General features: G+C 38.1%; 50 protein-coding genes (2 of these 50 cut by a window edge). 23 read left to right on the top strand and 27 right to left on the bottom strand.

The genetic code is table 11. The annotated features are described in order from the left end of the window. Positions 1-1,044 carry the 3' portion of a 5'-nucleotidase C-terminal domain-containing protein gene (locus M9949_07045; protein MCO5251162.1) on the top strand. Its footprint begins 843 nt before the window's first position, so only the last 1,044 of its 1,887 coding nucleotides appear in the window; its start codon lies beyond the left edge, outside the window; it ends in the stop codon at positions 1,042-1,044. 242 nt (positions 1,045-1,286) lie between these two features. Here M9949_07045 and trpS read toward each other — a convergent pair whose 3' ends face one another. From trpS to uppP, 10 genes are all read right to left on the bottom strand, one after another. Then, complete coding sequence (trpS, locus tag M9949_07040) at positions 1,287-2,285, bottom strand: tryptophan--tRNA ligase (protein ID MCO5251161.1); 999 nt, start codon at positions 2,283-2,285, stop codon at positions 1,287-1,289. Positions 2,286-2,600: 315 nt separating this feature from the next. After that, positions 2,601-2,789, bottom strand: a complete 189-nt coding sequence (locus tag M9949_07035; protein ID MCO5251160.1) for a T9SS type A sorting domain-containing protein — start codon at positions 2,787-2,789, stop codon at positions 2,601-2,603. 20 nt (positions 2,790-2,809) lie between these two features. Then, positions 2,810-3,766: a hypothetical protein gene (locus M9949_07030; protein MCO5251159.1), complete on the bottom strand. Its 957-nt coding sequence runs from the start codon at positions 3,764-3,766 to the stop codon at positions 2,810-2,812. 367 nt (positions 3,767-4,133) lie between these two features. After that, on the bottom strand, positions 4,134-5,657 hold the full coding sequence (locus M9949_07025; protein ID MCO5251158.1) for a hypothetical protein: 1,524 nt from the start codon (positions 5,655-5,657) through the stop codon (positions 4,134-4,136). A 38-nt stretch (positions 5,658-5,695) separates the two neighbouring features. After that, the gene (ftsH, locus tag M9949_07020) at positions 5,696-7,693 is read right to left on the bottom strand and encodes an ATP-dependent zinc metalloprotease FtsH (protein ID MCO5251157.1); all 1,998 of its coding nucleotides are present in this window, start codon (positions 7,691-7,693) and stop codon (positions 5,696-5,698) included. Between the two features lie 193 nt (positions 7,694-7,886). After that, entirely contained in the window at positions 7,887-9,197 is a 1,311-nt protein-coding gene (locus M9949_07015; protein ID MCO5251156.1) for a sensor histidine kinase, read from the bottom strand. A gap of 1 nt (position 9,198) precedes the next feature. After that, complete coding sequence (locus M9949_07010) at positions 9,199-10,047, bottom strand: HDOD domain-containing protein (GenBank protein MCO5251155.1); 849 nt, start codon at positions 10,045-10,047, stop codon at positions 9,199-9,201. A 4-nt stretch (positions 10,048-10,051) separates the two neighbouring features. Then, positions 10,052-10,369 (bottom strand): hypothetical protein, encoded by a 318-nt coding sequence (locus M9949_07005; protein MCO5251154.1) that lies wholly within the window; start codon positions 10,367-10,369, stop codon positions 10,052-10,054. 224 nt (positions 10,370-10,593) lie between these two features. Further along, complete coding sequence (gene pepT / locus M9949_07000; protein ID MCO5251153.1) at positions 10,594-11,850, bottom strand: peptidase T; 1,257 nt, start codon at positions 11,848-11,850, stop codon at positions 10,594-10,596. A 105-nt stretch (positions 11,851-11,955) separates the two neighbouring features. Then, complete coding sequence (gene uppP / locus M9949_06995) at positions 11,956-12,798, bottom strand: undecaprenyl-diphosphatase UppP (protein ID MCO5251152.1); 843 nt, start codon at positions 12,796-12,798, stop codon at positions 11,956-11,958. Positions 12,799-12,913: 115 nt separating this feature from the next. Between uppP and M9949_06990 the strand changes: the two genes are divergently transcribed. Then, on the top strand, positions 12,914-13,948 hold the full coding sequence (locus M9949_06990; GenBank protein MCO5251151.1) for a flippase-like domain-containing protein: 1,035 nt from the start codon (positions 12,914-12,916) through the stop codon (positions 13,946-13,948). Here the strand turns inward: M9949_06990 and M9949_06985 are convergent. From M9949_06985 to M9949_06970, 4 genes are all read right to left on the bottom strand, one after another. Beyond that, positions 13,939-15,558 (bottom strand): NFACT RNA binding domain-containing protein, encoded by a 1,620-nt coding sequence (locus M9949_06985; GenBank protein MCO5251150.1) that lies wholly within the window; start codon positions 15,556-15,558, stop codon positions 13,939-13,941. The two genes, M9949_06990 and M9949_06985, sit on opposite strands and share 10 nt — an antisense overlap. A 4-nt stretch (positions 15,559-15,562) precedes the next feature. After that, positions 15,563-16,438 (bottom strand): YicC family protein, encoded by an 876-nt coding sequence (locus M9949_06980; GenBank protein ID MCO5251149.1) that lies wholly within the window; start codon positions 16,436-16,438, stop codon positions 15,563-15,565. Between the two features lie 12 nt (positions 16,439-16,450). Further along, positions 16,451-17,017 carry a gamma carbonic anhydrase family protein gene (locus M9949_06975; GenBank protein ID MCO5251148.1) on the bottom strand — a complete coding sequence of 189 codons (567 nt, stop codon included), beginning with the start codon at positions 17,015-17,017 and terminating at the stop codon, positions 16,451-16,453. Between the two features lie 152 nt (positions 17,018-17,169). Further along, a complete protein-coding gene (locus M9949_06970) occupies positions 17,170-18,234 on the bottom strand; it encodes an SUMF1/EgtB/PvdO family nonheme iron enzyme (protein MCO5251147.1) in 1,065 nt (354 codons plus the stop codon). Positions 18,235-18,331: 97 nt separating this feature from the next. Between M9949_06970 and M9949_06965 the strand changes: the two genes are divergently transcribed. After that, positions 18,332-19,402 carry an ABC transporter ATP-binding protein gene (locus M9949_06965; GenBank protein ID MCO5251146.1) on the top strand — a complete coding sequence of 357 codons (1,071 nt, stop codon included), beginning with the start codon at positions 18,332-18,334 and terminating at the stop codon, positions 19,400-19,402. 5 nt (positions 19,403-19,407) lie between these two features. Beyond that, complete coding sequence (locus M9949_06960) at positions 19,408-21,372, top strand: ABC-F family ATP-binding cassette domain-containing protein (GenBank protein ID MCO5251145.1); 1,965 nt, start codon at positions 19,408-19,410, stop codon at positions 21,370-21,372. On the opposite strand, the gene M9949_06955 is transcribed toward M9949_06960, so the two are convergent. From M9949_06955 to mltG, 5 genes are read right to left on the bottom strand one after another with little or no spacing between them, the layout of a single operon-like run. Then, positions 21,359-23,308 (bottom strand): DUF2723 domain-containing protein, encoded by a 1,950-nt coding sequence (locus M9949_06955; protein ID MCO5251144.1) that lies wholly within the window; start codon positions 23,306-23,308, stop codon positions 21,359-21,361. The genes M9949_06960 and M9949_06955 overlap by 14 nt on opposite strands. Further along, a complete protein-coding gene (locus tag M9949_06950) occupies positions 23,309-24,766 on the bottom strand; it encodes a TolC family protein (GenBank protein ID MCO5251143.1) in 1,458 nt (485 codons plus the stop codon). A gap of 1 nt (position 24,767) precedes the next feature. Beyond that, positions 24,768-26,105 (bottom strand): ABC transporter permease, encoded by a 1,338-nt coding sequence (locus M9949_06945; GenBank protein MCO5251142.1) that lies wholly within the window; start codon positions 26,103-26,105, stop codon positions 24,768-24,770. Continuing rightward, positions 26,102-27,373, bottom strand: coding sequence for an HlyD family secretion protein (locus tag M9949_06940; protein MCO5251141.1), 1,272 nt, complete (start codon positions 27,371-27,373; stop codon positions 26,102-26,104). The genes M9949_06945 and M9949_06940 overlap by 4 nt, the downstream gene beginning before the upstream one ends. 48 nt (positions 27,374-27,421) lie before the next feature. Continuing rightward, positions 27,422-28,441, bottom strand: coding sequence for an endolytic transglycosylase MltG (mltG, locus tag M9949_06935; GenBank protein ID MCO5251140.1), 1,020 nt, complete (start codon positions 28,439-28,441; stop codon positions 27,422-27,424). A 94-nt stretch (positions 28,442-28,535) separates the two neighbouring features. On the opposite strand from mltG, the gene M9949_06930 reads away from it, so the two are divergent. After that, the gene (locus M9949_06930; protein ID MCO5251139.1) at positions 28,536-28,934 is read left to right on the top strand and encodes an OsmC family protein; all 399 of its coding nucleotides are present in this window, start codon (positions 28,536-28,538) and stop codon (positions 28,932-28,934) included. Between the two features lie 119 nt (positions 28,935-29,053). Further along, on the top strand, positions 29,054-30,163 hold the full coding sequence (ychF, locus tag M9949_06925; GenBank protein MCO5251138.1) for a redox-regulated ATPase YchF: 1,110 nt from the start codon (positions 29,054-29,056) through the stop codon (positions 30,161-30,163). A 2-nt stretch (positions 30,164-30,165) separates the two neighbouring features. Here ychF and M9949_06920 read toward each other — a convergent pair whose 3' ends face one another. Beyond that, positions 30,166-30,561, bottom strand: a complete 396-nt coding sequence (locus M9949_06920) for a hypothetical protein (GenBank protein ID MCO5251137.1) — start codon at positions 30,559-30,561, stop codon at positions 30,166-30,168. A 333-nt stretch (positions 30,562-30,894) separates the two neighbouring features. Here M9949_06920 and M9949_06915 point away from each other — a divergent pair, with 333 nt between their 5' ends. Continuing rightward, complete coding sequence (locus tag M9949_06915) at positions 30,895-32,898, top strand: TonB-dependent receptor (GenBank protein ID MCO5251136.1); 2,004 nt, start codon at positions 30,895-30,897, stop codon at positions 32,896-32,898. Positions 32,899-32,997: 99 nt separating this feature from the next. Then, positions 32,998-33,807, top strand: coding sequence for a polyphosphate kinase 2 family protein (locus M9949_06910; GenBank protein ID MCO5251135.1), 810 nt, complete (start codon positions 32,998-33,000; stop codon positions 33,805-33,807). Here the strand turns inward: M9949_06910 and M9949_06905 are convergent. Both M9949_06905 and M9949_06900 read right to left on the bottom strand, forming a co-directional pair. Continuing rightward, on the bottom strand, positions 33,800-34,114 hold the full coding sequence (locus M9949_06905) for a DUF4286 family protein (GenBank protein ID MCO5251134.1): 315 nt from the start codon (positions 34,112-34,114) through the stop codon (positions 33,800-33,802). The genes M9949_06910 and M9949_06905 overlap by 8 nt on opposite strands. Before the next feature lie 2 nt (positions 34,115-34,116). Continuing rightward, entirely contained in the window at positions 34,117-35,820 is a 1,704-nt protein-coding gene (locus M9949_06900) for a glutamine--tRNA ligase/YqeY domain fusion protein (protein ID MCO5251133.1), read from the bottom strand. 167 nt (positions 35,821-35,987) lie between these two features. Between M9949_06900 and xseA the strand changes: the two genes are divergently transcribed. Together xseA and xseB are read left to right on the top strand one after the other, a co-directional pair. Next, positions 35,988-37,199: an exodeoxyribonuclease VII large subunit gene (xseA, locus tag M9949_06895; GenBank protein ID MCO5251132.1), complete on the top strand. Its 1,212-nt coding sequence runs from the start codon at positions 35,988-35,990 to the stop codon at positions 37,197-37,199. A 10-nt stretch (positions 37,200-37,209) separates the two neighbouring features. After that, entirely contained in the window at positions 37,210-37,404 is a 195-nt protein-coding gene (xseB, locus tag M9949_06890) for an exodeoxyribonuclease VII small subunit (GenBank protein ID MCO5251131.1), read from the top strand. Positions 37,405-37,406: 2 nt separating this feature from the next. Here the strand turns inward: xseB and M9949_06885 are convergent, their stop codons facing one another. Beyond that, positions 37,407-38,999 (bottom strand): DEAD/DEAH box helicase, encoded by a 1,593-nt coding sequence (locus tag M9949_06885; GenBank protein ID MCO5251130.1) that lies wholly within the window; start codon positions 38,997-38,999, stop codon positions 37,407-37,409. A 184-nt stretch (positions 39,000-39,183) separates the two neighbouring features. On the opposite strand from M9949_06885, the gene M9949_06880 reads away from it, so the two are divergent. The 4 genes from M9949_06880 (at position 39,184) to M9949_06865 (ending at position 43,775) form a co-directional block, all read left to right on the top strand. Continuing rightward, positions 39,184-40,212 carry a flippase-like domain-containing protein gene (locus tag M9949_06880; protein ID MCO5251129.1) on the top strand — a complete coding sequence of 343 codons (1,029 nt, stop codon included), beginning with the start codon at positions 39,184-39,186 and terminating at the stop codon, positions 40,210-40,212. Between the two features lie 95 nt (positions 40,213-40,307). Then, positions 40,308-41,672, top strand: a complete 1,365-nt coding sequence (locus tag M9949_06875) for a cytochrome ubiquinol oxidase subunit I (protein ID MCO5251128.1) — start codon at positions 40,308-40,310, stop codon at positions 41,670-41,672. Further along, a complete protein-coding gene (gene cydB / locus M9949_06870; GenBank protein ID MCO5251127.1) occupies positions 41,672-42,700 on the top strand; it encodes a cytochrome d ubiquinol oxidase subunit II in 1,029 nt (342 codons plus the stop codon). The genes M9949_06875 and cydB overlap by 1 nt, the downstream gene beginning before the upstream one ends. Positions 42,701-42,758: 58 nt before the next feature. After that, entirely contained in the window at positions 42,759-43,775 is a 1,017-nt protein-coding gene (locus M9949_06865; GenBank protein MCO5251126.1) for a tRNA-dihydrouridine synthase, read from the top strand. On the opposite strand, the gene M9949_06860 is transcribed toward M9949_06865, so the two are convergent. The 4 genes from M9949_06860 to M9949_06845 are packed head-to-tail and all read right to left on the bottom strand — an operon-like array spanning position 43,769 to position 47,269. Next, positions 43,769-45,019, bottom strand: coding sequence for a DUF1343 domain-containing protein (locus M9949_06860; protein ID MCO5251125.1), 1,251 nt, complete (start codon positions 45,017-45,019; stop codon positions 43,769-43,771). The genes M9949_06865 and M9949_06860 overlap by 7 nt on opposite strands. Beyond that, positions 45,016-46,170 carry a tetratricopeptide repeat protein gene (locus M9949_06855; protein MCO5251124.1) on the bottom strand — a complete coding sequence of 385 codons (1,155 nt, stop codon included), beginning with the start codon at positions 46,168-46,170 and terminating at the stop codon, positions 45,016-45,018. The genes M9949_06860 and M9949_06855 overlap by 4 nt, the downstream gene beginning before the upstream one ends. Before the next feature lie 21 nt (positions 46,171-46,191). Further along, positions 46,192-47,052, bottom strand: coding sequence for a CPBP family intramembrane metalloprotease (locus tag M9949_06850; protein MCO5251123.1), 861 nt, complete (start codon positions 47,050-47,052; stop codon positions 46,192-46,194). 1 nt (position 47,053) lies between these two features. Next, positions 47,054-47,269 carry a hypothetical protein gene (locus M9949_06845; protein MCO5251122.1) on the bottom strand — a complete coding sequence of 72 codons (216 nt, stop codon included), beginning with the start codon at positions 47,267-47,269 and terminating at the stop codon, positions 47,054-47,056. Positions 47,270-47,357: 88 nt separating this feature from the next. Here M9949_06845 and M9949_06840 point away from each other — a divergent pair, with 88 nt between their 5' ends. From M9949_06840 to M9949_06800, 9 genes are all read left to right on the top strand, one after another. Continuing rightward, the gene (locus M9949_06840; GenBank protein ID MCO5251121.1) at positions 47,358-49,376 is read left to right on the top strand and encodes a heparinase II/III family protein; all 2,019 of its coding nucleotides are present in this window, start codon (positions 47,358-47,360) and stop codon (positions 49,374-49,376) included. Further along, positions 49,363-50,445: an LptF/LptG family permease gene (locus M9949_06835; GenBank protein MCO5251120.1), complete on the top strand. Its 1,083-nt coding sequence runs from the start codon at positions 49,363-49,365 to the stop codon at positions 50,443-50,445. The genes M9949_06840 and M9949_06835 overlap by 14 nt, the downstream gene beginning before the upstream one ends. A gap of 17 nt (positions 50,446-50,462) precedes the next feature. Next, positions 50,463-51,242 carry a hypothetical protein gene (locus M9949_06830; protein MCO5251119.1) on the top strand — a complete coding sequence of 260 codons (780 nt, stop codon included), beginning with the start codon at positions 50,463-50,465 and terminating at the stop codon, positions 51,240-51,242. 5 nt (positions 51,243-51,247) lie between these two features. Further along, positions 51,248-52,750 (top strand): hypothetical protein, encoded by a 1,503-nt coding sequence (locus M9949_06825; protein ID MCO5251118.1) that lies wholly within the window; start codon positions 51,248-51,250, stop codon positions 52,748-52,750. A gap of 92 nt (positions 52,751-52,842) precedes the next feature. Beyond that, positions 52,843-54,195, top strand: coding sequence for a TolC family protein (locus M9949_06820; GenBank protein MCO5251117.1), 1,353 nt, complete (start codon positions 52,843-52,845; stop codon positions 54,193-54,195). Positions 54,196-54,207: 12 nt separating this feature from the next. After that, the gene (locus M9949_06815) at positions 54,208-54,807 is read left to right on the top strand and encodes an RDD family protein (GenBank protein ID MCO5251116.1); all 600 of its coding nucleotides are present in this window, start codon (positions 54,208-54,210) and stop codon (positions 54,805-54,807) included. A gap of 12 nt (positions 54,808-54,819) precedes the next feature. Further along, complete coding sequence (locus M9949_06810) at positions 54,820-56,088, top strand: efflux RND transporter periplasmic adaptor subunit (GenBank protein MCO5251115.1); 1,269 nt, start codon at positions 54,820-54,822, stop codon at positions 56,086-56,088. Between the two features lie 30 nt (positions 56,089-56,118). Continuing rightward, a complete protein-coding gene (locus M9949_06805; protein ID MCO5251114.1) occupies positions 56,119-56,805 on the top strand; it encodes an ABC transporter ATP-binding protein in 687 nt (228 codons plus the stop codon). An 8-nt stretch (positions 56,806-56,813) separates the two neighbouring features. Then, positions 56,814-57,671 carry the 5' portion of an ABC transporter permease gene (locus M9949_06800; protein MCO5251113.1) on the top strand. The gene runs 396 nt beyond the window's last position, so only the first 858 of its 1,254 coding nucleotides appear in the window; the start codon lies at positions 56,814-56,816; its stop codon lies beyond the right edge, outside the window.

Raw genomic sequence — 57,671 nt, 5'->3', positions numbered from 1 at the left:
AGAATAACTGTCAATGATGGTCAAATTACTGAAATCAAAAATCGAATTATTGACTTAACTATTGAAATTCCTGAAGACCCTGCAGTTGCGGCAAGCTTAGATTATCTAATCAGCGAACTTCCCGCCGATGTGAAAGTGATGTTCGATACCCAAATAGCATATTCTTCTGAAACTTTGACTGAAATAGTACCTGATGTTTTGGGAGCTTATGAACTATCATCAGAAGTGGGATGTCTTATCTCTGCAGCATTTAAAGAATGGGGTGGAACTGATATTGGCTTTACAACTGGGGGATTATCTGCCCAGCCTCTTTATGAAGGCCCGATTGTTGGTAACGACATCATTCGTATGCTCGGATATGGTGTAAATGAATATGACGGTGTAGGATATAATATGGTCAAATTCAATATCAAAGGTTCGGATTTGTATATGGGGATTTTGTACACTTTGATGATGTCATGGGGCGCCGGAGACGATGAATTTTTTCCTCAAGTATCAGGTATTCAGATTAATTTTGAAATTGGGCATGGTGGAGAAATGTTCATAGAAATTGATGGTGTTACCATAAACTTAGAAGAATATTACTCGTTGACTACTACAGTATTTGTTGCCGGAATTCTAACAGATTTCTTAGAAATACCCATTACAGATTATACTTTATTTGAAGAAAATTCAGATTTCATTGTACTGTTAGATTTCGTAGCAAATTTGCAAAATATAACTCCTGAATTAGTAGCTTGTGAAAATATTAGACCATTCGTTGGTGATGATGTCCCTGAAATTATCAATGCGGATGTATCCTTTTCACCAAATCCTGCATCCGAATTAGTAAATATAACAGTAAATTCGGCAATGAGTGGCAATTACGACGTCATGATTTACGATTACCGTGGCATGAAAGTATCGCTGAAAAATTCATATTTCCTTGACGGAGAATTAAATCAATTATCAGTAAATACTTCAAGTCTCCCTAATGGCGCCTATTTAGTCAAAGTCTCAAATGGAAAAATCAGCCACACAGGAAAACTCATAATCAGCAGATAATTTTCAATAATTGTAAATAGTTTTCAGGCGGGCTATAATTTATTCATCCGATGACTTGAAGTATTTAGATTAATTGATTTAATTAAAGCTGTGGCGCATATTAGGTGGGAGTCATCGGATGAATTAAAATGTCCCTCAGTTGTTAATATAGACGAAAGCTTCCGAAGGTTTCGAACCTTCGGAAGCTTAGGAATTCAAATCATAAAAATCATAATAATCAAAAAAATCATAGTTCAGACAATTCAAAACTGCACGAAGCCGACCTTTTTATAAACTTTGCGCAATGTTCGTAAGGCGGTGTGGCGGGCTTTTTCGCCACCACTGATAAGTATCTTTGCCAATTCGTCCTTGTTTGCGATTAGTTCGTTGTAGCGGGTGCGAATGGGGCTGATGAACGCGGCTACGGAATCGCCAACTTGGGATTTGAAATCGCCATAGCCTTTTCCGGCGAATTCACTCTCGATTTCGCTCATGGACTTGCCGGTGGCGATGTGATAGAGCGTCATCAAATTTGCTACACCGGGTTTGTTTTCCTCATCAAATATGACGTCGCTGCCCGAATCGGTCACTGCACGCTTGATTTTGCCTACAATCTGGTCTTCGGTATCGGTCAAAAATATGATTGAGCCTTGGATTGGGTCGGACTTGGACATTTTCTTTTCCGGCTCCTGAAGACTCATGATGCGCGCACCAATTTCGGGGATGTACGGCTCAGGAACTTTGAAAGTGTCTGAATAGTTGTGATTGAACCTTTGTGCCAAATTGCGAGTAAGCTCGAGATGCTGCTTCTGGTCTTCGCCGACGGGCACGAGGTCTGCTTGGTAGAGCAAAATATCGGCAGCCATTAGCACAGGATAAGTGAACAAGCCGACGTTGATATTTTCAGAATGTTGGCGCGATTTGTCCTTGAATTGAGTCATACGGCTGCATTCGCCCATACCTGTGAAAGTATTGAGCACCCAAGTGAGCTGGGAATGTTCAGGCACGTGAGATTGGATAAACAAAGTTGAATTGACGGGGTCTATACCCGATGCAATGAACATCGCAGCGGTGTCCAAGGTGCGTTTGCGCAATTCTGCGGGAGTCTGTTTGGCAGTGATTGCATGCAAATCGGCTATCATATAATAACAATCATATTCGTTCTGCAATTTGACCCAATTAGTCAAAGCACCTGTCAAATGCCCGATTGTCAGTATCCCCGAAGGAGTCACACCGCTCAAAATCACTTTTCTCTGTTCCATCACATTCCTATTTAGTACAATTATACTATTTACGAATATTGCCCAAGTAAATTTTAGGGTTTTGTTATAATCTCTCAATTTGTAGGGACAGAACAGCGTTCTGTCCAAAATATCGTCATTCTGAACGAAGTGAAGAATCCATGAATTTTATGAAAACTTGATTCTTCGACTTCGTCTCAGAATGACCAGATGTTCAGACTTTGACAAAAATCAGAAAACTTTATAAATTAGACTTCGGAAGTCTTTATAATTAACTTCAAAAAGCTTATTATATTCATATACTTTAGAAAATTAGACTTCCGAAGTCTTCAGCTATCACTTCTTCACAAACATTTGCGTCCGGCTGCCGATGCGCACATAATACACGCCACGAGGAAGATGCGAAATATCAATTCTTAAATTATCGCTCCCTGAGCCTGTCGAAGGGTGAGCGGTCGGGGTGGTCATCACGCATTCACCCAAAGTATTGAAGATTCTCAATTCTGCGACTTCCGATGGTTTCAAAACTTCCGAAGGTTGTGTTATTACTCTGAATTTGAATCTAAAGCTGTTTCTATCGAATATAATAAGAAACTTAGATTTAAATCCATATGGATTCCTAAAGAAGGATTCTTCTGAATCATGCTGTTTACTTTCAATAAATCATAATTCCCTGTTAAATATATAGAAAACGTTTTATAATAATATTTTCCGAAACTATCTATACTGGGATGTTTATGAATAACGTAATGAGAATATCCAATTTTTAAATGATTTTGCAAGATTTCTATATCGGGGTTGATTTCCAATATTCGTCTGTAACAAGATGAACCTTTAATATCAAGATTCCCATATTCGATATCAAACTTTGCTCCTAACTCCAAATCTAATCCAGAGAAATCAGCATCGCTGAAGTTCAATAAATCCGGTGAATTTCTCTTCTCAGGTTTAAATGTGCTATAACCTACAGCCATATAAACATGTGGAATAATCATATCTAAATCTTTGTTTAACAGGTTAAACCCACTACCGAAATGCAATTTAATCCATTCATTGTCATTTTTCCTGAAAATATCGTTGTTTAAATTAATAATTTTGATACCTCCATAATAAATACTTTTATCATAGTTTGTCACATCTTTAAAACCTCCATAAATTGTATCAGTAATAATTGGAATATCTATTTCAGAAAAAAAATCAATATACATTAATTCACAAATAAATCGTGTGTCAAATTCATTAGAAAAATTATTTATTGCTACTCCAAATTTTGAAGATAGGACATAACGAGAATAAGATGTGCCATCCGGGACATGCGTAAAACTACTTTTTTCTTCTTCGTGCAAACCTATATTATACTTGCTTGAAACATGAGCATTGTTTAATGAAGTTGTGTGAATGGTATTCAAGTTAATTAAATCATAAAAGTACCAACCATCGATTGCAAGGATATTTGCATGAATTGTAAAAAACAGAAACAATATTGTAATTATTGATTTCATAACATATCCAACAAATTTTAAAATTCACATCTCTACAAATATAGCACATCTAGGTAAATAATCACTAATTTTTTGAAAAATTTATGTTTGATTGTTTCGGACAGAACGCTGTTCTGTCCCTACATTTCAGGCTCTCCATTCATCCGATGACTTGAACTATTCAGATTATAGTATTAATTAAAGCTGTGGGACATATAAGTGGGAGTCATCGGATGAATTAATCACATCTACAACGTCAACTTACGCCACCCACGAATAAATTCATTGGCTATGTTTCGGACAGAACGCTGTTCTGTCCCTACATATAGAACCACAAAAAAAAAGCTGCCCATATGGACAGCTTTTTAAAAATTTATATCGAATTCTTTTAGTCTTCTTTGGATTTTTCGATTTTTGCAATATCGGCATCAACTTCTTCGATACGCTTATGAGTTTGTTCGATTGAATGCTCTTTCTCGGCAATTTTCCCTTGAACTAATGTGAGGCGATGATTTGTTTCATTTTTCATGAATTCATCCATTTCCTCAGTGCTCAATTTTGTTTGGAGTTGCACTAATTCAGCCTTTTCGGATTCGATTGCATTGGTGAGTCGCTCAATTTTTTCGTTCAAATTGGACTTGATATCATTCAATTTACCGATTCTTTCTGCTCTGCGAACGGAGAAAAATTCGTCGCGTTTCTTGTCGAAAATTCCGAATGCTTCTCTTATTCTGGCAAAAAGTTCGTTTCTTTGCCCGCGTTTCAATTTGGCTATCCGAACTTCGCTTTGCACGTTGATTAGAGTTTCCCGAATCATTTTGAAATCGGTCAAACCAAGCACTAATTCAAAGCAATCATTCACTTTTTTGGTAAGGCTATCATAATTATCGTTGCATTCTTGCTCGAATGATTGGCGCTCATCAGATTGCTTTTCATTCAAATCTTCGAATACGACACGAATTTGGGCATAAAGCTCGTCTCGATGGTCGCGGCGGAGTTTCATCCCTTTGATTGCATTTTGGGCATTGATAAGTTGCTCTCGCGATTCCGAAAATTCTTCGGAGCTATTTACAAAGCTAATAGCATCGTCCACAATTTTTTTCAATTTGACGTAATTATCTTTCGCTTCCTGGTCGAAGCTGTTTCGTTCACTTTCTTGGCGAGTGTTTACACTTTCGAAAGCATCACGAATTGATTGGAAAAGTTCGTCGCGTTGTTCACGTTTGAGTTTCAAACCCTTGATTTTCGTCTGGACTTCAATCAATGCTTCGCGAGCTTTGCCGTAGTGTGCAGACTTTTGCGAGAAAACGATAGCTTCCTCTACCACACCTTTTGAATTGTGATAATTTTCGATACATTCCATCTCGTAGTTTTCGCGCTCATCAATCTGGCGATTGGTCAGCGAATCGAATGCTTCATGAATCATATTGTTTAATTCATCACGGTGTGACCTCTTCAGAGCAAGATTTTTGAACAAATCTTGGGCTGAGAGCAAAACCTCACGCGCTTTTTTGAAATCTGTCAAAGCGTCAGATTGAGCCACAGCTTCACGGACTCTATCAATTACAGAATCGTAGTTCTCTTGACTTGTTACGTCAAGTTTCTGTTTTTCTTCAGTTTGGCGGGCGTTGACATTTTCGATAGTATCATTGATAACATCAAGCAAATGGTTATTGTCCGTTTCTTTAAGGAACAGCCCTTTGAGTTTGTCCTTCGAATCGGTCAATCTGCTGCGAATGTCTCGCCAATCATTGCTTTGGGCTGCAAATTCAATAATGGTATTGATTTCTTGCGTTATATCAGCCAAAACTTTTTCGTATTGCTCGGCGTTATCATATTGACCGATAATCTCGCCGGTTTGTGGTAAATTATGCTCTTCCGCATTTCCGTTGTTTGTCAGTTCGTTTTCCATCCTACACCTATGATAATTTCAATTTCTGAGTTACTAAATTAGTGATTGTCACCATTGATTTTAATTGTCCGAATCGCATTCATAGCTTGTTTGCTGATTGGCGGCAATTCTTCGCCACGAATTAATGCATCGAGTTCCTCTCCGTCAAGTATTTCGCGTTCGAGCAAAATTTTGGAAATCCTATGCAAAATATCAATTTTTTCTTCTAAAAGTGCTGTTGCTTGTTCCATAGCTTTATTCAAAATTCTGCGAACTTCGCCGTCAATACTTTGTGCTGTTTCTTCGCTATGGTCGCGAGTTTTGGAGAAATCTCTGCCCAAGAATACTTCCCCGTCGTCATTATTAAATGTGACCGGTCCGATTAACTCGCTCATTCCCCATTCGCAAACCATTTTGCGTGCTACGCGTGTTGCACGTTGCAAATCATTCGATGCACCGGTTGATAGCACGTTGAAAACGAGCTTTTCGGCGGCTCTGCCAGCCATTAGAACGACAAGTTGGTCTTCAAAATAGCGTGCTGATTTTGAATAAAATTCTTCGTTTGGTAAATTCCAAGTCAATCCCAAAGCTCTGCCACGCGGAATAATTGTGACTTTGTGAACAGGGTCGGCATGACGCATAAATTTACCTGCAAGTGCGTGCCCCATCTCATGATAGGCGGTCATTTCTTTTTCGCGTTCCGAAATTACCATGCTCTTGCGTTCAACGCCCATCAGTACTTTATCTTTGGCATTTTCGAAATCAAACATCGTAACTTGGTTGCTGTTTCGGCGTGCTGCCAAAAGTGCTGCTTCGTTTACGATATTTGCAATATCTGCTCCAGATAGTCCGGGAGTGCCTTTTGCTAAAGTTTCTATATCAATATCTGAACCAAGCGGTATTTTACTCGTATGAACCTTGAATATCCCTTCACGTCCTTTGACATCCGGTCTGTCCACCACTACTTGTCTGTCGAATCTGCCCGGACGAAGTAATGCCGGGTCTAATACGTCGGGGCGGTTTGTTGCAGCAATAATTATTACTCCATTATTTTGCTCGAAACCATCCATTTCAACAAGTAATTGGTTCAAGGTTTGTTCTCTTTCATCGTGTCCGCCACCCAAACCGGCACCTCTGTGGCGACCGACTGCATCAATTTCATCTATAAATACGATACACGGTGGGGTTTTCTTTGCTTGCTCGAATAAATCACGAACTCGGCTTGCACCGACGCCCACAAACATTTCGACAAAATCAGCGCCGGAAATCGAGTAAAAGGGAACTTTTGCTTCGCCTGCTACTGCACGAGCCATGAGTGTCTTGCCTGTTCCGGGAGGTCCTAATAACAAAACACCGCGTGGAATTTTGCCACCAAGTTTTTGGAATTTCTCCGGTTCGCGCAAAAATTCAATAACTTCTTGCAATTCATATTTGGCTTCGTCGGCACCTGCAACGTCATCGAAAGTGACTTTGGGGTGATTTTCGTTAAGTAATTTTGCTTTAGATTTGCCAAATGAAAAAATCCCTTTCGACCCACCGCCTTGCATCCGTCGCATGAAGAAAATAAATAGCCCAATGATTAGAATCCATGGCAAAATCATTATCAAGCTGCGCCAAATTGAGGTGTCGCCCTCTTCATATCTTAGTGCAATACCTTTTTCTTCCCAAACTTTTTCAGATTCCGAATCTAATACACCCAAAAAAGTAGAAAATCTTGTAATTGTACGTTCACGGTTATCTACCATCAATGTTACGGGTTGTTTCAAAACTCCTCTGAACTCAAAATGATTCAACTGAGATTTGACTATTACGGCTTCTTTTATCAAATCTTCTCTCAAAAATCTTTGATAATCTGTATAAGATACGGGCCAATCGTGTTGTTGCGTACCTTGCATGAAAATGTAAACTATAAAGACACCGGCAGCAAGCACAAACATTAACATCATGTTTCGCATCATGTTTGCCGGTGGAGTATTTCCATCACCCATTCGCTTAAATTCATTGAATGGGTCTTTCTTTTCCTTTTTGTTATCACCATTATTCGGCGATTCTGACATTCCTTATCCTCCAATTCCTAAATGTTATTTTACCTATGACGTAGCAAACAAGTCATAATTTTTACAAAGATGATTGGTATGAATATTTAGATATGTTGAGAGTGATACTTAATGCAGGAAGTAGGTGAGAGTCTAAGTATTGTGACTCGAATTTTAAGAAATAAGCATGTGAAATAGTTCGGAGATTAGATAGTTAGATAAAATCCGGATTGAAATCTGTTACAATTGGAAGTTTGATTGTCACATGAGTAAATTCGCCCAATCGGCTATCTATATCAATATCGCCATTATGCAAATCAATAATTTTATAGGCTATAGCAAGCCCTAAGCCCAACCCTTGTTGTTCGTTTTTCATTCTGTTGAATTGCGTATATGAACTGATTTGGTCCAAAAAGTCAGACGGTATCCCAACACCCAAATCTTTGATGGAGATAACATACATTTTACCGTCAATGTGTGAATTAATAGAAACCTTGGTTCCTTCTTTCGAAAATTTGAAAGCATTATCCACCAATTCATCTATGATTTTCGCTAAATATTCTTCGCCTATTTTGATAACCGCACTTACTAAATGAACATCGAGGTCAGATAATCGGGAGTATTTGTTGGACCTGATTATTGCTTGTTCTTTAATTATTGATTCGCAATATGGACTGTACTGCGAATGCAATGCTTGAATATCTTTCATACTTGTAGCAATGACAGAAAGCCGAGTGTGATAAATAAAGTTTTCAAATAAGTTGTTCAATCTGGCAGCTGAATTTTTTATATCAATTATAATATCTTCTATATCTTCATCACAATCATCTTTTTTTGATTTCAAGAAATTTAAAAGATAATTGGACATTCCCATGATTTCGTTGATTGGTGTTCTCACTTCATGCGGAATTGACATACTTAGGTTCAGTTTGAGATTCTCGATTTTTTCACCAAGCTGGGTATTATTTTCAACTAATTCTATTGTTCGCGAAGCGATTAATTGGTCTAATAGTACTTGTGTTTTTTGATTTTGGGAAGATAAATATTGATTTTCTAAAAAAACAGCTATATAACTCGAAAAATAATGTAATAATTTTAATATAAATAACTCGGATTGAGAATAATCGTGATTTGAAGAAATAATTACTAATCCCTTGACAGATTTAATGCTTATGAGGGGCAAAATCAAATGATAAATATCTTGACTCTCAGAATGTGATTGGTAGTAGGTTGCATTTTGTAAGGAATTACCAATATCTCCATCTTCTGACAAAATCTCGAAAGTCGAAATATAAAAATCATGCATATTAGCAGGAAGACTTCTTTTCAAAATAAAATCATAATTAGTTTCATCAAGTACAAAGAATCCCGCTGATAATGATTTTGTATATCGAATAATTATTTTAAGAGACTCATTTATAAAATCGAATCCGGTATTGGTATTAGAAATTCTACTACTAATATCTTGAATTTCAAGAATCAAATTATTTAAAGTTATTTCTTTATTCTTATTTTGGATTTTCATTTTAAATCTTTAAAATTGCGTAAGCGCTTTCAGTTGTTGAGATAATTGATTGGTGCATTTCTCCAAAAGTATTGGGAGGCAATTTAAGTACACTCCATACTTTGAAGTTTGGCTGAGGCACAAAAACATCTCCTAAAATTTCTGTTTCCATCATAATTGAAATGATATTCGCAATATGTACGCAAGATAACAGAATATCCGTTCTCCCAATAATCGAACCATGATTGTGATATTTTATGATATTTCTTAAATCGGTAGGGAGATGCCATTTTTCGGCTAACATTCCGCCTACAATGTCATGAGTTGTACCATACTTTTCGAATTCTAAATCTATTAGTCTTCTAGAAGTATCTTTAGCTTCGGTAATTAAGTTGTCGTATTCATCTTTAAACGAATGTATGAAGAATAATTTACCAATATCATGCAAAATACCGGCAATGAAAAAGTCTTCTGTATCCTTAAGCCCAAGTCTAACACTCAATAGTTTTGAAACCACTCCGACGGAAATCGAATGTTTCCATAAATGGACAATATTTGCATTGCTTGAGTTACCAACTTGAGAAAATATATCCATCACTGAGAGAGCTAATAGAACATTTTTGACTTCGTTGAAACCAAGATAAAAAACTGCTTGACTTATTGTATTGATTTTGCCTTGAATAGAAAATAACGAAGAATTTGCAATTTTCAGTAATTTTGAAGCTGATGATTGGTCGCGTGAAATCACATCTGTTACATCTTGAATTGTAGAACGAGGGTTGGAGAGCACATTCATCAATGAAGTGTAAATTGTTGGTAAAGTCGGGAAATGCTTTGATTTGTTGAGATAGTATTCTATTCTGTTGTCCATAGTGTTATTGAGTTTTTTCGACAAAAAATAAAGTTCCTAATTTTAGCAAGTCTTCTTCATTCCGATTTCTGGGTTGCCATTTTACATGACGCATTAATTTTTCGAAAGCTAATTCAAGTTGTAATTCGCTGTATTTTACAACTTGCTCGTTTGAATCAGTCTTGATTTTCACGCTTTGAATATTCCAAGTCTTCAAAATGTTTATATGTTTCTGATTCAGCTCGACTCCACCGGCAATTAATGTCTGCCCGAAACTGTTCAACACCGGTTCAGCCAATATACTACCGGGTTCCAATTCGTTCAAATTTACTGATTTTGCCATTTTTTAATTCCGTTTTCTACAGTTTAAAAACTTAATTATACGTTTTTTTAATGCACTAAAACATTTTTTTAGTCATTAGCTAAACTTTTCAACGAATCGCATATGCGAATATAGAAAGATTTGACTAATAAAACAAGAATTATTTCAATGTTTACCATTGTTTTGATAAAAAAAATCTCCGGCTCAATAAATTAAACAGGAGATTTTCAAAGATTATTAGGGATTTAATTCTTACTTTTTTCGTACCAAACTTGGCTAAGTTGCACCACAGTTTCAACTGCTTTGGCTAAGAAATCTATAGAAACCCATTCTGTCTTACTATGAAAGTTTTGACCACCGGTATAGATATTCGGAGTGGGGAGACCCATTGCTGTTAATCTCGAACCGTCTGTACCACCACGAATCGGACTCCAATATGGGTTTGTTCCGGCTCTTTCGCAAGCTTCCCAAAGATAGTCGAGCCCTTCGGGTTGGGATTCGAGCAATTCCAACATATTTCTGTAGTACTCAACAATTTCGAGCTCCAATATTACTTTTGGATGTTTTGCTTGAACTTGGGCTACGATTTTTTCCATCATAACTTTTTGTGTGTCGAGTCCTTCGGTTTTGAAATCACGGAATAATAAATGTAATTCTGAATGTTCTACTGTTCCCGTGACTTTATGAGGGTGAATGTATGGTTGGTAGCCATCTGTAGTTTCCGGAGCCATATCGGCGGGTGTCAATGCGATGACTTCAGCGATTGCACGAATAGAATTGACCATAATATCCTTGGCATACCCTGGATGAATGTCGCGACCTTTTGCACGGATGATGCAAGCATTTGCCGAAAAAGTCTCTTTGTTAATTTCGCCGGGTAACTCGCCATCGAGTGTATAGGCGTACTTGCAATTGAATTTTTCTACATCGAAATGATTTGCACCACGTCCGATTTCCTCATCAGGTGTGAATCCAATTCTTATGTCACCATGAATGATTTGGGGATTGTCCAATAAATATTTAACTGCGGTCATGATTGCTGCAACGCCGGATTTGTCGTCCGAGCCTAATAGCGTTGTGCCGTCAGTAGTCACGATTGTATGCCCGATGCACTTATCCAAACCGAGTGATTCGGCAGTTTTGATTACAACGCTTGTGTCATTTGGCAGAACAATATCGCCACCTTTGTAATTTTCGATTATCTGTGGATTTACATTTGCTCCGGTCGTATCAGGCGAAGTGTCCACATGGGCTATAAATCCGATTGCCGGAACTTTGCCATAAGCTGTGTCATCAGTGGGGATATTCGAAGGTAACGTTGCATAAACATAGCATTTGTCGGAAATTTCCACATGTTTCAAACCAAATGCTTTCAACTCTTCGACGAGCAAATTTGCTAAATCGAATTGCTTTTGTGTACTTGGTGTATTGCTTGATGCAGGGTCTGACTGGGTATCAATTTTTACGTAGCGGAGTAATCTCTCTAAAATTTCATTCTTCATTTCTTAACTTTATAAAATTTGACAAAAAATATCCTACAAAATATTGATTTTTCCACAAATTTACAAGTTTTATTGAACTTTATTCTATAGAAAAATGTCGAATTTTTAAAAGTTAAAGTACATAAGAGCTACATATATAGTTATACCTAATGCGATACGATAATATATGAATACAAAAGTGCTGTGCTTTTTCAAGAAATTGATAAGAAAATCAATTGCATAATAGCCACTGATGCCCGAAAAGATGGTTGCAACAATCAAATTGATTGCTTCGCTACCGTCAATGTAATCCATTGCTTGATACACGCTCAATAATCCACTTGCTAAAATTGCCGGAATTGAAAGTAAGAAGGAAAATCTTGCAGCCGTTTCTCGGTTCAAGCCCATGAACAATCCGGCTGTAATCGTCGTTCCTGAGCGAGATGAACCCGGTATCAGAGCTACGCATTGAGCAAGTCCGATTATGATGGAATCTTTGATTGTGATTGCTTTCATGTCTTTGGTTCGTGTGGATACTTTCTCGGCGAGGGCGAGAATAAGAGCCAATCCTATCAAACTACCGGCGATGACGTTGAGTTCTTTCGTAAAGCTGCCTTCTATGAAATCTTTGAGCAAAAGCCCTACTATTACTATCGGAATTGTACCTATGATCATGAGCCAGCCCATTCTGGATTCGTAGCTTTGTTCCTTAAAGGATTTTCGTTTGCTTAAATTTTCGGACAAAAAGGATTTTGGGATTTGGTAAATATCAGTTCTGAAGTAAAACAGTACAGCTACCAAAGTTCCCAACTGTATGATAGCGATAAATGCGGTCCACTTTTCGGGAGAATCGGGGTCAATCAGTCCCATTAGGTGTCCTGCTATAGTAAGATGTGCTGTGCTACTGATTGGAATGAATTCCGTCAACCCTTGGATGATGCCTAAAATAATTGCTTCTATGATGCTCATTCAAACTTTTTTTCAATTTTTCAACAATAAGTTTGTAAAGTACAGCATAAATTCATATTTTAAAAATTTTGTTTTAAACAATATTTACATTTTATTATTGAAAATCACAGATTGAATGAGCGGACTCCAGAAAAATCTCTTAAAATGGTCTTTAACTTTGGTGCTAATTATCGGTTCGACCTACTTAGCAGTTAAAGACATTAACTTTGACGAACTCGTATCGGTACTGAAAGGGGCGAATTATTTATGGGCAATTGTGCCTATACCGATAATCATCTTGTCGCATTTCATTCGTGCTATTCGTTGGAAAACAATCCTTAAGCCAATTCAAGAACCCGGACCAACGATTAATTTATTTTCGGCGGTGATGGTAGGGTACTTTTTTAATGCAATTTTGCCGCGTCTGGGCGAATTTGTCAGACCTTATGTGTATGCCAAGCGGCGCAATACGTCGGTATCGAGCGCTTTTGCCACAATCATTGTCGAGCGAGTAATTGATGTTTTTACGCTCGGCTTTTTGTTTGTCATAGCATTCATAATTTCTCGGGATAAAATAGTTGATATGATTCCCGGTGTTGATGCAGAGCGAATCGTCTTCTTTTCGGTTTTTGTGCTCATAATTTTGTTGTTTGGCTTTTACCCTCCATTTGTAAATGTTGTGTTGCGATTTCTCGTCAAACCATTTTCAGAAAAAGTGTATTTGCGATTGACCGATATGTTTGCCAAGTTTCGAAAAGGATTTACCATTATCAAAACACCCGGCTCGTATTTAAGATTGGGTGTAGAATCACTTTTGATTTGGGCTTGTTATGCGTTACCAATGTACATCATGTTTTTCTGTTTTGATTTCCATACTTATATTGATGTTCAGCTATCAGATGCGCTATTTTTGGTTATCGTTTCGGGTATTGGGGTAACAATAGCCCCGACTCCAAGCGGAATCGGGGTAATACACTTTTTGATTATGTATGCTATGATGGGGCTTTATGGATTGAAAGAAGAAACTGCTTTAGCATATGCCACTATCAATCACGCAGTTGGTCTTATGGTTCAAATCATTGTTGGCGGATTATTCCTAATACGGGAACGTTCTGCAAAATTTTCGCTCAAAGGCACAATGAACACTGATGATTTAGAACATCAGTCTTGAGTGCCTGCGGGCAATTTCGGTTCTACCATAATAACTTCTTCTTTGCTGACGACGACTGCTCCAATGTTTCCACCTTTGGGTTTCCGGACGAACTTCTTAAAAGTATAAATCACCGGAACATATTTTGCATTTCTGGCGCCACTATAATACGCTGCAAGCTCTGCCGCTTTCTCCAAAATGTGCTTCGGTGGTTTTTCGGGCTTGTTTAATTTCAGCACCACATGCGAACCACTCGTTCCTCGCGCATGAAGCCACAAATCATTAGGCTTTGCAAATCTCATCGTCAATTCGTCATTATTTGCGGCATTTTTGCCGACGTAAACTGTGAATCCTTCGCCAAGTTCAAATTTTTTGTATTTGTCTTCAGGTGTTTTCTTTTCAAATTCCATTTTTATCGAGAGTAAATGTTTGAACTTTTCTTTGAATTTTTCTAAACTTTTGACGTTTTCGATTGCTTCGAACTCAAGTATCGCTTCGTTGATTGTTTCAATTCGTTTTTCAATGCTTGGTATCCGTTTTGCCCTCGATTTCAGCTCTAATTCAGCAGTTTTCGACTTCTGAAAATAATATGTAGCATTTTTGTAAATGCTATATTTGGGTTCGAGCTTGATTTTGTGGACTACTCCGTTCTCATCTTCCATTTCGAGCAATTTTCCGGGGTGTTCGGCATTTTCGGGGTATGACATCAACAAATCGCCAATCGTCTTATAATCTTTAATACTTTTCAGAAGATTCTCATCATTTTTCATTGATTGAAGTTGCTTCTGATTTTTGGATAATGAGAACTGTAGTGCCTTTTTAATATCGGAGCTCAATTTATCAAAGTTGCCGGAGCTAATATTCTTTGATATTGCAAAACCGATTGCATCACTTATTGAATCAAATTGCTTAGCTAATGGATACTTTGTGAGAGATGTCAGCGAAAAGATGTATGAATCATCGTCTTCGTAAACCATATAGACCGGGTCATATATTAGTTTGTCACGAAATTTGTCGCAACTGTCGAGCAACAAATCAATATCGGCTCCCGGTAATTCACCAATTGGCATATCGGGATTCAAACCGTTCTTATTTAACAACTCATCTGTATAGATTGAGCCGAACAAATAATCCGACGATGCGACTGCTTTTCGTGTGATAGTTTCCGAATTGAAATCATTTATTGACGGAATCACGCGAGATTCAACAACAAATTTTTCGCCCATATGTTTGCTTGGGTTTTTAAATGCATCAATGATAGTATCATCTCTGTTTGTGATGAAAACATTGCTGTTTTCACCTCCGAACAATACAAAATATGCTAAAGTATTGATGAATCTTATACGAATTATTCGCTCTTTTTCAAATACTTCGCAAGATTGGAAAAGCTCATCAGTGATTTCTTCGAGCAATGAGACAGAATTTTTACCTGCACGAGCAAATTGATTACGGATAAATATCGCGTCATGTTTGCCATCGGAGCGGAAAATCAAATATTTAGATGTCTTAGTATCGCAAAGTTCGATAACAAGCGAATCACTTTCTTGAGTCCAACACTCTTTTACTGCAAAACCGGATAAATTGTTAATTTCATTGCATAAATGGAGTAAAGTATAATAATTTCGAATCATTTTTTTATTCTATGTTTTGGATTTGCTCTCTTATTCGTTCCAATTCTTCTTTGGTCAATACTACGAGCTGAGAAATATAAGAATCTGATGCTTTAGAGCCAATAGTGTTGATTTCTCTGTTCATTTCCTGAAGCAAAAAGTTCAATTTTCTGCCGGATGGCTCATTAGATTTGATTGTTTCGTTGAAAAATTTGAAATGCGAATACAATCGTACGCACTCTTCCGAAATATCAAGTTTATCGGCGAGAAGTACCATTTCAGTTTGCAAACGTTGCTCGTCATATTCATCACTTTCGAACATTTGGGCAATTCTTTGTTTGAGTCTTTCGCGTTCGGCAGGAATTTTTTCGATGCCGAGTTTTTCGATTTTATTCACATTTTCAGTGATTTTTTTCAATCTGTTAGTAATATCGTTGAGTATTTGCTTACCTTCTTTGGTGCGCATCATATCAAGCTTTTTGAGAGCTTCTCGAAGGACTTTCACGACTACTTTCATGATTTCTTCTTCATCAGCGGAATCTTGCTGACCGACGAAATAATTAGAAAACGCAAGTAGATTATCAAGTTTAATGGTTTCTTTAAACTTGAAATTTTTCTTGAGCGCTTGGAGTTGGTCGTAAACGTGAGTTGCAGCAGAATCATTTATAATGAATTGGCTCTGATTTGCGTCAAGTTCGAGATTGACGTTAATATTAACGGAACCGCGAGTCATGTTTCGCTTTACGATGTCACGAACTTCGTTCTCTCTGTGTTGTATTGCTTTTGGTAAACGGCATCCTAATTCGAGGAATTTGCCGTTCAAACTTCTTAGTTCAATCACGATGCTAATTCCATTTTCGCTTAATTCAGCTTTGCTGAATCCTGTCATGCTTTTAAACATATTAAATTCTCTTTATAATTTATTATTTTGTAAATATTGTTCGTATTCTTTTCTGTATTCCGCAACATAGTTAATATAATTGTATGGAGTGCTTTTTACTCGTTCAATTTCGGTGGGTTTAAGTTCGCGGATAACTTTGCCCGGCACTCCTGCGATTAATGTCATCGGTGGCACTACAAAGCCCTCACGCACTACCGTTCCGGCAGCCACAAGAGCATATTCGCCAACTACTGCACCATCCAAAACGTTTGCACCAATTCCAATCAAGCAACCTTCCTTCAATGTGCAACCATGAACTGTAACCGAATGTGCGATTGAGACATTTTGTTCGATTATAAGGGGCCAAACCTTGTTCGTAACGTGAAGCATACTCATATCTTGGATGTTGGAGTTATCACCGATTCGGATATAATTCACATCACCACGAATTACGCTGTTGAACCAAACCGAAACATTTTCGCCTAATTCTACATCGCCAATGATTCGGACACCTTCGCAAATAAAAGCCGATTCGGGAATTGTTGGTGTAATCCCGTGATGAGTAATAATAGAGCCGCTTTTTCCATTTTCAAATTTCATAATGTTTACCTTTACTTCCGCTTTCCTATGTTGAATGTGCCATAGGGATATTCATTGCTACAAGCAAACAGACCAAGCAAAAATATAAAACTGATAATATAGATAACTTTTTTTAAATACATTTTGTATAAATTCACAGTGATTGCAAATGTTTAATTTTTTGTTCTCACAATTCTAAAACCAATGTTGTTAGAAAGAATTTCGGGAATAGTTCTATTAGAAGACCTCGCATATGATGCTCCATCATTATATGAACCACCACGAATTACATGTCTCGAGCCGGAATCAGGACCTTTAGGGTCATTACCGGGGCTTGATGAATAATAATCGAGTAAATACCAATCCCAGCACCATTCCCAAACGTTTCCGTGCATATCATGCAATCCGAATTGATTAGGAGATTTGGTTCCTACGGGATGTGGCTTCAAGCCCGAATTATCACTAATCCAACACATTTCATTGATTATACCTGTTCCGGCGAAATCACCTTCTGTGCCTGCTCTGCACAAAAATTCCCATTCGGCTTCAGTCGGCAATCGCCATCCGTTTGAATTTTCGTTCCATAATATTTGTTCACCGACAAATCTGTATGCCGTATCTAAATTTTGTGCTTTTGATAATGCATTGCAAAATTGCACAGCATTAAGCCAACTGACATTATAAACCGGCAGCCTGAAATCTGCTGTCAGCGATGGATTTCGGCGCATCATATTGCTATACTGTCTTTGCGTAACTTCAAATTTTCCTACTTCAAGCGTCTTAGTGATTGTCACATCATGTTCGGGAAATTCATCTACCGAATTTGAGTTAGAGCCCATTTTGAATGTTTTGCCAACTATCTCTACCACTTCAATTGGAGGATATTTGATGACCTTAAGTGCAACCGCGTTGCTTGAATTAAAGCTGATATTAACCGTTATATCTCCGCTTGATGCCGAATCCGGCACTCGGAACTTGATTTGATTAGTTTGCCAAGTGATACATTCATTATGTCCTACAAAGGAGTTACCGCCAATATTCACCGTTGCCGACGATATTCCAAATCCAAGATAATTGCCTGTGATTGTGACCGTATCACCAATATGCGCAGTTGTGGGAGAGATTGATAGTATCTCCGGGTCACCGCTCGGTACGTTTGGGTCTGCATCGTTGCAGGATGTCAAAAAAGCTATCAAAGCAAATACTGTGATTAGAATTGTAATCTGATTATATTTCATTCTAAAAGACTGTTTATATACAAAATACAAATATAATCATTATATCTTCAATGTTATACCACACTTATTAATTACATTTGTGATTTGTATTTGAACAATGATTGAAATTAACTTAGAAAATATCACAAAAGTATATTCAGGCGGCACCAAAGCCGTTGATTCGGCATCATTCAATATTAACAAAGGCGAATTTGTTGTTTTGGTCGGTCCTTCGGGATGCGGCAAAACTTCAATCCTTAGAATGATTGCGGGCTTGGAGGACATTAGCTCGGGCAATTTGTATTTCGACGGCAAAATTTTCAATAATTTACCGCCGAATGAAAGGTCTGTTGGGATGGTATTCCAGAACTATGCACTGTATCCGCATCTTTCGGTTTACGATAATTTAGCTTTCCCTTTGAAAATCAAAAAAGTCAACAAGAGCGAAATCAAAACTCAAGTTGAAAAAATCGCCCAAATTATAGGGCTTAGTAACGATATAAATAAAAAGCCAAAGCAACTTTCCGGTGGGCAACGTCAGCGAGTAGCATTGGGGAGAGCCTTGATTCGCAAACCTGATGTTTTTTTGTTCGATGAGCCACTCTCCAATCTTGATGCCAAATTGCGAGTACAGATGCGAACTGAGATTATCCAACTTCATAGGGAATTTGGCACAAGCTCGGTATATGTCACTCACGACCAAACTGAAGCGATGACTATGGGCGATAGGATTGTGGTCATGAATGGCGGCAAAATCAATCAAATTGACACTCCTCAGAAAATTTATGATTACCCGTCGGATATTTTCACGGCACAATTCATCGGTAGTCCACAGATGAACTTCTTTGATGCAACGTCTATACAAAATCAGTCAATAAAATTATTAGACAATGATTTCGATATACATTTACAATCTGAACTTAAGAGCGATTCCGGCGATGTAAAAACATGTGGCATACGTCCTGAAGACATTATTTTGAGCGATTCGGAAAGCGATTCTTTCAAAATAAAAGTTCTGAACGTCGAATTTCTCGGCTTTGAGCAACTCATTTATTTCGATTTTTTCGGGAGTCTCAAATCAATCAGATATAATCTTGACAAACAAATTTTACCGAACGATATTATTAATATCAAGTTCAACAATTCAAAATTGCATTTATTCAATTCAAACGGAAATAGGGTTAATTAAATAAAATGATTTCATGTAACAATATTGGTATTCACTTTGGCGGCAGAACATTATTCGATAATGTGAGTTTTGTTGTCAACTCTCGCGACAAAATCGGCTTGATTGGTCGTAACGGTTCAGGCAAATCTACTTTGATGAAAATTTTGTCGGGTTACGAAGAACCTTCAGCCGGCAGGATTATTTTCCCAAGTTATTTCAAAGTCGGCTATTTGTCCCAAGACCCGCAGATTCATTCTGACGTCACGGTTTTGGAAGAAGCCGAATCTGCACTGACAGAAATCAAATCGAGCGAATCAGATTTTGAAAAATTGACTGAAGAAGTATCAAATAGGACTGATTATGAATCTGAGGAATATTTTGAACTTCTTGAGACTATGTCGCATCTGAGCGAAAGGCTTAAAATTCTTGAGTCTCATTCAGCACAAGGCGATGTCGAAATGATTTTGATCGGGCTTGGCTTCACACGCAAAGATTTGAATCGATTAGTTACCGAGTTTTCCGGTGGATGGCAAATGCGTATCGAACTCGCCAAAATCCTAATCAACAAGCCTGATTGTATCTTGCTCGATGAGCCTACGAATCACTTAGATATCGAATCAATTCGTTGGCTAGAGTTGTTTCTCAAAAACTATGTCGGCTCCGTGATTCTGGTTTCCCATGATAGAAAATTTTTAGATAACATCACAAATCGCACAATCGAAATCACAAACCAAAGAGTTTACGACATGCCGTATAAATATAGTGATTTCATGATGAAGCGAGACGAACAACGCCAAAGTGAAGTCGCTACATTACGCAATCAAGAGCGCGAAATAGCTCAAATCGAACGATTTGTGGAAAGATTCCGCTCAAAAGCTTCGCTTGCTTCTCGCGTTCAATCTCGTGTCAAAAAATTGGAAAAGATGACCGTTGTTCAATTGGAAGATGTTGATACATCTACGGTTAATATTCGATTTCCTACTCCACCGCGTTCCGGCAGACTTGTTGTCGAAGTGACAAATCTTTCGAAAAGTTACGATGAATTGAACGTATTGAAAGGTGTTGATTTTGCGTTGGAAAGAGGGGAGAGAGCTGCTTTTGTTGGGAAAAATGGTGAAGGTAAATCTACTTTTTCGCGTATTATTGCCGGTATCGAGAGCTTCGAAGGCAACGTAAAAATCGGCGAGAGTGTAGTTACAGGTTACTATGCACAGCATCAAGCAACTATGCTTTCGGGTGACAGCACCGTTTTTGAAATTATTGACAATGCTGCCACAGGGGAGATGCGTACTCAGGTTCGTCATTTATTAGGTGCTTTCCTATTCAGTGGCGATGATATTTACAAACGCGTAAAAGTTCTCTCAGGTGGCGAGAAATCCCGTCTGGCATTGGCTAAATTATTGCTCACTCCGAGTAATTTGCTGATTCTCGATGAGCCAACAAATCACTTGGACATGTTAACCAAGGACGTTTTGAAATCTGCATTGATGGATTACGAAGGCACTTTGATAGTTGTATCCCATGACCGTGAATTTCTCGAAGGTTTGACCGATAAAACTTTTGAATTCAAAAACCGCAACGTTAAGGAATATCCCGGAGATATTGACTATTACTTGACAAAGACGGAAATCGGAGACTTGAATTTGATAAAATCGGATTCTCCGTCAAACAAAAATGATGACACTCCATCTGAAGACAAAGCCTCAGGCTCACAATTACGCCGTGAAAAGCGTAAAGAGATGCAACGAGATTTAGGTAAAATAGTCAAACAAATCGCTGCTCTTGAAAAAGAGATTGCGGATTTGGAGGAAAACATGCAAAAGTACGATGCACTATTTAACGACGCAGAATTTTGCAATAATAAGCAAAAATATTCCAAAGCACGCTCCGAATATGATTCATTCGCTAAACGCTTGAATCAATGTATGGAGTCATGGTCTAATTTGAGCCAAAATCAAGAAACATTGCAGAACGAAATCAACGAGAATTAAGATTGGCTAAGGCTTTTTGAGCATCAGGGTTGTTTGGATTAATTTTCAAAGCATGCTCATAAGCCTTTTTGGCATTATCCATACGTTGGTATAGCGATTCAAATTGACCCAAGCTAAATATGGAATGAGACACAACTTCGACTAATGAATGACCAATCGAACCCTCCGTGACTTTTGACGATTCGATGAAACGATTCAAATCCGGAATCTCGAATTGTATATCTTTGGGTACTGTACCGACGCGATATAGCCTTATGGCAAGTCCTTCGGGTACAACTTCGTAGCCACGAATCATATCTTCCTCAGTTCTCAAAATGTCTAAGGTGATATATACGGGTCTTTTGTCAATATTGGATTCAATTATCTTTCTGAACAATGCCACGAAATTTTGCTGAATGAACGGATAAGAATTCGGTGGAAGCCCGGACTCGAAGAGTTCAAGGTCATTTGAATATGATTTCAGCTCATTTTCGGCATCATCGAAAATTGTCGGGTGCCATTGTTGCAATTGCAGTGGATACCAAGTACGACGCATTAGCTCTTTGCCAATCCACCAAACATCATTCCGCATTCCTTCGATTTCCCGGAAATAGATGAATGCAGAATTCCAGAAGTCCCATTGAGCAGAGATAATGATAGCATCTTTATCTAAGCCGTTTACCAAAGTTGTAGTGTATTCGTGAACCAATACATCGCCCGACTTGTCATTAGTTTTGAGGTTAAGTGCAATATTTATAATTGGAATAAGTAGCAGTGCATATACAAAATTTCTGTTCCTTCTGAGCAAATCTGCCGAAGCAACGATTGCAAATGGGAATAATGAAATTATAGCCAATGCGTAATATGCCTCGATGTCGTGAATTGAATAATTAGATGCGTAAATTATACATGCTAAAACATTAACCGCAAAGAAGATATAGACTGCTCGCATGTTAGTTTTGCGAACCATGAAGAAGCCCATGAAAACCAAAATCAAGCCTATAATCCCAAATTGAAAAGGTAAATCTTGAATGAACTCGCCAAGATTTGCAAAAAAAGCATCCAAATCCGAAAACATCCAACCTTGGTATTGCTTACCTTGAGTGTGATATAGGAATTTGTCGAAACTGCGATGCACCCATCCCCAATTAAATGTCGGCAATGCAGCACTTCGCAAAGGTAAGTATATATATAATGCCAATCCGGAGATAAACAGCGCCCCCATATACGCTATGAGCGAACTGAAACTGAGTTGTTTATGTTGGGTGTCATTCTCGCTTTTGGCAGATGTATGATGCGTTTTGCGTTCTTTGAAAATACTATAAAAAAGTAGTATTCCGCCGGGAACTAAAAGCACAGTTGTCATATGATTTGCAAATCCAAGCCCGAACATAAAAGCTGTAGCCAATAGGTAGAAATTGCCGGATACATTTATATACGAACGCAAAAGCACGAATATGAGTAGATTAAATATCAACATTTGAAGCGAATAAACTTCGATTGCCACTGCTTGTGCCCAAATTGTCAATGCAAAAGCATATGAAATCGCCAATACTGCGGAAAGTTTGTTTATCAAATCTTCATCGGACAGTAAGCTCACATATTCAGGTTTGATTTTCTTCTTTTTGTTGATTTGCTCGCGTTTGATTTCCCTACATAGATGTGTAGATAAGTCGCGAATCCATGCAAAGAAAACCACAGCTGATAATGCTGTCCAGAGTGAAGCAAGTAAATTCAGTTTATAAACGTTTGACATAGGCAATGGGAGCAATGTCCATAAGTACCCGAGTATTGTAAATAGGGGATAGCCGGTTGGGTGTGCTATCCCGAGCGAAGAGCAAGCTCCGGCAAGTTCGCCACTATCTGTAAAAGTGACCGATGGTGTCACAGTACCAAAATATACTACAATCGCAACAAAAAATACGATTGCCACAGCAAAATTGTAATTTAATTTCATTTACCTTCTTTCCAAAACATAGTTTATTCGTTTTTGCATTGCGAAATCATACAAAGTTAACTTTCTTACATTATAAAATGCAAGCCAAAAACTTTGCAAATTTTGCACTAATGCTCGAAACGCCATGTCCTTCTCGCTTTGGGCAATAAAAAAAGAATTCAAATCAATTTTGCCGATTATATAACGATTCTTTGCTACGTCGAATCTACGTGCTGCAATTGTATCTGCTTTTGTGGAAATTTCGACTTGACGCCTTAGCTGATTCAACCTCTCAGTCAGATATCTTACTTCAGTTTCAAAATTCATCCTTTGCAATTCGCTATCCGAAATTATTCGGTTTTTGTCTTGCAATGCAGCTTCGATTGTTCCGGAACCTTTACCCCAAGTGAAAATTGGCAATTGAATCGTGACGTCGAACCGTTGCCTATCGAGCAAATCCCTGTATATCATATCAAATTGTCCTGCAGCTTGATTCAAACCAAATGAAGCAAAAATGTCCGCATTTATTCTGTTATTGCTTTCGGCTCGTTGCAATGCCATATCAGCCTCTTGATTTCTTATTTCAAGGTCAATTATTCGAGGGTTGTTCATCACAGCATATCTTACGGCTTCGTCCGGCGAAATGTCTATTTGCGGAATGTCTTTTGGCGGAATTATACTGATTTTATCGCTTCCTGTATATCCAATTGTAATTTTCAATTCGTCCAATGTTCTTCGGTATTCCAATTCAGCACTGCTAAAAGAATTATTAGCATTCAACAATGCAAGTTCGCTTTGGAGCAAATCATTTTCGGCGATTTTCCCTACCGAAAACCTTCCTTCGGAAAGTCTGAACAAAGTATCATTTACAGCTACGTTTTGTTCGGAATTTTTCAAATTCATCTCGGACAAGTACAAATCAAAAAATTTACGGGTGACATTGATTGCAATATCTTCCATTTCCTGGTTGAACTCATCGTCGGATTTGGAATCCATCAGTTCACGGATTTTCCTTTCCCAAGTCATAGAATTGTACCTGAATAGCGGTTGTCGGTATGTTACTTGGAACGGTGTGCTCCGCCATAGCGTATAATCATTAGTTTGATAGACATCAAGTTTGGTTATGCCACTTGCAATAGATAATTCGGAATTGAGAAATGGGATTTTTTGGGATAATGTCAGTGCACCTGAAGTGAATAGTTGGCTCTGCTCACGAAATAAAGTTGAGCCGTCGGGCTGAATAATCTGATTGATTTCTCTGTAAACTCCGGGAAATGATGCATTCAAATTCAACTGTGGATAAAAATCAGCGTAAAATGCTTGGGAGCGATTAGTCCGAGCCAGAAAGGAGTTCATTGCTTTTCGTGCATCAATACTATTTCTCTGAGCAAATGTTATACACTCATCCAATGTAAATTCGATACTATAAGCCTTAAATCCACTGAATAATAAAAATATTAAAATCAAAAATTTTTGCATTTTATTCATACCTCAAGAGTTCGATTGGGTTTTGTTTTGATGCTCGGCGAGCAGGTGTTATCCCGAAAATCAAGCCCACTGATATCGAAACAAAAAATGATAAGAAAACTGATTCGGGGGTGATAATAGTTGTGATTCCTGTAAGCATTTCAATTAATACCCCTGCTGCGACGCCCACAACTATTCCAATTACTCCACCGGTCATACTAATCGCAACTGCTTCCAATAAAAATTGCGTCAAAATATCCGACCTGCGAGCTCCGACAGCTTTGCGTATGCCAATTTCCTTCGTGCGTTCCATTACAGATGCAAGCATGATATTCATGATTCCAATTCCGCCTACAATCAACGAAATTGACGCTATTGCTCCAAGCACGATATTGAAGATGCGTTTTGTACTTTGTTCTTGTTGCAAAAGTAATTCCGGCACTACGATATCGAAATCTTTAACTCCATTATGTCGGCGCAGCAATAATCGCTCTATGATTTCAACTGATTTATTGATTTCTTCCGAATCCGCAAAATGAATAATAGCGCGGTCAACTTGGTGATAATTGGGGTCAATTTTAGCATTTTCATTTCCACGTTCTCTTATAAAATCTTGCTTGGTAACTAAAGAACGATTTATATATCTCAGAAGCATGGTGTTGATTGGGATATAAATATCAAGATTATAATCGCGAATATTCAAACTCTGAATATTTTCTTTGGACATACTGCGCTCGTCCATTATCCCGACTACTTTCAACCAATGTTCGCCACATTTTACAAATTTGCCGATTGGATCATCAGTCGGGAAGAGTCTCGTTTTCAGGCTGTAGCCTATTATACAAACGTTTTCTGCGAATTTATAATTGCTTTCTTGGAGAGGGTTGCCTTTGTTAAGCGAGAAGTTATTGATTTTGAAATATTCGGGCAAAATGCCGACTAATTTGATTTTCGTACTTAAACTCGAATGCATTGCATCTGTTTCGTATATGATTTCCGGGCTTGCATATGTTACAGATTTGACGATTTTTGTGATTGCCTCTAAATCGTTCAATGTCAACCCGGGAGTGAATTTTCCACTTGTGCTTTCTTTCTTATCACTATTCTCCTCGCTTTCATCGGAAATCTCCTGTTGTTTTTCTCTGTCTAATGGTACGATGATAATATTATTTGTCCCTAAAAGTTTCATCTTTTCGAGGATTGCTTGTTCGGCTCCGCTACCAATTGCAAGCATTGCAATTACCGATGAAACACCGAAAATTATACCCAAGGATGTAAGTACGGAGCGTAACTTATTCTGGATAATAGCTTCGGTAGCTATTCTGAAATTATATCCGAAATGTTTAATCATTTCTTATTTTTTGCAATAGTAATTAATTCCAATTCAGATTTTTCGGCTGGTTCGCTAAGTAAAATTTCATCGTCGGCAGTCAAGCCTGATTCAATCACCACTTCATTTTGATTCATAATCCCAATTTTGACTTCTTGTTTGACGATTTTGCTCTTTTCCTTTTTATACACAAAATAGACTTTTTCTTTATCAATATTATCTTCCGTGTGCAATCCTTCAAGTGGAATGTAGAGAGCCTTGTCCAATTTGTCAATCAAAATTTCATTGCTTGTGGTCATTGCCGGAAGGAGCGAAGAGTCCGTTTCGCTAAGTTCAATTACTACTTCAAAAACTTTTGCGTTCGAGCCACTTTTTTGTTCGCCAATATTTGCGACTTTGACTACTTTTCCGGTGATTCTCTTGTCGGGATTGGCATCCAAGCTGATTTTCACGGGTTGCTTTTCTTTGATTTTCTGAATATCTACTTCATTCACGTAAGTGACGGATTCCATAATCGTCAGGTCGGGCAATGTTGCAACAATCGGGTACCAGGCATCAACCGTTGAGCCGACCACTTTGCGTCTTCCGCTCCATTCTCGAGCGTATATCACCATCCCTTCTGCCGGTGCAAGTATCGTAAATTGGCTTAAAACATCATTATATTGATGCAATTTTTGTTGCTCTTTGACTAAATCGGTATAAATTACATTGATTTTGGCAATAGATTGTTTTACTTTTGTTTGGTAATTTTTCTGTGATTGTGTGAAATTCCTTTGGATTCTTTCATAATCAATCTCGGCTTGTCGGATGATGGATGGAGCTTCGTATTTTGATTGTTCCATAAGCAACTTCTTCTCTTCCATATTGAATTTCAAATTTTCCAATTCATCACGCGCACTGGACAAAGTCAATGAACTATCCAATTTTGATTGCAAAAATTGTGACTCATTTTTTTGAATATTGAGCTGAATATCTTTGATTTTTGTCATTATTTCGGATTTATCCAATTCGGCTACAAAATCGCCTTCTTTCACTATGGTGCCTTCCTCAACAATTTTGGTGATTTTCATTTGCCAGATTCCTACTGAACGGGCATGTTGAGGACCGCGAATTTCCATACTGTTCTTGGCTCGCAATTCTCCGGTAGTAGTAGCAAGTGACAGGAATTCGCCATAAATTGGTTTGACAGTTACATATTCGGTTGCAACTGCTTGGAAAAAGTTGAAATACGCCCAAACGGCAGCGCCAACTAACGCTAAAACAACAATTGTAATTATGATTTTTTTCATTTTTATAATACGAATTACTTTCAAATCAGTTTCAATGCAAGTTAAGCATTATTTATTTCGATTTTTGAACCACTTTCGATATTGGTTTACAAAAATCAAATGCTCTGAATATGTATCCGAAAAATTGTGCCAACCTGTATCATCAGGAGTCGCTACCATGTAGATATATTTGTGAGTTTCGGGTTCGACTGCTGCCAATATAGCTTTAGCACCGGGATTGTTGATTGGACCGGGTGGCAATCCCGCGTGTTTGTATGTATTATATTTGCTGTTATGTTCGAGGTCAGAATATAGTAATCGCTTCTTTTGTCCGAGTCCATATTGGACTGTTGGGTCTGCTTGTAGCCGCATATTTTTTTTCAGGCGATTATGATACAAGCCGCTGACCTTCGCTTTCTCGGCGTCAATTGGGGTTTCGGCTTCTATTATTGAGGCTAAAGTAATGATTTCATGTTTCGTAAGATTTACATTAGCTTTCTTACTTTCAATTTGCTTGTCCCATAACTTTTCAAATTCGTTCAATAGTCTGTCTATTATCATCCTTTCGTTTGCTGATGGCGGGAAATCATAAGTATTAGGCAATAAATATCCTTCAACATTCTTAGCAACTATTCCGCGAGATTCGAGCAATGAATCGCTTTCGCATAATGCTATAAATCGCTTTTGGGGAATTTTTGTTCGCTTTTCGATAATTTCTGCGATTTCAACATAAGTCAAACCTTCGGGAAATGTGATTTTCAAACTATGTTGATGGGTACCGCTCATGATTGCATCAATAAGACTTTGGTTTGTCATGCTTGAGTCGAATTTATAGTACCCGGCTTTTATAAATTTCTTTTCATTTCGGGCAACTAATCTAAAGTAAAATTTGAACAAGGATGACGGTTCCAAAGCATCATATCTGTTGAAAACCGAAATAATCGCAGATGTGCTCGCTCCTGTTGGTATTTCGATTATTTCATCTTTAGGGAATTCGACTGATTGTTTCAACACCGAAGCATAAAAATAAAATATTGCGAGTGCCACAAGTAAAATAAAAAATAAAAATACAATTGAAATCTTTTTCATATGTTCACGTCATAATATGTAATGCTTTGTAGCAATATAATTTTTTGAAATAAATTCAACTGTAAAATTACAAATAAAATTTGGAGTAATCGAAATGTCTATTAGAGTTTTCTTTCCGGGCAACAAAAAAGTGTATGCCGAACAAAATGGATTTGTCATCCAAACCGACCAACCGCAAAGCGGTGGTGGAGACGCTTCTGCACCATCGCCTTATGAATTATTTTTAGCTTCCTTAGCCACTTGTGGCGGCATCTTCGTTAAAGGTTTTTGCGATAGTCGCGGAATTCCGGCAGATAATATCGAACTTATCCAAGACCTTAAATATGATTCAGTCAATCGTCGAGTATCGCAAATTAAGATTGCAATCAACGTTCCACCTGAGTTTCCGGCAGAATATTATCAAGCATTAGTCAATGCGGTCAATCATTGCTCGGTGAAAAAATTAGTTTACGACCCACCCGAGTTCGTGGTCGAAACTGTAGTCAAAGCATAATTTTTCAAATCCCGTAAGTTCAAATTACGGGATTTTTGCTATTTAGAGCAATAAAATTCAAAATGCTGCCGTAAATATTGTTATTTTTGTACTTTCCGAATGAATCAAAGTGAGAAATTATGCCTGTAAATTGTGGAATTGTAGGGTTGCCAAATGTTGGCAAAACGACAATATTCTCGGCTCTAACAGCAACAAAAGCCGAAACATCTAATTATGCCTTTAGCACTATAGACCCGAATTTTGGGACAGTTGATGTGCCCGACAAAAGACTTTTCATGATTACCGAACTTATCAAACCCCAAAAGACAATCCCGACTACAGTTGAATTCGTTGATTTGGCAGGGCTTGTACGGGGCTCATCAAAAGGGGAGGGCTTAGGCAATCAATTTCTGGGAAGTATCCGCCAAGTTGGTGCTATTATCCATGTAGTGCGATGTTTTGACGATGAAAATATTCATCACGTCGAAACTACAATTGACCCTATTCGCGACATTGAAACAATAGAAATTGAATTAGCTTTTGCTGACCTCGAATCTATCAGCCGCAGAATTGAAAATCTTGGCAAACAGCTTCGCTCGAATGATAAACTAATATCGGAAAGAGCTAAGATTCTCGAACCGATTTTACAGAAAGTTTCCGACAATTTGCTTGACGGAATTCCTGTCCGCAAAATGGATTTGACTGATGAGCAGCTCTTCGCAATGAAAGATTTGAATCTCATTACATTGAAGCAACAAATTTATTGCTGTAATGTTGACGAGCAATCTCTTGCCGCAGACAATGACTACGTCAAGGCTGTTAAGCAATTTGCTCAAACTAACGGTTCAGACGTTATCGTAATTTGCGGAAAATTGGAAGCGGAAATTTCTGAACTTGAATCCCCGGAAGAGCAAAAAGAATTTTTAGATTCTGCCGGACTCGAAGAATCAGGTTTAGACCAATTAATCAGGGCTGCGTACCATTCTTTGGATTTGCAGACTTATTTCACAGCCGGTGAGAAGGAAGTTAGGGCTTGGACTTTCAAACGCGGAATGAAAGCACCCCAAGCAGCCGGAATCATTCATAGTGATTTTGAACGTGGATTTATCAAAGCAGAAATCTACCATTGTACAGACTTATTTGAACTCAAAACCGAAGCAAAATTGAAAGAAAACGGTAAAATGCGTCTCGAAGGCAAGGAATATATCGTCAAAGATGGCGATGTGATTCATTTCCGATTCAATGTCTAATTTTATTCAGTGATTTCAATTTTGTCTTGATAACCTTGATTAGTCATATTTTCGATTAATTGCGATTTGAAACTTTGAAATAAATTTCGAGTATCAACATCATCATTTTCGGAAATTGAAATCGTATGCTTTGAATTGGTAAATTTGATTGTCAAATATTCTCGGACATCCGCAACATGTTTTGTGTTGCTGATTTTGATTGATTCGACTTTGTCCCAACTGAACTCAAAGCCCTTGCCGTTTTTGAGATTATTTTCTTTGATTCCAATTTTATCAATCTCAAATTCAGAATCATAAATCAAAGCATATTTAACAACTCCGAAATACACTGCCAGAACTAAAATAGCAGCAACAAATGTTGCTAAAACGAAATATATGTCTCTGTGAGTTTTGAGCAAATATAGTACAAGAAAATAAAATCGGTAGCATCGCTACAAAAAAATATAGCATCTGAACGCGTAATTCGTCTATAGTCTGTAACCGTAAATCTGAACTTTTGCATATTTCACTCAAAATATATGATTAATTGCAATTCAATATTTTGTAAAATAAGCAAAAATTACCTTATATGTGTTTTGTTGTAACAATTTTTCCATTTTTATTCCTGAGTAAAATTCAACAAAAAGTGTTGAAAATTCAGTTTACGCAATGCACTAAGTAATAATGTTAATTTAAGTACGTTTTTATGATGTCAATTTTATAACCATTTACCAAGGTATTGGAAATTTTTCATGTTCAATTATAAATTTGTTTGTTTGTTACTGCCTTTTGTACTTTTCGCAAATCTAAATGCAGCTGAAATCGAATCAGATACACTCAGAATTTATCGTCTTGGCGACATCAATGTTGGTTCCACTCGCCAAGTTGGTAGTGTTGTGAATTCGACTATCAATGAAATTAAGTACTTCGAATTGCAACGTGCTGATATATTTTCACTTGCCGAAATTCAAAAATCTATCCCATCAGCAAGGATTCGCACGAATTCGAGAGGCGAGGCGATGTTGTTCTTACGCGGCGCCGGAGAACGTCAATTAGGATTGTTTTTTGATGGCGTCCCAATGAATTTGCCTTGGGATAACCGTTTCGACTTGAGTATGTTGCCCGCAGGAATCATCGGTAATATCATGGTAAATCAAAATTCCAATTCAATTATGTTCGGTCCAAATGTTTTGGGGGGCATTGTTAAGGTCAGTACGATTGAAAGACATTCCGACGGCTATGGAATGAATGCCAAATTGCAAGGAGCAAATAGCGAAACTTATAGTCTCGATGTGACTCATGACGCCCGAATTGGCGATTTCAACTATATTGCAAATGTTTCATATTTCAATTCCGGCGGTTCCATTTTGCCGGGTAATGCTCCTGATAATATGCTCCACCAAGATTTGGATGCAAAATTCAGAACAAACACAGACCAAAAGCGTATGTCCGGCTATCTTCGCGGCGAATACCAATTCAGCCCGCTGACGGTTGCAGGAGTATCGATATTATATATTACAGGTGAAAAGGGCGTCGCTCCCGAATCTCACATTGAAAATGCTCGTTTTTGGCGATACCCGGAATGGAGCAGAATGTTAATTGCTTCAAATTTTGAACATCAGTTTTCAAAATCGGGAAATTCAACCCTAAGAGGAACTTTGTGGTTTGATGATTTCCATCAGCAAATCAATACTTACACCTCTACAAGATTCGATTCCGTCACCTCTATCCAAAATGACAAAGACAATACAATCGGTGCCAGACTTGCTTTTGCTCAAAAATTGACTGAAAATCAAAATCTTAATTTCGTTGTAAATGGATTTCATACCAAACATGAAGAAATTATTGACGAAAGGTCTCCCGATAATTTTTCCCAGAACACGCTGAATGCAGGCATCGAATATAATATTGCAATGAATAACTTGAAAATCGGTGTCGGAGCGGCTTATGATTATAACGAAACCCCCGAAACAGGACTATTTACCGAATACGCAGGACTATCATCGAGTGATTATGCAGCATTTTTAAATGCCAATTATGATTTGACAAGCGAAATGGTGCTCTTTGCAAATTTGAGCCGCAGAACCCGATTCCCTACAATGAGAGAATCCTTTTCGGGAGCTTTGGACCGCTTCAAAGTCAACCCCGATTTGCTTCCCGAATCAGGAATTTTGACAGAAGTTGGGCTCGGCTATTCGATTAGTGACATAACTTTGAAATTTTCTGCCTTTGCGAATTTTTACGAAAATCTCATCTCCCAAGTGACTTTGTCGGCTGAAGAAGATGAATTGCGCCGTCGAATGAGAGTCAACGTAGGGAAAGCCGATATAATCGGAACTGAATTTGGGATTGATTGGTCAATTAGCAGAAGCGTCAAATTAAGCGGCTTTATGACCTATATGAACGCAACAGGCGAGAGCAATGGCAAAGAATTGGAGCATCTCGACAATAAACCCGAATTGCTCGGCGGATTGTCAGCCATTTATACTCACAATTCCGGAATATCACTCATGCTTGAGTCCGAAACTACCGGCACTCAATACGAAGCCGATAATTCCGAAGAAAGTGGATTTGCCAAAGTTGATGGTTCGACTATTTTTAATCTCAGAATTTCATATAATTTATTCAAAGTGACAGGCTACGTGGCTGATATTTATGTCAGGACGAACAATTTATTTGATACTTATAGACTATATCAGCGTGGATTGCCTGAACCCGGTAGAACAATTCAAGCAGGTATTTCTTTTAGTCTGTAAACAATTTATTACCAACAATTTCGGCTGTAATTAATATTGGATTTGTTACAGCCATTTTTATTTTTTAATTTTGTATTTTTTACAAATCATCAGGAATTGATGAAAACAAGTAAATATTTAGTCAAACCCGGTGACAACATTGACCTTAATAAAGTGGATGCTGACGAACATCACATTTACAAGGGTGACAAAGAAACTGCTTTAGCCGAAATCAAGTTGCTCAACTTAGAATTGGATAAGCTCCAAAAAGTACAACACGCCGAAAAGAAACACAAAATTCTTATCGTTTTCCAAGGGATGGATGCCAGCGGCAAGGATGGAGCAATCCGAAATGTTTTCAATAGCGTCAATCCCAGTGGAGTTTACGTTGCTCATTTCGGTGCACCTTCGCATGATGAACTGTCTCGGGACTTTTTGTGGAGAATTCACAATAGAGTTCCCGCAAAAGGCGAAATGGTGATTTTCAACAGAAGTCATTACGAAGATGTTTTGATTGTTCGCGTTCAGAAACTTATGCCGAAGCCCATTTGGCAAAATCGCTACAAGCATATTAATGATTTTGAGCAGATGCTTGCTGATGAAGGTACTTCAATTTACAAATTCTACCTTCATATTAGCAATGATGAGCAGCGACGCCGTTTGCAATCCCGTATCAATAATCCTGATAAGCATTGGAAAATTGACCCAAATGATTTCAAAGACCGCGAGAAATGGGGCGAATATCTTGAAGCGTATAACGATGTAATAATTAAAACATCGACCCCTTGGGCACCTTGGCACATTATTCCGGCAAATAAAAAGTGGTATCGAGATTTGATAATATCAAATATCCTCGTTGCCGAATTAACAGACCTGAAAATGAAATATCCTACACCAAAGCAAAATTACACAGGTTTGGTTATCAAGTAAAGCAATATTCTTTGAGTTCCGAAACGGTGCGTTCGACTTTGACTTTGTCGCCAAATAATTCGTTATGTTCGGCGCGGAGTTTTGGTGCATGTTTCGTCAGATAGCGCTCATAAAGTTCCATCTCAATGAAGTAATATCGCGATACAAAGCGACTCGTTTCATCATTCTCCGACAATACTATTTCTAACTCAGCTTTTTCAAAATAATCTGTATCGAGAACATCAAGTATATGTTTTTGAGTCATATATTTGTACCATTGTTCAGCGTGGGATTTTTCCACTTCTACTCTTACTGTAAATACAAACATGATTAAGCCTCCTTTGATTGAATTTTGGTCCATGTATCTTTCAAAGTAACAATTCTGTTAAAAACGGGATGGTCTAATGTTGAATGCTTGGAATCTACACAAAAATAGCCAAGTCGCTCGAATTGGAATCGGTCTCCGGAATTTGAATCACGCAACGAAGGCTCCAATTTGCAATTTGAGATTATTTTGAGCGAATCAGGATTCAAATTATCTGTAAATTCTTTGCCTTCTTCAACCGAATTTGGATTCTCTTTCACAAACAAATTGTCATATAAACGTACCTCAGCATCGAAACATTCCGAAGCTGAAACCCAATGCAAAGTTGCCTTTACTTTCCGAGTTTCGGAGCTTGTACCGCTTTTAGTCTCAGCGTCATAAGTGCAATGCAATTCTGTGATATTGCCTTGCTCGTCTTTGATTACTTCATTGCACATAATTATGTATGCATAACGCAATCTTACTTCACGTCCAGGTGACAATCGGAAAAATTTCTTTTGCGGCTCTTCCATGAAATCTTCGCGTTCGATGTAAATTTCTCTTGTAAAAGGAATATTTCTTACCCCTTTGCTTTCATCTTCAGGATTATTGACTGCCTCTAAAATCTCTTTCTGACCTTCGGGGAAATTTGTAATCACGATTTTCAAAGGGTTCAAAACTGCCATTGCTCTATTTGCCGTTGAATTAAGATGCTTGCGAACTGAAAATTCTAACATACCCATATCAACTATGCTGTCTGCTTTGGCTACACCAACCATTTCTGCGAAATTCCTTACGGCTTCGGGAGTATATCCGCGACGTCTCAATCCGGTAATTGTCGGCATTCTGGGGTCGTCCCAGCCATCCACGAAGTTATCTTCGACCAATTTGAGCAATTTCCTTTTGCTGAGTACAGTATAATTTAGATTCAATCTTGCGAATTCAATTTGCTGTGGGCGATAAAGTCCAAGCTCAATCAAAAACCAATCATATAGTGGGCGATTATTTTCAAATTCAAGCGTACATAATGAATGTGTGATAAATTCAATCGAATCGGAAATGCAATGGGTGAAATCGTACATTGGGTAAATGCACCATTTGTCACCTGTGCGGTGATGATGGTCCCGACGAATCCTGTAGATAATTGGGTCGCGCATATTGACATTCGGCGATGACATATCAATTTTTGCCCTCAAAACCATTGCACCATCAGGGAAGTCGCCATTTTTCATCTTGCGAAATAATTGAATATTTTCATCTATCGCTCTGTCGCGGTAAGGGCTGTTAATGCCGGGTTCAGTCAAGGTGCCTCTGTATTGGCGCATCTGTTCTTGAGTCAATTCGCACACAAAAGCTTTGCCCTTCAGTATCAATTGTTCGGCTAATTCATATAGTCTGTCGAAATAATCCGAGGCGAAGTATTCTCGGTCGTCCCAATCGAATCCGAGCCACCGAACGTCCTCTTTAATCGAATCAACATATTCAACATCCTCTTTGGTGGGATTTGTATCGTCAAACCGTAAGTTGCACAGTCCGGCATATTCTTTAGCCAATCCGAAGTTCAGACAAATAGATTTCGCATGTCCAATATGCAGATATCCATTTGGTTCGGGCGGAAAACGCGTATGAACTCTACCTTCGTATTTATTCGTTTTCAAATCATCATTTATGATTACTTTTATAAAGTTTGATGCAACTTTTGGTGTTTCGCTGATATTTGCTTCGCTCATTATGTCCACAATTATATATTTTTTTTACATTTCTTAAGCAACAAAAATAAACATTTATCGCTTATTAGTATAGTCAATTCAAAAATGTTTCAAAAAGGAAAATTTGGATGAGTTAAATTCAAGATTAAATCAATATATTCGTAGATGATAAAAACAAAAAAAATAATATGAAACTAACCAGAATAAATTTCGAATCTCCTGCTTCTGTTCCGGTACCAACAGTTAGTCAACTGACTAACCGAATACGCTCGGTGCTCGAAAGCGATTTTGGGCAAATCTCAGTGATGGGTGAAGTCTCAAACTTCACTGCACATAGTTCCGGGCATCGCTATTTCTCACTTAAAGATGAGCAATCTTCGATTTCCTGTGTAATGTGGCGTGGAAAAGCGGTATCATTCCAACTCAAGGACGGCTTAAAAGTAAAGCTAACAGGCAAAGTGACCGTTTACCCTCCGCAAGGACGCTATCAGATTGATGTATCGACGGTAATGCCTGCCGGAGAAGGTGATTTGTTTTTGGCATATGAAGCACTGAAACAAAAGCTTCAGGAAAAAGGGTATTTTGCTCAAGAACACAAGAAAACACTACCTGCCAATATTTTGAAAATCGGTGTGTCAACATCGCCAACAGGTGCTGCAGTACGTGATATTATCTCTACAATCGAAAGGCGATTTCCGTTAGCAACGATTTATTTCCGACCAACGCTCGTCCAAGGTGAAGGCTCGGCACAAGACATTGCAAAAGCCATCGCTGAATTGGACAATTTGCCATTAGATGTGATTATTATCGGCAGAGGAGGTGGTTCTATCGAAGACCTCTGGGCATACAATGAGGAGATAGTTGCAAATGCAATTTACAATGCCAAAAAGCCGATTATTTCCGCCGTCGGGCATGAAACCGATTTCACTATTTCCGACTTTGTAGCTGATTTGCGTGCCGCAACGCCGACTGCATCAGCCGAGATTGTAACTTCAGTCACGCTCGAAGATTATATGTACCATATTGATGCGAAAGTATCGGCTATGCAAAGGGCTGCATATCGAATAGTTGACAAAACACGAAATTTGATTACCAAGGATTTTGCGTTCAAAGGGCTTAGGCGGATTCAGGAAAGGATTGCTATTTTGAAGCAGAATTTGAAGCTGAATACAAACTCAATGATGACCGATGTCAGGAAGCAAGTGGATTTCGTAAAGAATGGATTGCAATCCAAGTACTCTGTCATCAAAGCTAACGACCCCAAAGCACCTTTGAATAAGGGCTATGCATTGTTGAGCGATGGGAACGCATTCATTACGAACGAACAATCATTGAATCAATTTACTGCTATCCAAATCATTCGGAAGAATGAAACAGTAGAAGTTAAGTTAAACCAATAAATAAATTTATATGAAATTTGAAGATAAAATCAAACGGATAGACGAAATATCCGAAATCCTCGACGAAGGAAACGTTTCTCTCGACCAAATGACAAAATTATATGAGGAAGGCTTATCGCTTGCTTCCGATTGCAGGAAGTATCTCGAAAAAGCCGAACTCAAAATAATTGATATAACGAACAAATTTGCAGAAACTGAAGACTAGAATTAATTATCTCTTTCTTCAGCTTTTACAACCATTGGTTTTTTGCCAAATTTTTCGCGTTTGAATGTGCGAAGTATAAATTCTGCTTCCTGAAAAGGAACAGTAATAAATGAGTATGCATCAAAAACTTCAACGTTGGAGATTTTTGTCTCGCGTGTTTTTGCTTTTTCCACTATAAAGTTGACGATTGAACGTTTGCTCATGCCATCTTTTTTGCCTTTGGCAATAAACAGTCTGGTTTGCTCTTTAATCGATGGTTTAGAAGTTTCCCTTTCTCGGATTTCTTTGTAACTCGTTACGTCCAAATCATCGGCAAAAGTATATTTGAGCAAAGTTGCTAAAGCAGTTTCGGGGTCAATTGAAGTTAAGATTTTATTAGCTAATGCTTTGTAAATTTTTTCGAGTTTTTCGACAGATTTTGTTTCGATTTCAGTCATAATCCAATCTTTTTTGGCTTCGATGATTTCTGCGATTCCCGGAAGTTTACCCTTACGGATGTCCGTTTTGGAATGCTTTTGGATGAAGCTCAAATTACGAACTTCACGTCTTGTCACAAAAGTGATTGCCGTGCCTTCGTTTCCTGCTCTGCCGGTACGACCAACTCTGTGGACATATGATTCGGGGTCTTGAGGAAGTGAATAGTTGATAACGTGAGTCAGATTTTGAATGTCGATACCTCTGGCTGCAACGTCAGTTGCAACTAAAATATTAACTCGTTTGCTTTTCAACTGTGCCAATACTTTTTCACGTTGAGATTGGGAAATATCGCCATGAATTGCTTCGGCTTGATAACCGCGGTCGTTCAATCTGGTGGAAACTCTGTCCACGTCAAGTTTCGTTCTGCAAAAAATCAAACCGTAGAAGTCCATTTCGAAGTCAATAATTCTACAAAGTGCTTCCAATTTGTCAGATTCTTCTACTTCGAAGTAAATTTGGTCAGTCAAAATCGTTGTTAATTGATTGCTTTCGATTTTGACAGTTTTAAATTCGTTCATGTATTTTTTGGCTAATCCCAAAATTTCTTTTGGCATCGTAGCGCAAAACATGAATGTACGCTTTTCGGAATTTGTAGTTTTCATGATTAATTCTACATCATCAACGAAGCCCATGTTGAGCATTTCGTCTGCTTCGTCCAATACCAAATATGATATTTGTTGCAATTTGATGACTTTCCGATTCAGCAAATCTATTACTCTGCCAGGTGTGCCGACGATGATGTCAACTCCTGATGTGAGTTTTGATATTTGCCTGTCAATTGATTGACCACCGTATATTGGTGCAATCACGACTCTTTTTGAACCCTTCAATGAGTTCAATTCTTCAGAGATTTGCATAGCAAGCTCGCGAGTAGGAGCGAGTACAATTGCTTGAACGCGTCTGGCGTTTTCTTCTATCAAATCTAAGATTGGCAATCCAAATGCCGCAGTCTTACCTGTTCCTGTTTGCGCTTGACCGACTAAGTCATAATCGCCACCCATGATTATTGGGATACATTGCTCTTGAATCGGTGAGGGTGTTTCAAAACCTTTCGTATGAAGGGATTGGAGGATGTTATCCGACAAGCCGAGCTCTTCGAATGTTAAAGGTGTATTCATTTTTATTTTTTTAGAATCATAAACTGTAAACTTTTTTGTTTACTTTGATAATGTTGACACGGATGATATTGCATTTTAGTGTATTTATTATTAAATAATAATAATTATCTGCAAATTATGTGAAATGAATGTTCTACTTACGGAATTTTTACCTTAAATTTGTCAATAAATTAATACAAAATATATGAGATTCGATAACAGAATTATTAAATACATTGTTGCGACTGCAATTTTGGCTCTGAGTTTATATTTATCGGCTCGGCAAATTGCTTTCGATGAATTGTTGATTCAGCTTCAAGGTCTCGATTATGTCTGGGTCTTATTTTCCATTCCTGCAATTATAGCTTCAAATATAATTAGAGCATTAAGATGGCGAGAAATACTTGCTCCGATTTCGAGTGATGTAAAAGTTCATAATGCATTTTCTGCAATCATGATTGGACACCTGCTGAATAGCTTCACACTCCGCTTTGGAGAACTTGCTCGCCCGATTATCTTAGCAAAAAAGGAAAAATTGCCCACAGCCGCAGTAATATCTACCGCTGTACTCGAAGGTGGAGTTGATTTCGCCTTTTTAAATATTCTATTTTTAGTTTCTCTTGTTTTCCTGTCCGAACCACTTTTCAAATTACTGAATTTCGATAGCGTATTTCAAGGCTCGCTCGGTATATTTATCATCGTATTAGTAGTTATTGCCACGCTATTTTTCATTTATCGCTTTCGCCATCCAATATGGAATTTGCTGAAATCAATATTACCTGCAAAATTTACACATAAGTTCGAAGATTCAATGTCGGCTTTCGTGCAAGGTTTTGTATCATTGAAAAGTCCGCTTTTTTATTTCAAAATGACTTTCTACACGATTCTTCTTTGGCTATCTTATGCCCTGATTATGTATCTCGTATTTTTTGCATTCCAATTCCAATCTGCGATACACCTTTCATTCATAGATTCAATAATTTTAGTTGTTTTTGCCGGAATTGCAACTGCAATTGCCTTCACACCTGGAGCTGTCGGAGTTTATCATTTGGTTGTAGCATCAATTATGACCACTTTATATTCAATAACATCGAACGAAGCATTTGCTTACGCAACGATTATTCATATCATCACACTTCTTGTCCAATCTTGCCTTGGAGCAATATACTTGATTTATGAAGGCATTAATACGATTCGAATCAGCGAAATCGAAAATAGTTCTCCTAATAGCTAATTTTTTATGGCTTTATTTATGCTTTATTGTTATTTTAGTATCATAAAACTGTAAATATAGTTTAAAAGCTAATGCTAAGTATTATGGAGTAAATCATGGATGTCGAATTTTTATCTCGCCTGCAATTTGCTTTTACAATAGGTTTTCATTACATTTATCCGCCTATGAGTATAGGTCTTGGGGTTATGCTCATTATCATGGAGGGCATGTATCTGAGAACCGGAAACAAAATGTATGAAGAAATGACAAAATTTTGGGTTCGGATTTTCGCCTTAATTTTTGGGATTGGTGTCGCAACCGGTATTGTGATGGAATTTGAATTTGGAACAAATTGGGCAACATATTCGAGATTTGTGGGTGATGTATTCGGTAGTGCTTTAGCCGCAGAAGGTATTTTCGCCTTTTTCTTGGAATCAGGATTCTTGGCAATATTAGTTTTCGGATGGAATAAAGTATCTTCTAAAATGCACTTTTTCTCTACAATTATGGTCACTCTGGGGGCGCACTTGAGTGCAGTTTGGATTGTAGTTGCCGGTTCGTGGATGCATACACCTGCCGGACACAGAATTGTAGGGGAAGGTACGGAAGCGAGAGCCGAAATTGTTGATTTTTGGGCTATGGTATTCAATCCTTCGAGTGTCGAAAGACTGTCCCACACTATTGGCGGTGCTTGGCTTGCAGGCGCTTTTCTTGTATTAAGCGTATCGGCTTATTTTTATATCAAAAATCGTCATATCGAAACTGCCAAAGCAGGCATCAAAATCTCCCTAATTGTTGCTTTTGTAGCCTCTCTTTTTCAACTATTTACCGGGCATAGCAGCGCTGTTCAGGTATATGAATACCAACCTGCCAAACTTGCTGCATTCGAAGGGCATTATGAAACTGCTCCCGGCGATTTATACCTTTTTGGTTGGGTTGATGAGGAAAAACAGGAGACATACGGAGTCAAAATTCCCGGAATGTTGTCCTATATGCTATTTTTCGATAGCGAGAAACCTGTCACGGGATTAAACGAATTTCCCAAAGATGAAAGACCACCTGTGAACATTATTTTCCAAACATATCATTTGATGGTTGCAATAGGGATGTTTTTTATTGGATTTACGACACTTGGACTCTTTTTGTGGTGGCGTGGTGTATTGTTCAAACAAAAGTGGTTTATGATTTTAGCCGTTTTCAGCATTTTGCTGCCTCATATTGGCAATCAAATCGGCTGGATGTCTGCTGAAATTGGTCGCCAACCTTGGATTGTATATGGTTTACTCAAAACCAAAGATGCACTTTCAAAAACTGTTTCTGCCAACGATGTGCTTATTTCTCTTATTATGTTTGGTCTAATTTATTCACTGTTATTTGTATTATTCATATTTTTATTGAATAAGAAAATCCATCACGGACCAGATGATTACAGGTTAATTTCAGCACAAGATGACTCGGTTTCCATGAAGGAGGTGCAATAATGTACGAAGGATTGGATTTGAATGTAACATGGTTTGTGCTGATTGGAGTATTGCTCACGGGATACGCAATCCTTGACGGTTTTGATTTGGGAGTAGGTTCATTGCATTTGCTCATCAAAAATGACTTAGACCGCAGAATAGCACTAAATTCCATTGGACCATTTTGGGATGGTAACGAAGTTTGGCTCGTAACAGGCGGTGGTGCTTTGTTCGCCGCTTTCCCTCACGTTTACGCAACTTTTACATCAGGCTTCTACCTTGCTGTAATGCTTATACTGATGGTTATCATCTTTCGAGCTGTAGCGATTGAATTTCGGAGTAAAGTTGAATCCGCTACTTGGCGAAAGGCTTGGGATATAGCTTTTAGCATTTCATCAATTATGATTGGGCTCTTATTCGGAATTGCATTAGGGAATGTCATCATCGGAATTCCGGTTGCCGCTGACAAGGAAGCCTACATGACATTTTTTGACCTGCTTAATCCATATGCAATTTTAGTCGGTATCACGACTGTTGCCCTTTTTATGATGCATGGAGCAATTTTCTTGGTAATGAAAACGGAAGGTGATTTGCAAAAGTTAGTTCGTGGTTGGGTCAATAATGCAATCATATTTTTTGTGATTTGCTACGTAACGACAACTATGGCAACTCTCATTTATGTGCCGCAAATGGCTTCAATATTAAAATCGCATCCCGAATATTTTCTAATCGCGATATTTAATATGCTTGCGATTGCAAATATTCCGAGAGAAATTTTCCATGGTAGAGAATTTAGAGCTTTTTTATCATCATCATTCAGTATTTTGGCTCTGCTTGCACTTTTTGCAATAGGAATATTCCCGAACTTGCTAAGTTCGACTATTTCTCCCGAATACAGCTTGAATATTTATAATGCGGCATCATCGCGAACTACGCTCGAAGTAATGTTCACAATGGCATTGATAGGCATTCCATTTGTTTTGTCTTATACAATCAGCATCTATTGGATATTTCGCGGAAAGGTGAAATTGGACAACACAAGCTATTGATTTAATGCTTCGAGATGATTTAGCGTCATTTGAGGCTTATTTCGTATTTTTGTAAGCTATGATGGAATCGAAACGACATAACTTCTGGCTTGATTTGCCGCGACCTTTTTATACCTTAGCACCTATGGAAGACGTTACCGACACTGTCTTCAGGGAGCTTATTATGGGGATTTCTGATGAAAACTATCTTCATGCGGTATTTGCCGAATTTACTTCAACCGACGGGCTTTTACACCCCGTAGGGCGAGACAATGTGATTCATCGCCTTCATATAAGCGATACGGAAAGGCAAATACTTAAGAAGAAAAATATAAAAATCATTGCTCAAATTTGGGGTTCTGACCCTGAAAAGTATTATCGCTCGGCAAAATTAATTTCTGAAGAAATGGACTTCGACGGTATTGATATTAACATGGGTTGCCCTGTGAAAAAGATTGTCAAGCATATTTCATGCTCTCAACTCATCAAATATCCCGAATTGGCAAAGGAAATAATCGCAGCGACTAAGGAAGGTTCTTCGGTTCCTGTCAGCGTCAAAACGCGCACAGGTGTTGAACGCCATATCACTGAGGAATGGATGTCTCACCTGATTGAAGCTAAGCCCGCTTGCATTACATTGCATTGCCGAACTCAAAAAATGATGTCGGACTATCCTGCCGTATGGGCTGAAATGGGAAAAGCCATTGCAACTCTCAAAAAAAATGAGGCACAAATTCCGATTATCGGAAATGGCGATTTGCTATCTATTGATGACTGCCACCAAAAATTTGATGAATACAAAGCTGATGGATATATGATTGGCAGAGGGATTTTCAAGAATCCATGGATTTTCAACTCTCCACAAATAGAACGAACTCCTGAAGAGAAATTAGGTCTTTTGTGGAATCACGTCTCATTATTCTTGAAAACTTGGAAAGGGAGAAAGAACTTCCCGATTTTAAAAAGATTTTTCAAAATTTATACTTACGATTTTTACGGTGCATCGGAAATTAGGCAAAAACTAATGTTGACCGAAAGTAGCGAGGATGTGTATAAAATTCTGCAAGAAACAGGCTACGACTTTGAAAATCAATAAAGAAAATATTTGCTTCGGAGAAGCAAAAAATCTTCAACTCCGCGATTTGCAATTTTCAGCACCACGTCATCGGGCAAATTATTGAAAAGCGCATTGTATAAATCTTTTGTGCCCGTTACCTTGTGAAACATATCAATTCCGGCTCTTTTAGTCTCACTTTTGAACAAATCGGGATGAACTTCCCTTGCAGCCAAAACTAATTTCAATCCCCAAGTATAAGGTCGAAAATCTTGATTGGGGGCGAAACGTAATAAAACAGCCTCAATGCTCTTATTTGAATACATTCCATAAAATGGCTGAAACCTTGATTGCGACAAGTACAATCCTAACAAGTTTTCTTTTTCGAGAATTTTCAAAACTGCTTTGGGATTAAAACTTGGACTCCCAAAGTATTGAAAAGGCGATGTGGAGCCAATTCCGATGCTCATTAGCCCAATTTCGCCATAAATACCCAAACAAGCCAATCCTCTGACGGCATCCGGTGTTGGGACATGCGGCGAAGTCGGAAACCACATCAAACCTGTATCTTCCCATGCCATCCATCTTTGCCAGCCCGACATTCTGATGACCTGCAAATCGCATTTCAGTGCTTCATTGTTAGCTCCAATTCCCAACCAACCTTCTTCATTAATCATCAATGCTAATTCGCCGATTGTCAATCCATGAATATAAGGGATTTGCACCACTCCAACAAAAGATTCCATTCCTGGCTCGAGTACATTGCCATCCACAATCAATCCACCAATTGGGTTTGGGCGGTCAAGTACAATAAGCTGCTTACCGGATTGTGCTGCGGCTTTCATGGTTCGGTGCAATGAACTGATATATGTGTAAGAGCGAACTCCGATGTCTTGAATATCAACTACAATTGCATCGGCATGTCTCATCAAGCCTTTATCAGGCTCTTTTGTTGAACCGTAAATCGAATATATTTTAATTCCGTCAATTGTTTCTTCGCTTATTGATTGACCTGCCGGAACAGCAGTGTAGTAGCCGTGTTCAGGTGCTAAAACACCTAAGAATTCAAATTTGTTTGATTTCGAAAGTATTTCAAGAGTTGATTGCCCCTTTGAGTTACGTCCTGAGCTATTCGACAGCAATAATATCTTTTTGCCACTGATTGAAGCAAAAGATTCAGCTTGCAGAACGTCAATTCCGGGCAAAGTTGTTTGTTGGGACCATGCCACAACTGAATTTGATAGAAAAAGTAAAAAAATCAAAATTCGGAATTGACAATATATCATTTGCCATATCCCTTATTGATATAATTTTGTGCTTTTCTGTGGGAATCCTCATAATCCTTCATAGCAAGTACTTTGCGATAATATTGAAGTGCCAAGTCCCGTTTGCCTGTCACATCATAAATATTGCCGATATACAGATTTGAGTTTACTTGAAATCCCGATGATTCTTTATCGAGCACGACATTTCCCTCGTCAGATTTCAAAAAATATCTCAAGGCTTGGTCATAGCGACCTTTTTTCAGCAGCGCCAAACCAACGTAATACATTGCTTCGCGGGCAGTCAGATTGTCGTAACCGAATTTTTTGTCCATGCATTTTAGCAAAATTTCACGCCAAATCTTTTCATACTCATCTGTCAGACCTTTGCGTACTATTACTCTACCCAAATATCTGTGGAAATATGCATTTTGTGGGTATGCTTCGAATAATTCCTGAGCCATTGCATGTGCGAAATCATTATCTCGTTCGAATGAATAATAAATTTGTAGAAGCACAGTTTTTGCTTCGATATTCGCATACCGAGCATTCCTTGCGGCAGCACGTAATTGGTGCATGGCTAACAACTTATCGCCACGTGGTAAAAAAGCGAGCAGCGGTTTCAGCAGTGGGTATTTTTCGGGAACAGCTACCGCAAAGTAATTGTAAATACCCGTTCCAAGCATTATGTCATGGTTTTGAGGTGCAATTTTGTAACATTCGATTAACAAATTATACGCAGAGCTCCCATCTCTGGCAGCTTTTATCCATTCTTCTTTTTGAGCAAAATAGCGTCCACGAAAACCAATTGCACCGGCTTTGAAAAATAGTCCGTTCAAATTAGATGGATTTTCCTTCAACAATTTGTCACACATTGTTACTACTTGCGAAATCTTTCTTTCAAAATTTGCGTCATGCCGATTTGTTGACCTATCCAAAGTTATTCGCCACCATTCAACCATTGCATCAAGAAAATATCCCGCAGGATGCTCAGGGTATATATCCTTTACCTGTCTGAAGCATTCCTCAGCTTTGCTAAATTCGACATTATAAATGTATCCCGTACCCAGACGTACCAGACTATCAGCATCTGAACGCATGATTGACCATTGGGAAATCATTTGAGTGCTGCTCAATACAAAGATTGCGAGAATTACAATAAATTTCGTTTTCATAATTATTCAGATTTTATTTCATCAGTTTGATTTTAATACTGATTCCTTGTAACGACGCTTAAACAATTTCGATGTTACATATGGAGAAATTTTTCCATATTTTGCAATCGGATAAAAAATCATTAATAAGAATAAAGTGGTTACCAGTCCGCTTTCGGGACCAAAATGTCCACCCCAGAATATATTCTGAGGAACTTCGATTATAATTATCAATGATGCCTCAGGTTGGTATCCGCTTACACTTACTCCAAGAAACAGTGCTATACCTACATTCCAGAAATAATGAAAAGCAATGCTCATCCAAAGTGTTTTAGTTTTGAAGTACATAAATGAAAGCACTAATCCGGCTAAAGTTATATTTATTAACGACAATAAATCTATTCCGGGATTCAAGAGGTGCAGTGCTGCAAAGATTACTGAGCTAGTTAATGCTGCTCCGGCAAATCCGATTTTTTCAGAAAGCGATTGGAGAATTATCCCGCGCAGCATAATTTCCTCCATAAATGCCACAAAAACGTGATATATCAATATATATAAAATTGGGAAACCCATTTCCCCTATACTGACATCAAAAAAAATCAAAGATGTGATGGAAAAAATTATCACAAATGAAAGCACTAAGTTTAGAGCGAGTGCAATGTTATGGAAAGCAGTCCTATCAAAAGATAGCCCGAAAATCCAAAAATGTTTACCCGGTCGGCTCCATTCGATAAAACCGGAGATTGCAATCATGAAGATGGGGAAAATAACCAAATGCAATACGTCAAAACCGTGACTTGGACTCCCGAAATAGAAAGAGGCAGTCCAAAAAATTAAGACTGCCACCAAAAAAAAGGCAATTCTGTACCAAGGATGTACAAAAAGTGAAAATTTCGCAGACATTTTAGTTGTTTGAAGGGTCTGTGCCAGTCTGCTTTTTCAGTTCTTCTATATGACTAACGACTTTTTCGTACATTTTGTTCTCGACCTCTTCATGATACGAACCAACTAACATTAGGTTCAACTGAGGGCAATACGAAGCATAGTCTGTTTCGCCACGACGACGGATTAAAATTTCGTAATCGTTAATATTCAAACTGTTCGATATTAAATTTGACATTGTTTTTCCGAATTTGTGCAAATAAATAAAAATAAAGACTAAGATATAGAGAAATAATTTTTAATTTTGATATTTGTAATGATAAAAAATGCAAATTATAGATAACATACTATCGCTTAACAAAAAGAGAGGGACAAAATTCCTGCTCGATAAGCTCGTTTGGAAAATCACAGAATTCCTCAAAAACCGTTACAGGCGTCAACTTTACTCGGCAAAAGCTTCTTTTTCGGGGAAGGCAGTTGATGTGCAAAATCTAAATTATGATATTTTCAAAGATTTCGTCTCCAATTTTGAAAATAAAAAAAGCGATATACTCTTCAATGTTTGCGACCGAGTTCTTGAACATAGATTCGATATCTTAGGTCAATATGACATCAATTGCGGGCTTTATAATGAAAATTCTTTTCAAAGCCACAGAGAATTCATAAAAAAGCATGTCAATGAACAAAATCAAAAGCATTCGTTACTAATCTCGCGAAATTTGCCCGAAAGCTACAAACTAATTGATTGGCAACGTGATTTTGCTTCGGGATATAGATGGAACGAAATTTCTTGGCACAGAAAGATAAAATACGGTGCTATCGAAGGAGTTGATATCAAAGTGCCATGGGAAATAGGCAGGTTGCAATTTCTACCTTGGATGGCATTTGCAAGTCAAATATCGGGCGATTTGAAATATATCGAAGCTGCTGATAATATTGCGATTGACTTCATCATGTCAAATCCGCCATATTTCGGAACTCAGTGGATGACTGCTATGGATGCTGCTATCAGAGCCGTGAACATCTGTGCTTATTTAGCAATCAAAAAGCAGAATGGCGTAACAGTTTCCGAAAAAGATATTGTAATTTCAGCTACGCTTGAAGACCATTATAATTTCATACGCAAAAATTTGGAATGGTCAGGTGGAATGAGGGGCAATCATTACTTCGCCGGAATTTGCGGTCTAATAATCTTGTCATCATTTTTGGGTGCATCAGATAAAAAAATCAGAACTTTGCGTTTTGCTTTGAATATGTTGTCTGAAGAAATCTTGTACCAATTTGGTTCCGACGGCGGAAACTTCGAAGCATCTTTGCCATACCATTTTTTCGTGTTGGAAATGCTTTTCACCTCATTATCAGCAATCGAAAATATTGGCGAAAATAGATTGAATTGGTTGAATATGCTTATCAATTCTGACGATAGTTTTGCTATTGATGGCAATCGAATTATTTTCTCCGATGAAGTGATGAACAGAATCCAAGCTATAAAGAAATTTTCAGCTGCAACTTCTCTTGATGATGGGCGATACCCAAAAATTGGAGATGATGATTCAGGGTTTTTCCTCAGAACAAATCCGCCTTTCATATATTCCAAGAAAGACAATATAATTACTAAAGACTTACGCTATTTAGGTGAGATGATTTATAGGGGAAATAGTGCATATAGATTTGATGATTTCGGGCTGTATGTAATCAATCAAAATCAATTTAAGCTGTATTTCCGATGTGGCAGTTTAGGGCAAAATGGAAAGGGCGGTCACGCCCATAATGACCAACTCAGCTTTTGTCTTTTTGTGCATGGACGAGAAATTTTCACCGACCCGGGCACATTCAATTACACCGCTTATCCCGAATTACGCAATTTGTTCCGCTCTACGGCAATGCATAATGTATTGCAAGATATCAATATGGAACAAAACCCATTGCCGGAAGCCTCGGGTGGGAATTTGTTTTGGTTGGAAGATTTAACAAAATCGCAAATGCTGAAATTCAATATTGACGCAATCGAAGCCGTGCATTACGGTTATGGGCTGCCTGTAAAACGAGCTATAAAAATCACAGATGATGCAATCGATGCCATTGATAGTTACGAACTCAATGCGGTAAAATACATCAATTTCCATCTTTTCCCGGAATTGAATGCTAAAATAATCAACGAAAATCTTATAAAAATCGAAATTGAAGAATGCTCTATTTGGCTCAAATCCGATGACGGAAAATTCCAAATTATCGAATATGACTATGCTACTGAATACGGAAAAAAAGTAAAAGCAGACAAAATCGTTTTAACAAGCTATGAAACTAACATTCACTGGCAAATAAGTATAAATGAAAATAATTGACAGATACATAATTAAGCAATTCATATTTACATTTATTTTTGCTCAAGCTGCATTGAGCATGATATTTGTGGTTATTGATTTGATGAGCAACCTCGATAAATTCCTCGACCAAAATGCGACTGTTGAGATTATTGTTCGCTATTATTTTTACTTTATGCCCGAAATTCTAAAAATGCTTACTCCGATAGCTTCGCTTCTATCTACGCTATTTACTATGGGACGGATGTCCACTTTGAATGAAATCACGGCATTGAAGTCAGGAGGCGTAAGTTTGTACCGAATTATGTTGCCTTTTGTCACAATGGCGATTCTCATCAGTTTCGCTCATTTGTACTTCAACGGCTGGGTTGTCCCCGAATCCAACAAACTTAAGCACGACATTTCGAATAAATATTTTTCGATGTCGAATAGTAATGCACCAATTTACAATCTCTATTTCCGAGAAGGTCCTACAGTAAATTTACTGATGCAACATTATGATTCGGATATCAAATCCGGCAGTCGAATTGCAATTGAATATTTTACGGACGAGAATTCTCCAAGATTGACCCGACGCATCGAATCGAATCTCATAGAGTGGAATGATGAAAAGCAAATTTGGATGATGAGGCAAGTAATTGAGCGCATTTACAGCGGAAATAACGTCAATACAATCAGACATGATTCGCTTGAAATGCTTTTAAACATAACTGACAGCAAAATTGCAAAGCTGAAAAAATCTCCGGATGAGATGAATTTTGACGAATTAGCCGAGTTTATAGAAATTTTACAAAGTGGGGGCAGAAATGTCAGAGAATTGCAAATTGATTATCATGGTCAATATGCCTTTCCGTTTGCAAATTTCATTGTAATACTTTTTGGCGTACCTTTTGCTTCTGTTAGACGTAAAGGTGGTATTGCTATACAAATTGGTGCAGCTTTGGTAATTTCATTTTTCTATATCATTTTTCTGAAAGTAAGCCAACCTTTGGCACAAACTATGGATATTCAGCCAATAGTAGCAGGTTGGATGGCAAATATGATATTTTTCGTTGCCGGAATTATCGTAATTTTGAAAACAAAAACCTAAATTGAGGGTTCGCAAAGATGGAAAAAATTGATTCGTTGATGTCTTTACAAGGTCGTTCCTTGCTGAGAAGTATATATCATGAACTTAGATATGAAAAGCAATCCGGCTCTTTGGCTATACTTCTCACTTTATGGAAAATCTGTGTCTTCGAACGTGATTTGCACAAATATATCAAACGTGAAGTACAAATTACATATGTTTTAGGCTTTTGGCGCGGAACCATGCTATGGATGCAGGAAGTTGTTAATCGCTACTTTTTCGCTGTTATCAATTCTTTTGTTTATTTCGGAGCTGCAATTTTACTTGTGCTAATAGGCTTAAGGCGATTCAGCGATTTGTTGACTGACGAAATGGTTATCGCAGGTGTGATTTTCGAAGCGGCTATGCTTGCGACAATGTTTATAGTAATGCTCTTTACTCCAGATGACGAACAAGAACAATACGATACCCACGGGAATAATTCTGACTCTGAGATGTTGATGGACGAAGTGGGGGAGATTTCCGTAGATTTCGCAAGTGCTGTCGTCCAGTTAGAAGAAATTTCTGAAACAATGAAAGCATTTGTAGCCAATCAAGGACTGATTTTATCGAGATTGGAATCGCTAAATCAAAGTTATGCCGATATGTCCAACCCCAATCCAAAAATGATTGGCATCATGGAAAAAACCAATGCCGAACTGCAAAATCTCCAACAAAATATCGAGACTCTCAATAAGGCTGCTGAAGCTATCAAAAGAGCCGAAATCGAAGCTGCTGTCCGTAAAGAACTTGAGCGAATTATGCAATCGAGGATTTAGACCTGATGATGTATAATCGAAAAAAGAGAGTGATTGAAATCTATTTCGTGCTGTATTTAGCCGCTCTGATTCTTTTGATTCCACAAAGCAAGAAGGAAGAGGAAGAAAACGGCAAAATCTTGGCTGATAATAGAATATTCCAATTGCCTTTCAATCTAAAAGCCGAGAAAAATGCTCTAAATACTTTGCTGACATTTGATTCGACCGGTATGAAAATCGTTAGCGCCGATACGGTAAATACAATTTATTTCACCGGAAACGTAAAAAATGTCAAATTTGAATTTGAAATCGAAGACCAATCTATCAACCGCAAAATCAATCTGATGGACGAAAAATCCGGAAATACTCGCTATTTCAGAGTTTCGGAGGATTTGGAGAATCAAAATGCCAAATTTATGTGGCATCCGGTGATGAACGAATTGAAAAATAACACATATGTTGTGAACGTTGAAGCCACTGCTGTCAGCAATGACCCTGAAACTTTAGGTACTGTAGTCAAAGATAATATAAGATTCATTTTGAATTACCAAGTTGTATATGATTTTGAAGGTGCTGCGGTAGCATTAGAAATGGCTGGAGTAAACGAAAATCGTATAGATACTGTAGTCATAAGTGCTGAAGGTGATAGCCGGACGCTCTTTTCTCCAAATGTTATCCTCACTCCGACTGACGACATCGTCCGAAGTATTGCATATACAAAATGGCGAAATGAGATTTTTGTATTTGGATTGGATTTGAATAGTGACCTACGTCGTCAGCCGATTATCGAAATATCACACTTACCTGATAAGTCAAACAAAGGAACGGCGAAAATTGTAGGATTTACGAATAATACTATTGTTGTGGAAGGTGATACTCCCGAATTTGGCTCTATCAAGGTGAAATTGAATATAATTCGACATGCTGACGGGAAGGAGCTTTCAAGGGAATTTAGAGTGATTGCGGAGCTTCTCGACGACCCGATATATTCGGAGATTATGTATCCCGATGTGAAGTTTACTATCGAGCCAAATCTCCCGATGTTGAGCAATCGCGAAAATGTCACAAAGTTGATGAATTCAGAGGGTAGAGCAGTTCACGTTTCCGAGAATAATATGCCTTTTACGTTTACGCCAACTACGGCTGATATTGACAAGGAATACACAATTGAAAGATATGTGAACGATAAAATTATTGGGAAGAAATTCAAAATATCGGTAAAAGATTTTCCTGAGCCGGAGATTCAAAGGATTGCACGATTTGAAAAAAACAAAGTGCGAGTGTTTACTAATTCTTACGGTTTGCACCAAGGGTCTGAAAATTATATCAAAAGCATCGAAATCACCGAAGGCAATGCTGTGGTTCGCGAGATTATTGGTGCACAAAATATCAGCAAAGATAAGCAAATCATAACGAAGCAAGTATTCGAGATTGTCCCTCGAGACGATTCCAAACCATTTTCGTTCAAAATTCGTGCAATCGCACAAAACAACAAGAAGTCTAAAATCGTCTCATACCCTGATAATTAACTATAATCTAAAAATATGTTGTCAGATTTGTAACCAATTTTCGATTAATAACGTATAATTGATGTTATGAAAACAGAAAAGGGAGTTTTTGAATGATTTTCATTCGCTTAGTAGCTTTTACCTTATTATTTTGGACAATCACAATCCAAAGCCAAGACTTTGGTACAAAAAGTAAAAGAGTTTTTAGTCTTCAAGAGAGTATTGACATAGCTGTTATCAACAACTATGATTTGATGGTCAACCGCCAACAAGTCGCTACTGCAAGCGCTGACTTGACAAATGCTTTCGGGAATTATTTGCCAAGGTTTGATTTCAATACAGGCTATTCGCGCATTTTAAATCCTGATGCAACCAGGTCAGTAAACTTTGAAGGTGTAGTATTTGAAATACCCGGCACAAGTCCCGATTCATATTTTATGAACGCACAATTATCTCTGCCACTTTTTGACGGATTTTCTCGTGAAGCAAATTACGCACGAGCCCAAAATAATCTCAGCTCCTCAAATTTCAGTAATGAGTTCTCAATTATCAGTGTCAAACAAATGGTATATACTCAATATGTCGAGGTAATCAAAAATTCCAAAATTGTTGAAATTAGGAACGAAAACCTGCAACAGTCCAAATTTGAATTGACGCGTTTGCAGGCAATGCACGAATCAGGAACAATTGCAATTACAGACTTGTATGCCCAAGAAGCCGACATAGGAAATAAAGAAATCGAATTAATCAACTCCGAAAGTAATTTCAATAAATCTCGTGCTACCCTTTTAATTATGATGGGTATGAATCCAGATATGGATGCCTCATTTTTAGAATCAAGTTTGCCCTCGGATATTGCCGAAATTGATGTGACAGATTTCCGTAAAGAAATTGGTTCATTCGGGGCTGCCGTCAATAAAGCATTGACGGAAAGACTTGATTTGAAAGCTTTTGAACATTCTTTAGAAGCGTCCGAAGCACGCTTGAAAAATTCAGTCGGTCAGTATTACCCTTCGTTGATTGCTACCGGTGGATGGCGATGGAATCATACGGAATTCAACGAATTGGCTGAAAGAGGACGTTCATTTTTGGGATTGACACTTAATTTCCCGGTTTTCAGTAATTTTTCGACTAATTTGCAAGTGCAAACCTCCAAGCTGCAACATGTCCAATCCGAAGTTCAATACTTGAAGAAAGAACAGGAAGTCCGACAATCGGTACAAAATTCTTTTTTGAATCTGGAAGCTGCTGAAAAGCAAATTGAAGTGTCTCGCAGAGCATTATTTGCATCCGAGAAAAATTACGAAAGTGTAAACGAACGTTACAAAGCCGGAGATTTGGGGATTTTTGAGTTGACAATTTCTAACGCCCAGATGATTACTGCTCAAATCAACAGAATAAATGCAGTTTTCAGTTATTTACAAGCAAGAAACGAAGTGATGTTTGCAATTGGTTTAATCAAATAATTAGGAGTTACTATGTCTGACAGTTCTACACCAAATCAATCAAATTACGAGCAATATGCCCAATATATGCCCGATTATGCTTACGTCAACCCATATTATAACAGAGTGGGATTCGGCAAAAGGTTTTTGGCATATTTTATTGATAATTTCATCATTGCCTTACTTGTTATGCTTTATATGATTTTATCGGGTACATTGACAGAAATCATGTCCATGGCGACTTCAAATACAGTCGAAATATTAGATTTGTTCGAGCACGCTGCAAAAATTGAACTTCCCGGAACTATTATTGGGCTGATTTATTTCTCTACCGAACTTTTCTTTGCATTTTCCTTAGGAAAATTAACACTGGGAATAAGAATTGGCAGCGAAAGTGCTGAAAATGCACAATTCAGCTCATTGGCGATAAGATATATTGTTAAAAATATTTCAAATGTTGTATCAATTGCAGCAGCGATTACAGGTTTCTTTTTATTTGGTATTTTGGGTTCTTTGCTTGGTTTCCTTGTTATAATTGGTTGCTTTTTTGTTTTGGGACAAAAACGTCAAGCCTTTCAAGACATGTTAGCAAAAACTGCAGTATTTATGAAAGATGATATTAAACAGAATTAACGGATAATTAAAATGGCTAAGAAAAGTAAAAAGAAATTTTGGATTATATTAATTGTTTCAATCGTAGTATTGGCTCTGATTGGGTTTATGATATTTCAACCCAAAGACCATCGAGTCAGTGTAACTACCAGCAAAGTTGACACGCGGACGATTACGCAAACGGTTTCGGCAATTGGGAAAATTCAGCCGGAAATGCAAGTCAAAATTTCATCGCAAACATCAGGTGAAATCATATTCCTGGGTGTGAAAGAAGGCGATACTGTAAAACAAAATCAATTGCTTGTCCGAATCAAACCCGATATAGTCGAGGCACAACTCAAGCAAGCACAAGCTACAGCCGAAGCTGCAAAGATGGAAATCGGAGCTCGTGAAGCCGAAAAAGACCGTGCTGCCGCCGATTTCAAACGAATCCAAGATTTATTTAAAAAGGAATTCGCATCAAAGAAAGATTTTGATGCTGCCGAAGCTGCTTTCAATGGTGCATCTTCATCATATAAAGCTGCTTTAGCAAGGTATCAATCAGCATTAGCACAGCTTAGTCAAGTTGAGCGTGATAAAGATAGAACTTCTATATATTCGCCAATTGCCGGAGTGGTCACAACTCTTGGTGTTGAGCTTGGTGAAAAAGTTGTCGGAACGGGGATGATGCAAGGTACCGAATTGATGCAAGTTTCAGATTTGTCAATTATGAATGCTCTCGTAAACGTTGACGAGAATGACATAGTATTGGTTGCAATCGGCGATACTGCTCATGTGGAAGTTGATGCTATTTCCGATATGAAACTACGCGGTATTGTAATCGAAATTGGTCATTCAGCTATTACGAGTCAACTTGGTTCGCAAGACCAAGTCGTCAATTTCCAAATCAAAGTTCGATTAATTGACAATGAGTACCGTTTGCGTCCCGGAATGAGTTGCAATGTAGAAATTCAAACCGAAACAAGACATAATGTATTGGCAGTGCCCTTGCAAGCCGTGACTGTCCGAGATGCAAGCCTCAACCCAACAGGCAATTCAGAAAGGAATGACGGCTCTGCACTGGCTGCAGGATTGAAAATAGTTCGTCCTCCGTCAGTTGTATTTCTGAGCAAAGGTGGCAAAGCTGTCTTAACACCCGTTAAAACAGGCATCAGCGACAAAGGCTTCATCGAAGTAATGGAAGGATTGCAATCCGGTGATGAAATCATATCGGGAAGTTTTGTAGCAGTAAGCAAGGAACTCAATGATGGTATGGAAATCAAGATTGATTCTGCGATGCAACGTAAATTAATTAAAAAATAACGAGAAATTCTGATGAACGACAAAAAATTGATTATTGATATTGAAAATATTTCCAAATTGTATGATATGGGTGTTGAAACTGTTTATGCTCTGAGAGATATTACACTTCAAATCCACGAAAACGAATACGTTGCAATCATGGGACCATCAGGCTCGGGGAAATCTACGCTAATGAATATTCTCGGTTGTTTGGATACGCCTACCGGTGGCAAATATATGTTCGGTGGAGAAGATGTCAGCGTAATGGATGATGATGATTTGGCTGATATTCGCAATCGTAAAATTGGCTTCGTATTCCAAACATTCAATCTTTTGGCTCGTGCTACTGCTATTAAGAATGTGGAGTTACCGCTCGTTTATTCAGGGCGACCAAGCAGTCAGAGACACGAAACTGCCAAAAAAGCTCTGATTGATGTCGGTTTGGGAGATAGAATCACACACAAACCTAACGAACTTTCGGGTGGACAAAGGCAACGCGTTGCCATTGCTCGTGCTTTGGTAACTAATCCTTCGATAATATTAGCTGATGAACCTACAGGAAATCTTGATTCCAAAACCGGCGAAGAAATTATCGCACTTTTCCGTGATTTATGGCATAAAGGGAATACAATTATTTTGGTGACTCATGAAGAAGAAATCGCTCGCCATGCTAACAGAATCATTCGTCTCCGCGACGGATTGATTGAAAGAGATGAGCTAAATCAAAAAGCCGGTTAAATAATCTCATGACAATCGTAGAATTTAAGGAAACAATCGTAATTGCTATTGATGCGATGAAAGGCAACAAACTTAGGTCTTTGTTGGCATCGCTGGGCGTTGTGATTGGTATTTCCACTGTTATTTTGATGGGTTGGGTGTTGACCGGATTACAAACTGCTATGGACGAAACTTTCCGAATGATTGGGGTTGATATTTTGTATATTGACAAATGGGATTGGGCAGGTGGTAAAAACTGGAAGTTAGTACGTCAGCGCAAGGACATCACTTTCGAACAAGCCAACCTCATGATGGATAGATTAAATAATGCTGAACTCATTTTCCCGACTGCAAGAGATTGGGGTGGCAATATAAAGTATGAAAATTTAGTTTTTAACGGTATCACAATTATCGGGACAACTTCCAATCACGGTTTGACATCTGCAGGAGAAACAATCGAAGGAAGATATTTTACTCCTTTTGAAGAATCAATTCATTCCAAAGTCGTGGTTCTCGGTCATAAAGTATTTTCAACGATTTTTCCTGATGGGAACGCTCTGAATCAGACCATCAAAATAAATGGACATAAGTTTCTGGTAATCGGTGTGATTCGAAAGCAAGGCACTATGTTTTTTGATTTTATTGACAATCAAGTTTTCATTCCTGTTGGTTCTTTTGTAGCTATGTACGGAAGGCATCATCGTTCAATTTCGATTGGTATTAAAGCCGGGTCTGAAGATAGGCTCGATGAAGTCAGGGAAGAGGCGAGAGGCATAATGCGTTCAATCAGAAACGTAAGCCCCGAAGCTGAAGATGATTTTTCCATAAACGAAACAAAAGCCTTTGAAAATCAAGTTGCAACTTTGAAATTATACGTTTGGGGAATT

Origin of the sequence: Candidatus Kapaibacterium sp., assembly GCA_023957315.1 — a bacterium.
Lineage (GTDB): Bacteria > Bacteroidota > Ignavibacteria > Kapaibacteriales > UBA2268 > PGYU01.
This window is presented reverse-complemented; position numbering and strand designations above follow the sequence as displayed.

Coding starts and splice junctions, on each gene's coding strand:
- trpS (MCO5251161.1), bottom strand. CDS start 2,285: ATGGAACAGAGAAAAGTGATTTTGAGCGGTGTGACTCCTTCGGGGATA.
- M9949_07030 (MCO5251159.1), bottom strand. CDS start 3,766: ATGAAATCAATAATTACAATATTGTTTCTGTTTTTTACAATTCATGCA.
- M9949_07025 (MCO5251158.1), bottom strand. CDS start 5,657: ATGGAAAACGAACTGACAAACAACGGAAATGCGGAAGAGCATAATTTA.
- ftsH (MCO5251157.1), bottom strand. CDS start 7,693: ATGTCAGAATCGCCGAATAATGGTGATAACAAAAAGGAAAAGAAAGAC.
- M9949_07015 (MCO5251156.1), bottom strand. CDS start 9,197: ATGAAAATCCAAAATAAGAATAAAGAAATAACTTTAAATAATTTGATT.
- M9949_07010 (MCO5251155.1), bottom strand. CDS start 10,047: ATGGACAACAGAATAGAATACTATCTCAACAAATCAAAGCATTTCCCG.
- M9949_07005 (MCO5251154.1), bottom strand. CDS start 10,369: ATGGCAAAATCAGTAAATTTGAACGAATTGGAACCCGGTAGTATATTG.
- pepT (MCO5251153.1), bottom strand. CDS start 11,850: ATGAAGAATGAAATTTTAGAGAGATTACTCCGCTACGTAAAAATTGAT.
- uppP (MCO5251152.1), bottom strand. CDS start 12,798: ATGAGCATCATAGAAGCAATTATTTTAGGCATCATCCAAGGGTTGACG.
- M9949_06990 (MCO5251151.1), top strand. CDS start 12,914: ATGAGCGGACTCCAGAAAAATCTCTTAAAATGGTCTTTAACTTTGGTG.
- M9949_06985 (MCO5251150.1), bottom strand. CDS start 15,558: ATGATTCGAAATTATTATACTTTACTCCATTTATGCAATGAAATTAAC.
- M9949_06980 (MCO5251149.1), bottom strand. CDS start 16,438: ATGTTTAAAAGCATGACAGGATTCAGCAAAGCTGAATTAAGCGAAAAT.
- M9949_06975 (MCO5251148.1), bottom strand. CDS start 17,017: ATGAAATTTGAAAATGGAAAAAGCGGCTCTATTATTACTCATCACGGG.
- M9949_06970 (MCO5251147.1), bottom strand. CDS start 18,234: ATGAAATATAATCAGATTACAATTCTAATCACAGTATTTGCTTTGATA.
- M9949_06965 (MCO5251146.1), top strand. CDS start 18,332: ATGATTGAAATTAACTTAGAAAATATCACAAAAGTATATTCAGGCGGC.
- M9949_06960 (MCO5251145.1), top strand. CDS start 19,408: ATGATTTCATGTAACAATATTGGTATTCACTTTGGCGGCAGAACATTA.
- M9949_06955 (MCO5251144.1), bottom strand. CDS start 23,308: ATGAAATTAAATTACAATTTTGCTGTGGCAATCGTATTTTTTGTTGCG.
- M9949_06950 (MCO5251143.1), bottom strand. CDS start 24,766: ATGCAAAAATTTTTGATTTTAATATTTTTATTATTCAGTGGATTTAAG.
- M9949_06945 (MCO5251142.1), bottom strand. CDS start 26,105: ATGATTAAACATTTCGGATATAATTTCAGAATAGCTACCGAAGCTATT.
- M9949_06940 (MCO5251141.1), bottom strand. CDS start 27,373: ATGAAAAAAATCATAATTACAATTGTTGTTTTAGCGTTAGTTGGCGCT.
- mltG (MCO5251140.1), bottom strand. CDS start 28,441: ATGAAAAAGATTTCAATTGTATTTTTATTTTTTATTTTACTTGTGGCA.
- M9949_06930 (MCO5251139.1), top strand. CDS start 28,536: ATGTCTATTAGAGTTTTCTTTCCGGGCAACAAAAAAGTGTATGCCGAA.
- ychF (MCO5251138.1), top strand. CDS start 29,054: ATGCCTGTAAATTGTGGAATTGTAGGGTTGCCAAATGTTGGCAAAACG.
- M9949_06915 (MCO5251136.1), top strand. CDS start 30,895: ATGTTCAATTATAAATTTGTTTGTTTGTTACTGCCTTTTGTACTTTTC.
- M9949_06910 (MCO5251135.1), top strand. CDS start 32,998: ATGAAAACAAGTAAATATTTAGTCAAACCCGGTGACAACATTGACCTT.
- M9949_06905 (MCO5251134.1), bottom strand. CDS start 34,114: ATGTTTGTATTTACAGTAAGAGTAGAAGTGGAAAAATCCCACGCTGAA.
- M9949_06900 (MCO5251133.1), bottom strand. CDS start 35,820: ATGAGCGAAGCAAATATCAGCGAAACACCAAAAGTTGCATCAAACTTT.
- xseA (MCO5251132.1), top strand. CDS start 35,988: ATGAAACTAACCAGAATAAATTTCGAATCTCCTGCTTCTGTTCCGGTA.
- xseB (MCO5251131.1), top strand. CDS start 37,210: ATGAAATTTGAAGATAAAATCAAACGGATAGACGAAATATCCGAAATC.
- M9949_06885 (MCO5251130.1), bottom strand. CDS start 38,999: ATGAATACACCTTTAACATTCGAAGAGCTCGGCTTGTCGGATAACATC.
- M9949_06880 (MCO5251129.1), top strand. CDS start 39,184: ATGAGATTCGATAACAGAATTATTAAATACATTGTTGCGACTGCAATT.
- M9949_06875 (MCO5251128.1), top strand. CDS start 40,308: ATGGATGTCGAATTTTTATCTCGCCTGCAATTTGCTTTTACAATAGGT.
- cydB (MCO5251127.1), top strand. CDS start 41,672: ATGTACGAAGGATTGGATTTGAATGTAACATGGTTTGTGCTGATTGGA.
- M9949_06865 (MCO5251126.1), top strand. CDS start 42,759: ATGATGGAATCGAAACGACATAACTTCTGGCTTGATTTGCCGCGACCT.
- M9949_06860 (MCO5251125.1), bottom strand. CDS start 45,019: ATGATATATTGTCAATTCCGAATTTTGATTTTTTTACTTTTTCTATCA.
- M9949_06855 (MCO5251124.1), bottom strand. CDS start 46,170: ATGAAAACGAAATTTATTGTAATTCTCGCAATCTTTGTATTGAGCAGC.
- M9949_06850 (MCO5251123.1), bottom strand. CDS start 47,052: ATGTCTGCGAAATTTTCACTTTTTGTACATCCTTGGTACAGAATTGCC.
- M9949_06845 (MCO5251122.1), bottom strand. CDS start 47,269: ATGTCAAATTTAATATCGAACAGTTTGAATATTAACGATTACGAAATT.
- M9949_06840 (MCO5251121.1), top strand. CDS start 47,358: ATGCAAATTATAGATAACATACTATCGCTTAACAAAAAGAGAGGGACA.
- M9949_06835 (MCO5251120.1), top strand. CDS start 49,363: ATGAAAATAATTGACAGATACATAATTAAGCAATTCATATTTACATTT.
- M9949_06830 (MCO5251119.1), top strand. CDS start 50,463: ATGGAAAAAATTGATTCGTTGATGTCTTTACAAGGTCGTTCCTTGCTG.
- M9949_06825 (MCO5251118.1), top strand. CDS start 51,248: ATGATGTATAATCGAAAAAAGAGAGTGATTGAAATCTATTTCGTGCTG.
- M9949_06820 (MCO5251117.1), top strand. CDS start 52,843: ATGATTTTCATTCGCTTAGTAGCTTTTACCTTATTATTTTGGACAATC.
- M9949_06815 (MCO5251116.1), top strand. CDS start 54,208: ATGTCTGACAGTTCTACACCAAATCAATCAAATTACGAGCAATATGCC.
- M9949_06810 (MCO5251115.1), top strand. CDS start 54,820: ATGGCTAAGAAAAGTAAAAAGAAATTTTGGATTATATTAATTGTTTCA.